This window comes from Nocardioides sp. SRI_004, from assembly GCF_057586415.1.
In genome coordinates, this window is sequence record NZ_JBYCZV010000008.1 from 168,205 (window position 1) to 223,100 (window position 54,896).

65 protein-coding genes (2 of these 65 only partly in view) are annotated in these 54,896 nt (G+C 70.7%); 45 read left to right on the plus strand and 20 right to left on the minus strand.

The features are described from left to right. From AC2YHB_RS13155 to AC2YHB_RS13225, 15 genes are all read right to left on the minus strand, one after another. Positions 1–194 carry the 5' end (the start) of a hypothetical protein gene (locus AC2YHB_RS13155; RefSeq protein WP_487354098.1) on the minus strand. It extends 607 nt beyond the left edge of the window, so the window shows 194 of its 801 coding nt (coding positions 1–194); it begins with the start codon at positions 192–194; the stop codon falls past the left edge of the window. After that, entirely contained in the window at positions 191–628 is a 438-nt protein-coding gene (locus tag AC2YHB_RS13160; protein ID WP_487354099.1) for an ASCH domain-containing protein, read from the minus strand. Before AC2YHB_RS13160 ends, AC2YHB_RS13155 begins: the two co-directional genes overlap by 4 nt. Then, the gene (locus AC2YHB_RS13165) at positions 625–1,773 is read right to left on the minus strand and encodes a COG3415 family protein (protein ID WP_487354100.1); all 1,149 of its coding nucleotides are present in this window, start codon (positions 1,771–1,773) and stop codon (positions 625–627) included. The genes AC2YHB_RS13160 and AC2YHB_RS13165 overlap by 4 nt, the downstream gene beginning before the upstream one ends. 109 nt (positions 1,774–1,882) lie before the next feature. Further along, positions 1,883–2,437, minus strand: a complete 555-nt coding sequence (locus AC2YHB_RS13170) for an HD domain-containing protein (protein ID WP_487354101.1) — start codon at positions 2,435–2,437, stop codon at positions 1,883–1,885. Between the two features lie 124 nt (positions 2,438–2,561). Next, the gene (locus tag AC2YHB_RS13175; RefSeq protein ID WP_487354102.1) at positions 2,562–3,431 is read right to left on the minus strand and encodes a DUF2303 family protein; all 870 of its coding nucleotides are present in this window, start codon (positions 3,429–3,431) and stop codon (positions 2,562–2,564) included. 3 nt (positions 3,432–3,434) lie between these two features. Then, complete coding sequence (locus AC2YHB_RS13180) at positions 3,435–3,824, minus strand: hypothetical protein (protein ID WP_487354103.1); 390 nt, start codon at positions 3,822–3,824, stop codon at positions 3,435–3,437. Further along, a complete protein-coding gene (locus AC2YHB_RS13185; RefSeq protein WP_487354104.1) occupies positions 3,821–4,126 on the minus strand; it encodes a hypothetical protein in 306 nt (101 codons plus the stop codon). Before AC2YHB_RS13185 ends, AC2YHB_RS13180 begins: the two co-directional genes overlap by 4 nt. Next, complete coding sequence (locus AC2YHB_RS13190) at positions 4,123–5,514, minus strand: ParB/RepB/Spo0J family partition protein (protein WP_487354105.1); 1,392 nt, start codon at positions 5,512–5,514, stop codon at positions 4,123–4,125. Before AC2YHB_RS13190 ends, AC2YHB_RS13185 begins: the two co-directional genes overlap by 4 nt. Continuing rightward, positions 5,507–5,860, minus strand: a complete 354-nt coding sequence (locus tag AC2YHB_RS13195) for a hypothetical protein (RefSeq protein WP_487354106.1) — start codon at positions 5,858–5,860, stop codon at positions 5,507–5,509. Before AC2YHB_RS13195 ends, AC2YHB_RS13190 begins: the two co-directional genes overlap by 8 nt. Continuing rightward, entirely contained in the window at positions 5,857–6,216 is a 360-nt protein-coding gene (locus tag AC2YHB_RS13200; protein WP_487354107.1) for a hypothetical protein, read from the minus strand. Before AC2YHB_RS13200 ends, AC2YHB_RS13195 begins: the two co-directional genes overlap by 4 nt. After that, a complete protein-coding gene (locus AC2YHB_RS13205; protein ID WP_487354108.1) occupies positions 6,216–6,365 on the minus strand; it encodes a hypothetical protein in 150 nt (49 codons plus the stop codon). Before AC2YHB_RS13205 ends, AC2YHB_RS13200 begins: the two co-directional genes overlap by 1 nt. Further along, positions 6,362–6,607 carry an RNA-binding protein gene (locus AC2YHB_RS13210; RefSeq protein WP_487354109.1) on the minus strand — a complete coding sequence of 82 codons (246 nt, stop codon included), beginning with the start codon at positions 6,605–6,607 and terminating at the stop codon, positions 6,362–6,364. The genes AC2YHB_RS13205 and AC2YHB_RS13210 overlap by 4 nt, the downstream gene beginning before the upstream one ends. Before the next feature lie 90 nt (positions 6,608–6,697). Then, positions 6,698–7,384: a hypothetical protein gene (locus AC2YHB_RS13215; protein WP_487354110.1), complete on the minus strand. Its 687-nt coding sequence runs from the start codon at positions 7,382–7,384 to the stop codon at positions 6,698–6,700. Beyond that, a complete protein-coding gene (locus AC2YHB_RS13220; RefSeq protein WP_487354111.1) occupies positions 7,381–7,569 on the minus strand; it encodes an excisionase family DNA-binding protein in 189 nt (62 codons plus the stop codon). The genes AC2YHB_RS13215 and AC2YHB_RS13220 overlap by 4 nt, the downstream gene beginning before the upstream one ends. Further along, on the minus strand, positions 7,566–7,844 hold the full coding sequence (locus AC2YHB_RS13225) for a hypothetical protein (RefSeq protein ID WP_487354112.1): 279 nt from the start codon (positions 7,842–7,844) through the stop codon (positions 7,566–7,568). The genes AC2YHB_RS13220 and AC2YHB_RS13225 overlap by 4 nt, the downstream gene beginning before the upstream one ends. 267 nt (positions 7,845–8,111) lie before the next feature. Between AC2YHB_RS13225 and AC2YHB_RS13230 the strand changes: the two genes are divergently transcribed. The 5 genes from AC2YHB_RS13230 (at position 8,112) to AC2YHB_RS13250 (ending at position 10,479) form a co-directional block, all read left to right on the plus strand. Then, positions 8,112–8,663: a hypothetical protein gene (locus AC2YHB_RS13230; protein WP_487354113.1), complete on the plus strand. Its 552-nt coding sequence runs from the start codon at positions 8,112–8,114 to the stop codon at positions 8,661–8,663. Then, positions 8,660–9,004 (plus strand): hypothetical protein, encoded by a 345-nt coding sequence (locus AC2YHB_RS13235; protein ID WP_487354114.1) that lies wholly within the window; start codon positions 8,660–8,662, stop codon positions 9,002–9,004. The genes AC2YHB_RS13230 and AC2YHB_RS13235 overlap by 4 nt, the downstream gene beginning before the upstream one ends. A gap of 94 nt (positions 9,005–9,098) precedes the next feature. Then, entirely contained in the window at positions 9,099–9,515 is a 417-nt protein-coding gene (locus tag AC2YHB_RS13240) for a helix-turn-helix domain-containing protein (protein ID WP_487354115.1), read from the plus strand. After that, on the plus strand, positions 9,516–9,992 hold the full coding sequence (locus tag AC2YHB_RS13245; protein WP_487354116.1) for a hypothetical protein: 477 nt from the start codon (positions 9,516–9,518) through the stop codon (positions 9,990–9,992). A 31-nt stretch (positions 9,993–10,023) separates the two neighbouring features. Beyond that, positions 10,024–10,479, plus strand: a complete 456-nt coding sequence (locus AC2YHB_RS13250) for an ImmA/IrrE family metallo-endopeptidase (protein ID WP_487354117.1) — start codon at positions 10,024–10,026, stop codon at positions 10,477–10,479. A gap of 1 nt (position 10,480) precedes the next feature. Here AC2YHB_RS13250 and AC2YHB_RS13255 read toward each other — a convergent pair whose 3' ends face one another. Further along, entirely contained in the window at positions 10,481–11,773 is a 1,293-nt protein-coding gene (locus tag AC2YHB_RS13255) for a tyrosine-type recombinase/integrase (protein ID WP_487354118.1), read from the minus strand. A 301-nt stretch (positions 11,774–12,074) separates the two neighbouring features. Between AC2YHB_RS13255 and AC2YHB_RS13260 the strand changes: the two genes are divergently transcribed. Then, positions 12,075–12,809 (plus strand): peptidase associated/transthyretin-like domain-containing protein, encoded by a 735-nt coding sequence (locus AC2YHB_RS13260; RefSeq protein WP_179651670.1) that lies wholly within the window; start codon positions 12,075–12,077, stop codon positions 12,807–12,809. On the opposite strand, the gene AC2YHB_RS13265 is transcribed toward AC2YHB_RS13260, so the two are convergent. The 3 genes from AC2YHB_RS13265 to AC2YHB_RS13275 are packed head-to-tail and all read right to left on the minus strand — an operon-like array spanning position 12,806 to position 14,528. Next, positions 12,806–13,615: a sialate O-acetylesterase family protein gene (locus AC2YHB_RS13265; protein ID WP_487354119.1), complete on the minus strand. Its 810-nt coding sequence runs from the start codon at positions 13,613–13,615 to the stop codon at positions 12,806–12,808. The two genes, AC2YHB_RS13260 and AC2YHB_RS13265, sit on opposite strands and share 4 nt — an antisense overlap. Next, positions 13,612–14,148, minus strand: coding sequence for a hyaluronate lyase N-terminal domain-containing protein (locus AC2YHB_RS13270; RefSeq protein ID WP_487354120.1), 537 nt, complete (start codon positions 14,146–14,148; stop codon positions 13,612–13,614). The genes AC2YHB_RS13265 and AC2YHB_RS13270 overlap by 4 nt, the downstream gene beginning before the upstream one ends. Further along, positions 14,148–14,528 carry a hypothetical protein gene (locus AC2YHB_RS13275; RefSeq protein WP_487354121.1) on the minus strand — a complete coding sequence of 127 codons (381 nt, stop codon included), beginning with the start codon at positions 14,526–14,528 and terminating at the stop codon, positions 14,148–14,150. The genes AC2YHB_RS13270 and AC2YHB_RS13275 overlap by 1 nt, the downstream gene beginning before the upstream one ends. 127 nt (positions 14,529–14,655) lie before the next feature. Between AC2YHB_RS13275 and yidD the strand changes: the two genes are divergently transcribed. From yidD to AC2YHB_RS13410, 27 genes are all read left to right on the plus strand, one after another. Then, positions 14,656–15,087 carry a membrane protein insertion efficiency factor YidD gene (gene yidD / locus AC2YHB_RS13280; protein ID WP_179651666.1) on the plus strand — a complete coding sequence of 144 codons (432 nt, stop codon included), beginning with the start codon at positions 14,656–14,658 and terminating at the stop codon, positions 15,085–15,087. A 111-nt stretch (positions 15,088–15,198) separates the two neighbouring features. Next, positions 15,199–17,181: a threonine--tRNA ligase gene (thrS, locus tag AC2YHB_RS13285; protein ID WP_179651664.1), complete on the plus strand. Its 1,983-nt coding sequence runs from the start codon at positions 15,199–15,201 to the stop codon at positions 17,179–17,181. A 2-nt stretch (positions 17,182–17,183) separates the two neighbouring features. Continuing rightward, complete coding sequence (locus tag AC2YHB_RS13290; RefSeq protein WP_179651662.1) at positions 17,184–18,170, plus strand: glycoside hydrolase family 25 domain-containing protein; 987 nt, start codon at positions 17,184–17,186, stop codon at positions 18,168–18,170. A 12-nt stretch (positions 18,171–18,182) separates the two neighbouring features. Next, positions 18,183–18,911, plus strand: coding sequence for a TetR/AcrR family transcriptional regulator (locus AC2YHB_RS13295; RefSeq protein ID WP_051932210.1), 729 nt, complete (start codon positions 18,183–18,185; stop codon positions 18,909–18,911). 68 nt (positions 18,912–18,979) lie between these two features. Next, entirely contained in the window at positions 18,980–19,468 is a 489-nt protein-coding gene (locus AC2YHB_RS13300; protein ID WP_179652627.1) for an HIT family protein, read from the plus strand. A 10-nt stretch (positions 19,469–19,478) separates the two neighbouring features. Further along, a complete protein-coding gene (gene pgsA / locus AC2YHB_RS13305; RefSeq protein ID WP_036544961.1) occupies positions 19,479–20,138 on the plus strand; it encodes a phosphatidylinositol phosphate synthase in 660 nt (219 codons plus the stop codon). Between the two features lie 32 nt (positions 20,139–20,170). Beyond that, positions 20,171–21,076: a pyridoxal 5'-phosphate synthase lyase subunit PdxS gene (gene pdxS / locus AC2YHB_RS13310; protein ID WP_179651660.1), complete on the plus strand. Its 906-nt coding sequence runs from the start codon at positions 20,171–20,173 to the stop codon at positions 21,074–21,076. A gap of 240 nt (positions 21,077–21,316) precedes the next feature. Next, complete coding sequence (locus tag AC2YHB_RS13315) at positions 21,317–21,853, plus strand: alternate-type signal peptide domain-containing protein (protein WP_179651658.1); 537 nt, start codon at positions 21,317–21,319, stop codon at positions 21,851–21,853. Positions 21,854–21,882: 29 nt separating this feature from the next. Beyond that, positions 21,883–22,626, plus strand: a complete 744-nt coding sequence (locus AC2YHB_RS13320) for a signal peptidase I (protein ID WP_179651656.1) — start codon at positions 21,883–21,885, stop codon at positions 22,624–22,626. After that, complete coding sequence (locus AC2YHB_RS13325; protein WP_179651654.1) at positions 22,623–23,321, plus strand: hypothetical protein; 699 nt, start codon at positions 22,623–22,625, stop codon at positions 23,319–23,321. Before AC2YHB_RS13320 ends, AC2YHB_RS13325 begins: the two co-directional genes overlap by 4 nt. Next, a complete protein-coding gene (locus tag AC2YHB_RS13330) occupies positions 23,308–23,913 on the plus strand; it encodes a SipW-dependent-type signal peptide-containing protein (protein WP_179651652.1) in 606 nt (201 codons plus the stop codon). The genes AC2YHB_RS13325 and AC2YHB_RS13330 overlap by 14 nt, the downstream gene beginning before the upstream one ends. Next, positions 23,910–25,238 carry a signal peptidase I gene (locus tag AC2YHB_RS13335; protein ID WP_179651650.1) on the plus strand — a complete coding sequence of 443 codons (1,329 nt, stop codon included), beginning with the start codon at positions 23,910–23,912 and terminating at the stop codon, positions 25,236–25,238. Before AC2YHB_RS13330 ends, AC2YHB_RS13335 begins: the two co-directional genes overlap by 4 nt. Before the next feature lie 37 nt (positions 25,239–25,275). Continuing rightward, entirely contained in the window at positions 25,276–25,905 is a 630-nt protein-coding gene (locus AC2YHB_RS13340) for a hypothetical protein (RefSeq protein ID WP_179651648.1), read from the plus strand. A gap of 7 nt (positions 25,906–25,912) precedes the next feature. Next, on the plus strand, positions 25,913–26,608 hold the full coding sequence (locus AC2YHB_RS13345) for a hypothetical protein (RefSeq protein ID WP_179651646.1): 696 nt from the start codon (positions 25,913–25,915) through the stop codon (positions 26,606–26,608). After that, a complete protein-coding gene (locus AC2YHB_RS13350; protein WP_179651644.1) occupies positions 26,605–27,975 on the plus strand; it encodes a LamG-like jellyroll fold domain-containing protein in 1,371 nt (456 codons plus the stop codon). Before AC2YHB_RS13345 ends, AC2YHB_RS13350 begins: the two co-directional genes overlap by 4 nt. Then, complete coding sequence (locus AC2YHB_RS13355) at positions 27,972–28,937, plus strand: S24/S26 family peptidase (RefSeq protein ID WP_179651642.1); 966 nt, start codon at positions 27,972–27,974, stop codon at positions 28,935–28,937. The genes AC2YHB_RS13350 and AC2YHB_RS13355 overlap by 4 nt, the downstream gene beginning before the upstream one ends. Next, a complete protein-coding gene (gene pdxT / locus AC2YHB_RS13360; protein ID WP_179651640.1) occupies positions 28,819–29,394 on the plus strand; it encodes a pyridoxal 5'-phosphate synthase glutaminase subunit PdxT in 576 nt (191 codons plus the stop codon). The genes AC2YHB_RS13355 and pdxT overlap by 119 nt, the downstream gene beginning before the upstream one ends. Positions 29,395–29,459: 65 nt before the next feature. Beyond that, positions 29,460–30,227: a YebC/PmpR family DNA-binding transcriptional regulator gene (locus tag AC2YHB_RS13365; protein WP_036544974.1), complete on the plus strand. Its 768-nt coding sequence runs from the start codon at positions 29,460–29,462 to the stop codon at positions 30,225–30,227. Between the two features lie 90 nt (positions 30,228–30,317). Beyond that, positions 30,318–30,863, plus strand: a complete 546-nt coding sequence (ruvC, locus tag AC2YHB_RS13370) for a crossover junction endodeoxyribonuclease RuvC (protein ID WP_036544977.1) — start codon at positions 30,318–30,320, stop codon at positions 30,861–30,863. Next, positions 30,860–31,459 carry a Holliday junction branch migration protein RuvA gene (gene ruvA / locus AC2YHB_RS13375; protein WP_179651638.1) on the plus strand — a complete coding sequence of 200 codons (600 nt, stop codon included), beginning with the start codon at positions 30,860–30,862 and terminating at the stop codon, positions 31,457–31,459. The genes ruvC and ruvA overlap by 4 nt, the downstream gene beginning before the upstream one ends. A 6-nt stretch (positions 31,460–31,465) precedes the next feature. Continuing rightward, complete coding sequence (gene ruvB / locus AC2YHB_RS13380; RefSeq protein ID WP_179651636.1) at positions 31,466–32,545, plus strand: Holliday junction branch migration DNA helicase RuvB; 1,080 nt, start codon at positions 31,466–31,468, stop codon at positions 32,543–32,545. 107 nt (positions 32,546–32,652) lie between these two features. Beyond that, the gene (gene yajC / locus AC2YHB_RS13385; protein ID WP_179651634.1) at positions 32,653–32,976 is read left to right on the plus strand and encodes a preprotein translocase subunit YajC; all 324 of its coding nucleotides are present in this window, start codon (positions 32,653–32,655) and stop codon (positions 32,974–32,976) included. A 2-nt stretch (positions 32,977–32,978) separates the two neighbouring features. Next, positions 32,979–34,763, plus strand: a complete 1,785-nt coding sequence (gene secD / locus AC2YHB_RS13390) for a protein translocase subunit SecD (RefSeq protein WP_179651632.1) — start codon at positions 32,979–32,981, stop codon at positions 34,761–34,763. After that, the gene (gene secF / locus AC2YHB_RS13395) at positions 34,763–36,010 is read left to right on the plus strand and encodes a protein translocase subunit SecF (RefSeq protein ID WP_179651630.1); all 1,248 of its coding nucleotides are present in this window, start codon (positions 34,763–34,765) and stop codon (positions 36,008–36,010) included. The genes secD and secF overlap by 1 nt, the downstream gene beginning before the upstream one ends. A 6-nt stretch (positions 36,011–36,016) precedes the next feature. Further along, on the plus strand, positions 36,017–36,574 hold the full coding sequence (locus AC2YHB_RS13400) for an adenine phosphoribosyltransferase (protein ID WP_179651628.1): 558 nt from the start codon (positions 36,017–36,019) through the stop codon (positions 36,572–36,574). A gap of 133 nt (positions 36,575–36,707) precedes the next feature. Continuing rightward, on the plus strand, positions 36,708–38,939 hold the full coding sequence (locus AC2YHB_RS13405) for a RelA/SpoT family protein (RefSeq protein WP_036545374.1): 2,232 nt from the start codon (positions 36,708–36,710) through the stop codon (positions 38,937–38,939). A 338-nt stretch (positions 38,940–39,277) separates the two neighbouring features. Then, entirely contained in the window at positions 39,278–40,084 is an 807-nt protein-coding gene (locus tag AC2YHB_RS13410) for a hypothetical protein (protein ID WP_179651626.1), read from the plus strand. A 118-nt stretch (positions 40,085–40,202) separates the two neighbouring features. On the opposite strand, the gene AC2YHB_RS13415 is transcribed toward AC2YHB_RS13410, so the two are convergent. After that, positions 40,203–41,441, minus strand: a complete 1,239-nt coding sequence (locus AC2YHB_RS13415; protein ID WP_308645697.1) for a DUF349 domain-containing protein — start codon at positions 41,439–41,441, stop codon at positions 40,203–40,205. 207 nt (positions 41,442–41,648) lie between these two features. Here AC2YHB_RS13415 and AC2YHB_RS13420 point away from each other — a divergent pair, with 207 nt between their 5' ends. From AC2YHB_RS13420 to alaS, 12 genes are all read left to right on the plus strand, one after another. Further along, a complete protein-coding gene (locus tag AC2YHB_RS13420; RefSeq protein WP_036544992.1) occupies positions 41,649–42,368 on the plus strand; it encodes an MBL fold metallo-hydrolase in 720 nt (239 codons plus the stop codon). Positions 42,369–42,376: 8 nt separating this feature from the next. Further along, the gene (gene hisS / locus AC2YHB_RS13425; protein WP_179651624.1) at positions 42,377–43,738 is read left to right on the plus strand and encodes a histidine--tRNA ligase; all 1,362 of its coding nucleotides are present in this window, start codon (positions 42,377–42,379) and stop codon (positions 43,736–43,738) included. Further along, positions 43,735–45,522 (plus strand): aspartate--tRNA ligase, encoded by a 1,788-nt coding sequence (aspS, locus tag AC2YHB_RS13430; protein ID WP_179651622.1) that lies wholly within the window; start codon positions 43,735–43,737, stop codon positions 45,520–45,522. The genes hisS and aspS overlap by 4 nt, the downstream gene beginning before the upstream one ends. Before the next feature lie 157 nt (positions 45,523–45,679). After that, entirely contained in the window at positions 45,680–46,696 is a 1,017-nt protein-coding gene (locus AC2YHB_RS13435) for an ABC transporter permease (protein ID WP_179651620.1), read from the plus strand. 118 nt (positions 46,697–46,814) lie between these two features. Further along, complete coding sequence (locus AC2YHB_RS13440) at positions 46,815–48,551, plus strand: ABC transporter substrate-binding protein (protein WP_036544999.1); 1,737 nt, start codon at positions 46,815–46,817, stop codon at positions 48,549–48,551. A gap of 142 nt (positions 48,552–48,693) precedes the next feature. Beyond that, on the plus strand, positions 48,694–49,710 hold the full coding sequence (locus AC2YHB_RS13445; RefSeq protein ID WP_179651618.1) for an ABC transporter permease: 1,017 nt from the start codon (positions 48,694–48,696) through the stop codon (positions 49,708–49,710). Positions 49,711–49,726: 16 nt separating this feature from the next. Then, positions 49,727–50,842 (plus strand): ABC transporter ATP-binding protein, encoded by a 1,116-nt coding sequence (locus AC2YHB_RS13450; protein ID WP_179651616.1) that lies wholly within the window; start codon positions 49,727–49,729, stop codon positions 50,840–50,842. Continuing rightward, on the plus strand, positions 50,839–52,056 hold the full coding sequence (locus tag AC2YHB_RS13455; RefSeq protein WP_179651614.1) for an ABC transporter ATP-binding protein: 1,218 nt from the start codon (positions 50,839–50,841) through the stop codon (positions 52,054–52,056). The genes AC2YHB_RS13450 and AC2YHB_RS13455 overlap by 4 nt, the downstream gene beginning before the upstream one ends. A gap of 35 nt (positions 52,057–52,091) precedes the next feature. Further along, complete coding sequence (locus AC2YHB_RS13460; protein WP_308645696.1) at positions 52,092–53,453, plus strand: replication-associated recombination protein A; 1,362 nt, start codon at positions 52,092–52,094, stop codon at positions 53,451–53,453. Between the two features lie 11 nt (positions 53,454–53,464). Continuing rightward, on the plus strand, positions 53,465–54,001 hold the full coding sequence (locus AC2YHB_RS13465; RefSeq protein ID WP_179651612.1) for a hypothetical protein: 537 nt from the start codon (positions 53,465–53,467) through the stop codon (positions 53,999–54,001). Next, a complete protein-coding gene (locus AC2YHB_RS13470; RefSeq protein ID WP_051932216.1) occupies positions 53,998–54,306 on the plus strand; it encodes a DUF6167 family protein in 309 nt (102 codons plus the stop codon). Before AC2YHB_RS13465 ends, AC2YHB_RS13470 begins: the two co-directional genes overlap by 4 nt. Further along, positions 54,303–54,896: the beginning of an alanine--tRNA ligase gene (gene alaS, locus AC2YHB_RS13475; protein ID WP_242530234.1), read on the plus strand. It continues 2,103 nt past the right edge of the window; the window shows 594 of its 2,697 coding nt (coding positions 1–594); the start codon lies at positions 54,303–54,305; its stop codon lies beyond the right edge, outside the window. The genes AC2YHB_RS13470 and alaS overlap by 4 nt, the downstream gene beginning before the upstream one ends.

Here is a 54,896-nt window from a genome sequence, read left to right on the forward strand (position 1 = left end):
GAGACGCCGCGGGCGTGCCACCACTCGACGCGCTCGAGCACCGGCCGGGCGTCGATGATCTGCGTGCCCTCGCGCTGGAGTCGGAGCCTGGAGCGCTTCTGGTATCGGAAGTTCGGCTCGGTGCAGCAGTTCTGGCGGCAGCCTGCGAGGTACCCGGCGCGGGATCCGTGGCGACGGTCGTCGGTCCCGATCATCGGGGCCACACCTCCTTCACGGCGACGAGGACATCGGCGTCGGGCTCCCAGATCCCGAGCCGTCCGGGGCACTGGATCGGGCGCTGCAGGGGGCGGGCGTCGCGGAGCAGGTGGTGAACCTGGCCGGGGAACGCCCAGCCCGGGGCGCAGGAACCGTCACAGCCGCGGTGCGCGGCGTGCAGGTCGGCCACTCCGACGATCGCGCCGAGCTCCCACGCCGCCGACTGGTTGCGGAGCGCGAACAGCGGGTCGACGGCGACGCCGGCGTGCTCCTCGATGAGGTCGGCCGCGGTCGCGTAGTCGGTGGCGAGGTACTGGCCGGCGTGGATCAGGACCTGGCCCCGGTGGGAGAACATCCGGGTCCGGTTCTCCACGGGCTTCCAGCCGAGGACGATGGCGCCGGCCCAGGGCTGGCGGATGCTGATGGCCTTCATGCGACCGAGTCCTTTCGGTGGGCAGCGGCGTACGCGTCGACGAGCTCGCGCCTCGGGAGGCCGCGGTGCATCTGGTCGAGGTGGCCGGCGGTGATCGCCCAGAGCTTGATCTCCGCCGCGGTGACACCGAGGTCGGCGATCTTCTGCTTGAGTCCCTGGGCGTTGTCGCGGCCGTGGCGTGCCTTGGCGGGACGGCGGTCGATCCCGGCCTCGCGCATGACGTTGTGGACGACCTTCACGGTCTGGCCGATGCGTTCGGCGATCTCGGCCTGGGTGAGGTGCTCGTCCTCGTACAGGCGCCGGATCTGCTCGGTCAGCTCGGTGGTGCGAGGAACGGGGGCGCCGCGACGGGGTACGCCGTTCTCCTCGAGGAGGCGGGCGATGGTCGGGCCGCTGCAGCGGTGGACCTCGGCGATCTGTCCGAGGGTCTGGCCGGCCTTGTAGGCCGCGATGATCTGCTCGGTCGGGAGCACCATGCGCTCCGGTCCTCCGTGACCACGCTTCGGTTGCGCCACGGGTGCCGGACGGGATGCCGGCGTGGTCAGCTCGACCAGCAGGCGGAGCGCCTCGAGCCCGGCGATGACCGCGGCTCGCTCAGCCTGCACAGCGGGGTGCGGGTGATTCGCCGTGTCGCGCAGCAGCGCTGCGGCGTTCTCGACCTGCGCGTCGAGGATCTGCTCAGCGGTGGGGCCGCCGACGGTCACAGGGCGCGTCTCCTGGACCGTCGGCGGGTTCTTCTCCCGGTGTGCGGAGGAACCAACGCCGGGAGCCCTGCCCGGTGTGCGGCCGCGGTCCGGCACGTCGCTGGTCTGAGTCGCCCGCGGTGCGCTACTCCGCGTCGTGGGCTTGCCCTGCTTACCCTCCATGGGCGGCTTCTGGGTGGTGGTGCTGTGCTTCTGGACCTTCTTCGCCTCGGCCGTGGCCTGCTCGGCGGCGGCGCGGCGGGCGGCGCCCTCGGCGCGGGTGACCGCGGCGCGGGCGCACTGCGGGCAGCGCTGGTCGCTGTCGAGCTCGCGGTCCTTGCGCTTGCAGTCGACGCACCACGGCCTGTGCGCGGGCCGGATCGTGGAGGTGTCTCGAGGAAGGTCGACGCGGACGTCGTTGTACGTGTTGCCGGTGGTGGCGTTGCCGAGTACCTGGACCATCAGCCGTTGTCGTCCTTCCGGGTCGTGGGCGGGTGGGTGTCGAGCCAGTGGATGAGCGCGACCGCGCCGGCGAAGAGCAGGAGCAGCGCGCCGGCGACGGTCGCGGTGCTCACGTGGTCAGTTCCTGGAACCGCTGGCGGAACTGGACCTCGGCGACCCAGTTCGGCCAGCCGACGATCGGCACGTCCAGGGGCTGGAGGTGTTCGACCGACCACGCGTGCTCGGTGGAAGTGAGGAGCGCTGCGCGCTCGTCGAGCAGGATCCGGTTGTCGGCCTCGTGCACGGCGGTGGGGATCAGACCCTCGCTGCGAGGAAGGTCGAATCGGACAGCAATCGCCTCGAGGATCAGGTCTTCCACCTGTTGGAAGGTCGGCATGTGGTGCTTCAGCGGGCGGACCATGTCGCCGACGTACGCCTCGGCGGCGTCGTGCATCAGCGCCCAGAGCGCGAGGTCGCGGTCGTCGGTGAACCAGCGGGACAGGTGCACGCAGTGCTCGGCGACGGAGTAGAAGCCGTGGACGTGGCCGCCGTACCGGCAGATGCGGGCCAGGGCGTGGGCGATGTCATCGAGGTCGATGTCGTCGGGTCGCGGGTCGAGGGGCCAGAACTGGCGGCCGGTGAAGGTCTGCATCCACGCGCCCTCACGCCAGGTCGTCGCGGTCATGCCTGCTCCTTCGTGAGGCGGGGGCGGTGGACGCCGAGCTCGTGGAACCACGGGTGGCAGCCGCAACCCGGGCCGTCTGCCGGCCGCGCGGAGCGGCCGGCCAACAGGCGGAAGAGGGCGCGGATCACGCCGGCCGTCCGAGGAACACGGGCTGGTCGACCTCGCCGCGGACGTCGTTGACGATGTCGAGGAACGCGTTGCGCTGGACCAGGTCGGCGTTGAGGAGGGCGTACGACAGGGAGAGCTGGCCCTCGCGGATCCGGAACCGGAAGCGGGCGGTCAGCTCGACCGGGTCGGCGCCGACGAACGGCGGGATCGCGATCACGAAGATCTTCGGGATCTCGATGTCACCGGTCTCGCCGGCGCGGGCGTTGGAGGTCTCCTCCCACATCAGGGAGATCGAGCCGTTGTCGAGTCGCTCGGAGCGGCGGAACGCGCCGGTCTGGGCGGCGTAGAACGACTGGGCGATCTCGAGCATGGTCGCGGAGTCGGCGCCGGGGGTGTCGACGACGTCGACGGCGTTGTCCTCGAGGTGCTCGGCGAACGCGACCTGGTTCATCCACTTCTTGTCGTGCTCCAGCCAGGTCTTCCACTCCGGGGAGTGAATGAGCTCGAGCTCGACCCGGTGGTCACCGTGACCGGCGATGCCCTCGTCGACTCCGGTGTCGGACTGCGAGTGGGCGTTGATCACGCCGACGAGCTGGCGGCCGGCCGGGTTGGCCCAGACCTCCGACGCGGCGAGGCCGTGCTTCGCGAGGTAGCGGATGAACCCGTCGGCGTCATGCACCTTCACGGTGCCGCTCTTGCGGTGCGGGTTCTCGGCCATGACCTCGCTGAGGGCCTTGAGGTCGTGGACCTCGACCCGCGCGCCGGCGGGAACGATCTGGCTGTAGAACCGCTGGTCGGGGTCGAGCGGCTGGGGCTCGGCGAGCTCGATGCCGGCGGTGATGGCGGCGGACGTGCCGCCGTGGGTGTAATCGAAGGTGTCGGACATGGGTCAGTTGGCCTTTCGGTCGTTGGCGGCCGCCGACCGGGCGTCGGCGAAGTCGGTGTCGGAGGACGGGACACCACGGATGCCCTTGAACTCCTCCTGGTTGGGGTCGGTCCGGACGGGCGCGCCGTCGTCGGAGACGAAGAAGATCGACGGGTTCGACACCCGGCGGGGGCGCTTCACGACGACCTGGTCGGAGATCTCGATCTGCGGGGTCTCGTAGTCGTTGACCTTCTTCGGGTCGACGGTGAGCTTGAGCAGGAGCTCGCCCTTGCGGCCGGTGTCGAGCGCGGCGGAGATCAGCTCGTGCAGACCCTCGGTGAGCTCGGCGTGGAGCCGGCCGCGGCGCAGCTCGGCCATGACGTCGAGCGCGGGGCGCATGTGCGGTGTGGTCATCGGGAGGTGGCTCCTTCGGGTTCGGTGAGGTGGAGGTGCGGACGGTGGTGCGGGTACTCCGTGACGAGCTCGCGTGCCTTCTCCAGCGACGGGAGCTCGAACTGGACCTGGAAGTGCTCGGCCAGCGCGAGGGGCTTCCACGCCTGGTCGCCGACGAGGACGTGGCACCCGGCCTGGGCGTCGCCCTCGCGGGTCTCGGCCTCGTAGGGCACCCAGCGGTGGGTGTCGACCCGGAGGGCGAGGACGATGCGGGCGGTGCAGCCGGGCTTGTTGCACTCGCGCGCCGGCGCAGGAGCCCTCACGCCGCGTCGCCCTCGTCGGCGTCCTGCTCGGCGGCCCGGGCGGTCAGCGTCTGGTGGCGGGCGGTGTCGACGGACGACATCGGGTAGCCGGACGCGGCGAGCCAGTCCCACATCCACAGCACGAGCGGCAGCTCCTCGTCGTCGACGTAGGACTCGGTCAGCAGCCCGGCGACCCAGTGGCCGAGGAACCGGCCGAGCGCGGCCAGCGTCTGCGCCGGCTTCGCGACGGTCAGCTCGAGCGCCGCGTCCAGCACGGCCTGTCGCTGCGCGGCGTAGGTGCCGACCTCGGGGCGGGTCGCGCCGACCGCGGCGAGGTGATCGGTGAGCACGTCACCCATGCGGACGTCGCCGAGCAGAGCCGGGAGGACGCCGGTCAGCGTCTCGGCGAGCTTGCCGTTGCCCTTGACCGGGAACAGGCCGGTGAAGTGCTCGACCAGCCACTCCTGCCGCGCGGTCGCCGCAGCCTTCTCCCGCTCGGCTGCGGCGGCCTGCTCAGCCCGCTGGGCCTCGTACTCGGCTTCCCGCTCGGCCGCGGCCTTCTCCTCCTCAGCGTCGGCCGCGGCATCGCGGTGCGACTGCGGGTTCGAGCACACCAGCCGGGGCTCGGCGTATGAGTCGGCGCCGTAGTCGATGTAGGCGAGGCAACCGGGATGTCCCTCGGCCGTTGCGAGGGGAGTGTCGCGCCAGTTCCAGGCGGTCAGGTTCGAGCAGTCGAGGTGCCCGGCATCGGCCTTCTTCGCGCCGAGCTCCTCGAACTCGGCGACCATCGCGGCATGCTTGGCCATCCGGTCGCGGCGACTACGGAGCTGGTTGACCGTCACCCGGTAGTCGTCGGTCCCGATGACCCTCTCCAGCTGGGCGACCGCGTCGGGGTCGTCGGCGAACTCGTGGAACGCCTCGACGTCGCCGAGGGTCGCCTGCCCGAGGTGCACCGTGTGCTGGGCCTTCTGCGACAGGCCGGTGAGGCGCAGCCGCTGGTGGACCCGCTTCTTCGTGAAGCCGGTCGACTTCGCGATCGTGGCCTCGTCCATGCCGAGGAGCTGGAGCTGCTCGTACGCCTTGGCCTCCTCGACCGGCGACAGCAGCTCCTTCTGCAGGCCGGTGATGGCCATGACCTCGATCTGCTGGGCGGTGGTGACCAGGTCGTCCCGCATCCGAAGCATCAGCTCCGTCAGGCCTGCCCGGGTGGCGCCATCGAAGCGGCGGTGACCGTCGAGGAGGAGCGCGCCGTCGGGGTCGTCGGGGTCCGGCGCGACGAGCGGCGGGTCGATGATGCCGTGGACGCGGATCGAATCGACGAGCTCGTCGTCAGCGGCTGCGGCGATGCGCGGGTTGTCCGGGTGGGCGCGGACCTTGTCGATGGGCAGGGTGATGAGGCGCTCAGTCATCGAGGGCTCCGGGGATCGGGGCGTACACGTTCACGCGTGCCGCCTTCGTGGACTTGAGGGTTGAGGGAGTGACGCCGACGTAGCGGACCCAGCCGGCGTTCTGGGCGGCGATGAGCCGCCTGGAGATCAGGCACTTGCGGACCTCCGGCAACAGCGGCCGCATCGTGTTCGCGGAGAACGGGCGGCCCTGCCGGCACAGGTGCCGGATGACCTGGTCGATCACGCGGCGGTCCCACTCGTCCGACGGGCCGTGCTCCTCGGTCGCGGCCTCGTACGCCGCCCAGCCCTCGGCGATCGCGGCGCGGGTCTCCTCGGAGATCGGGGTGTCGATCACGACCTTCGTCACGGGACCACCGCCAGCGGCCGGAGCGGGTGCTCGGTGACCGCGGCCAGGGCGAGGGCGACGTCCATCCACTCGGCGATGGCGTCGTGGTGCCAGACCGACGCGATCCGGGTGCTGAACGATGCGGTCGCGATGGTCGAGTGGGACGTGACCTCGACGTCGAGGTGCCTCGCCCACGCGACCAGGTCGTCGGCGCTGCTGAACTGCAGCCGGATCTGGGGCGTGTGCCGAGAGCCCTCGGTGTCGTACTCGCGGCCGATGCTGACGGCCATCGGGTCCGGCAGCCCGGCCTGCTCTGCCTGGTCGAGCACCATGGCCGCGGCGCGGGTGTTGCGGATGCTCGAGGTGATGGTCGCCATCACGCCACCGCCAGGAGTCGGTCGGCGACGCGGATGCCGTCGGTGAGGGTGGCGCGGGCGGTCGCGTGGAGGCCGCGGGCGATCTCGTCAGCGGCGGTCTCGACGGCATTGGTCAGCACGGCCTCGGCCGCGGCGTTGCCGAGCGTCACCACGGGATCACCCGGCCGGCGATGATCGGCTTCTTCCGACGGGCCGGGATCTGACGGTGCCGCTCACCGAGCGCTGCCCGCAGGTCGCGGTTCTCGAAGATGAGCCCACGCAGCTCGGCGCGGGCCTCGTCCCGGTCGTGGCGCGCGTCAAGCCACAGCGCGATCAGGACCATGAACGCGACGAACGCGATCACGCCACGCAACGCCCACACCACGGTGAGCAGGTTCTGCAGGTACTCCATCGGTATCCTCCAAGGTGTTGGTGGCGTCTCCGACCGGCTGCCAGGCCGATGGGTCGGAGACGCCGCTGCTTGTTGCGGGGGACGTTCGGTTCAGGCGCTGTTGAGCAGCTCCCGGTCGCCGGGGGTGACGTAGCCGCCGGCGCGGGCCCGTTCCTGGGCCTTCTCGATCGCGATCGACTTCCGCCGCTGCTTCTCGGCGAGGCGCCGGTTGAACACCTCGGTCTCGCGGGCAGCCTCGACCGCGGCCCGCTCGTCGTCGGTCATCGCCGCCGCGGTGAGCCGCCGGCGCCGGTCCTCGACAGCGTCGTACGCCGCGAGCAGTGCCCGCCCGGTGTCGCTGGTGGGCCGGATCGGCTTCGGACCGTGTACCCGCATCAGCAGGGTCGCGACCTGGTAGGTCTCGTCGACGGTCTGGCACCACGCTGCGGCGAGCTGGAGGTCGGCGACGGTGAGGTCGCCGTACGCCTCCAGCCACTGCTCGCGGGTGTCGAGGGGGAGGTCCCGGCCCGCCCCCAGACGGTCCGGGAGTCGGTGGGTGCAGGACCGGCAGAACCGGCGGCCGCTCACCGCGGCGGCGACGTCGCCCACACTGCGGCCGACGACCTGAAGGCGCCGTGTCCGGGTCCCGCAGAATGGCCGGGCCGTCGCGGCGACTGCGCGACCAGAACGGGTGAGTGCTCCGGGGTGGAAGTGGACGACGCCGCGCGGCCTGGCGACGAGGGTGACGTGCTCGTGCAGCGCCGCGACGATGCGGACGCTCAGCGCGGGCCCCGTCATGACGCCTTCTCGGCGGTCGGCACGGGGGAGAGGAGTGCCTCGACGTCGGCGACGTCAACGCGGAGCAGCCGCGAGCCCTTGATGCGCTCCGCGGGCAAGCTGCCGTCGGCGATGCGGCGCCGGACCGTGTCGACTGAGACGCCGAGCATCTTCGCCGCCTCTTGGAGGCTGATCCGAGTGGTCACGCCGCCTCCTCCCGGTTGCGGGGGACGTAGTTGGTCGTCAGCGCACCGGCCCGAAGGCCGTACGCAACCTCCAGGGCGTCGAGTACGGGCCGCGAAGCTCCGCGAAGTCCGTTCTCGATGGCCGACAGCGCGCCTCGGGTGAGGGACTTGCCGAGGACCTCGGACGCCGCCTCGCAGACCTCGTCGAGCGTCTTACCCGACAGGTAGCGAACGTCCTGAAGAGAGACGTGCGGGGGAGTTCGCCGCTCCCGCTGCTGGTCGTACTTGGTGGCCATGGCCAAACCTTAGGCAAAGTCGGCAAAGTTTGGCTAGAGATTGGCCAGATGTCAGCAAACTTGGCTCCCACCTGCGGAACCACATAGGTGTAGTTCCCAAGCGGTCTGACGTGGGAGGATGGGGTTTGCCAAACCGGCCCAAGGTTTGCCGAAGATTTCTAGGAGGGTTGCCCCATGACAGATCCGGGTGCCCCTCGCGCTGACTTTTTCTACCTCGGTCAAGTCGTCCTCCGGTGGCGGACGGCGATGGGGCGATCGCAGCGAGAAGTGGCTGATCTCGGCGGTCCCAGCGACACCACCCAGTCGGCGATCGAGTCCGGCGAATGGCAGAGCCAGAAGCCCGCACAGACCCTGCGGAAGATCGACACCGGGCTGGCGTGGACCGAAGGCACCGCTAAGCGGGTTCTCTTCGAGCAGTACGACCCGTTCGAACACGTGGATTTCGTCGTCAATAGCGAGACCGGTCGGTTCGAGCCGGCACCGCCAGTGGCGCCCCCGCTTGACCACGACGACCTCGCGCCCCGGGTCAACGGCTTGGACCGCCAGGTCGACTACCTGGCTGAAGAAGTCATCGACTTGCGTCAGCGGATCGAGAGCCTGGAGCGCGTCATCGACATCATGATCGGCGGCGGTCCTGCGCCCGACGCTGACGGGGCCGGTGGCGTGAACGCCGTCGTCGAGCTGCGTAAGGCGCCTCTCGCACCTCAAGCGGAAGCCGCCCGCGACACCGGTCGCAAGGGCAAGGTGCAGAAGGCGCGGGAGAAGCAGGATGAGGTCGGCCAGGAGAGCCAGGATCCCGGGGGGATGAACCCCGCGTGATGGAGTGGAAGTACCCCGCGCCCGTCCTGCGCGAGTTGCGGAAGATGAGGCTCATCCCCAACGAAGTGGCTCGGATGACCAAGGTCATGGAGCGATTCGCGAAGGACGAGGCGCAGCCTAAGGATCACAAGGAACTGCGTGACGGGGTCGAGGAGATCCGGATCTCCGGTGATCGTCGCGCCATCCGCCTGTACTTCGGTCGGGTCGATGAGGGCCTCGTGCTCCTGTGCTTGCACGTGCACTTCAAGAAGAAGGATCTCGACCGCGACGCGGTCGACCTAGCCGCCACCCGGCTCGCCTCGTACCTCGAAGGCGAGTGGGGAACAGACGAAGAGGAATGATCGTTTCAACTTGCGGTATCGCGTATTGGCGATATCGTGAATGACGTCGGGAGCCCTCCAACGGCTCCCGGGAGCCCCCGAAGGACCGCCAGCCATGACTGAAACTCAGCGCGCCCTAGAGCGCGACCTGTTCGCCGCAGCCGGCCTCGCTGACGACCCGACCGTCGGCGCCGCCCTGGAAGACGCCGAAGAGCACGTCCGCCTCATCGAGAAGCTGATCGCCGCCCGTGACGCTCGGAAGATGCGCCAGAAGGACGTCGCGAAGCGGATGGGTACCACTCAGTCGCGCGTCTCCAACATCGAGCGCCTCGGCGGCGATCCGCGCCTGTCGACCGTAATGCGCTACAGCCGCGCCGTGGGCCTGCGACTCCGCTTCGTGACAATGGCGGCCGACGACGTGCCATGCGGATGGCAGGACGGTGGCACGATCACCGTCGACACAGGCGGGCCTACGGTCAAGATCGCCACGCGCCGCGACTGGGAATCGGCCGTCGCGCCCGTGGGGGCCTGAGTGACCGAATCCGAGGTTCCCACGGTCGATGACCTCACGGAGGCAATCGGCCTGCTCGAGATCGCCGGCGTTACTGCGTTCGGACTCTCAGTGCAGCGCACGGAGGACGAGAACGGCAACTTCGTTGAGATCGACGAAGACGACGAGTCGCCGATCGAGCTCAGTCAGCTGCAGGTGTTCTTCCGAGACACCGAGGAGTTCCTGACCGTGCGGGTCCGGACCGATCAGCCGACCCCGGGCGCGATGGTGCAGATCGACCTGGCCGTGGCATACCGCAAGTCGCAGACGTTTCAGCTCGCCGACGAGCTCCGGGAGCGCTTCATCCAGATGTACGCGATCCACGCACTCTTCCCCTACATCCGGCAGCACGTCCAAGACCTCACGACACGGGTCGGGGTGCCGGCAGTGTTGCCCATGATCCGCCTCGGGCAGGGGAAGTTCTCGCCGCTCAACGTCGACGACGACGAGGAGCAGTGATCTGTCGGCGGCCCTCTCTAGGGTCGCCGACATGCTCGACCGCCACCGTTGCCGTGATCGCCGAGGCCACCACCCGTGGCGCTTCATCGGCCAGTTCACCGACTGGAAGGTGGAGTGGGTCAACTGGCTGCCGGAAGGACGGTGGGGGCTCACTCTGCACAGCGAGAAGCGCGTCCTGATGGCAGAAGGCCTGGACCAGGCGGAGAGGCGCGGCACGATATGCCACGAGAGCGGCCACATCCTGCGTGGTCCGTTCAGCGTCTGCAGAAAGCTCTACGAGGAGTCACTGGTCGAGCGGCAGGCGGCACGTCTGCTGATGCCCTCGGTCCGGAGGATCGGCAACGCGCTCGCCTGGAACCACGCCGACTACGAGCGCACCGCCGAAGACCTGTGGGTCGACGAGCAACTCCTCAACGTCCGGCTGTCCACGCTGGCGCCCCGGGAACGCGCCTGGCTCTCGGAGCAGATGGACACGATCCTGCTGTAGGTCACCAGCCGCCGGCCTCGGCCAGGTCGCTCAGCTTGTCGGTGAGCATGTTCATCCGCGACTGTGCAGCGCGCACGTACCGCAGCGCCGCGGCCGGGGTCGAGTCGCCGAGGAACTCCTGCACCTCGGCGACCTGGGCACCGGCCTGCGCGAGCAGGGTCGCGCCGGTGGCGCGGAGGTCGTGGAAGTGCAGCTCGGGGTGCCCGGCGGCGGCGCGGGCGTGGTACCAGCCACGGTTGCCTTCGCGGACGACGCGCTCGCGGGACTTGCCCTTCGCCTCGGCGCCCTTCCCGTAGGCCGGAGCACGACCGTAGAAGGTCGAGGGGGAGAGGTGGGCGCCGCCGCGGCCGGGAAAAAGCAGCGCGTCCGGTCTCCGCTCGACGTGGTACTTGAGGTGCTGGGTGAGCGGCTCGACGAGCGTCTTCGGGATCCGCTGGTTCCGCATGCCCTTGGCGGACTTCGGGTCCTTGACGTGCACGCCGGCCTCCTTCGACCGCGAGACCGCCCGCCGGACCCGGATGACGCGGTGCTCCAGGTCGACGTCGCTGCGGCGCAGCTCGAGGACCTCGCCGATCCGTAGGCCGGTCCACAGGCCGATGAGGATCGCCGCCCGCCACTGGGGTCGGATGACCTCCAGCATCGTGTCAACGCCCTCCGATGTCGCGAGCTGTTCCCGGTTGGCGGCGGGGGAGGAGCCGGCGCCGCGAATCGTGAACGGGTTCGTCCGGCCAGCGACCGGGCCGTCGGCGCTGATCGCGGTGTTCATGACCGCGCGCGCGAACGAGTAGGTGTGGGCCTTCGTGGTGCCGCCGTCGGTCCTGCGGCCCTGGTGGCGCTTCGTCTGCGGGGTGAAGTCGTCGTACCAGCCGGCGACCAGACTGGGGGTGATCGCGTCGAGCGGCAGCGTCGCGAACGGCTGGAGGTACCGCTCGAGCAGGTCGCGGTAGTGGTCGCGGGTCCGGGCTGCCAGCGGCCGGCCCTTGACCTTCCGGTCGGCGATCCACTGCTCGGCGTACGCGCCGAACAGCGGCATCCCGGAGTTGTCGCGCTGCGCCTTGCGGATGCTCGGGGGCGTCCAGGTGCCCGCCGAGATCAGGCGCCGCTCATCGGTCAGCCAGGCCTCGGCGTCGAGCTTCGTGTCGAAGGTGTGTGGCGCGGCGTGACGGACCGGCGTCGGCTTGCCGGTGCGCGAGATCCCCACGGCGCCGTGTGGGTCGCCGTAGAATGCTTGCCATCGTCCAGACGGCAGCTTGCGGGCGCGGCCGAAGCCTCGCGCTCCTTGCTTTCCAGCCACGACTGGCCCCTTCCCAGTAGCGCTCAGCGTGCTACCAACGTGCTATCGCCATGCTATCTGGTGCCTACTCTTGCCCACTCCTGCATTCTGGTGAAGGCGCACGTTTGTGCAGCTCAGAGGCCCTTTCGGGCTGGTCGGCGGTTGGGTCCCAGGATATCAGGTGCACTGGTTCGAACCCAGTATCGCCCACCCAGCACCACCACCCAGTACCACCACCCAGCACCACGCAGGAGCCGCGCCGAAGAGCGCGGCTCTCGCCGTTTTCCTGCGCTACGACGCCCGGCGGGCCTACAACGGACCCATGAAGCGACTTCTCGTGGTCCTCCTCGGCCTCGCCGCCGCCCTGGCGGCCCTCACCGCGGTGCCGACGGCATCCAGCGCCGGTGCTCCAGCCGGCTCATCAGCACGGGCGGCCCAGGCCGCTCCCGCGCCCATCACGGGGCGCCTCGTCTACGACTTCGACGACGTGCGCCCCGCGGCCGGCGTACGGATCGAGCTCCGCTCCGGTCCGGGCGGCACGATCATCGGCTCGACGACCACCGACAGCGAGGGCCGGTTCTCGGTCGTGCGCACCGGGCCCCTGCCGGCCGGCGGCTCCTACGTCCGGGTGGTCGGCAACAACTGGGTCCAGGGCGGCATCGTGGGCGGCAACAGCAGCCCCCGGTACGTGGAGGCGAACTTCTCCTTCGCCCGTCGCTATGCGGACGGCACGGCACTCGGCCGGGTGTGGGCGTTGCCGTCCTTCGTGCGTGGCCAGGTCGTCGACGCGGCCACCCTCGCGCCGGTCGCCGGCGCCCGGGTCAACCTGCGCCGCGCCGTCGACAACGTCCGGGTCGGCACGGTGCTGACGGCGTCCAACGGCACCTTCCGGATCTACCCGGTCGACGGCGAGGACTTCAACCTCCAGGTCAACGGCCTCGCGGTCGGCCACGAGCTCGGCTACCGCGCCTGCAACGCCCAGCTGGTGCCGACGATCGGTGAGGCGTGCGGCGCGCCGATCGGCTACATCGGCCGCGTGTACGCCGACGCCCTCTAGAGCGCCTGGCGCAGCCGCTGGGCGATGGTCGGCCCGGTGGGAGCCGGCGGCGCACCCTCGGCGAGGAGGCCGAGGTGCGTCGCCACGGCGCGGGCCGCGTGGGTGCCCATGTGGTTGAGCCCTGCCTGCGCGTAGTGCAGCGGGTCGCGCATCCAGCCGCGCGCGGGGAAGAGGTCGCACTGGGTGTAGGTCATCGTGAAGCCCTCGCCGAGGCAGACCGCGTCCTGGGCAGCCCGCACGGCGGCGTACCCGTCCCGGTAGCCGCTGCGGTCGCCGAGGCGCAGCACGAAGACCTCGCCGGGCAGCACCGCCCCGGCGAGCCACGCGCCGAGGGCGCGCAGCGCGTCCGTGTACGCCGCCCGCAGCCCGCCGACGTCCGGGTACTGCTGGGCGTCCTGCTCGCCCTGGTGCCACACGACGCCACGCCACACCGGCTCCCAGCCGGCGTCCGCGAGGTCGCTCAGGGCGCCGTTGAAGCGCGCCGCGGCGGCCTCGCGCAGGGTCCCGGCCGGCGACCAGGACCCGTACGGCGCAGGAGTTCTCTCCACCAGGGAGGCGCCGCCGGAGGCAGCCGGGACGACGCAGGCGGGGCGCCCCGACGCGGCCGTGAAGGTGTCCAGGAAGGCCGGCCAGGCCGAGCCGCTCGACGCGCCGAGGCACGGGTCGAGGACCGGCGTCACCAGCTCGCCCGGGCCGCGGTGCTCGAACGCGAGGCCCGCCAGCGTCACGGGCGCGAGCGCCGCCGCACCCCGGCCCTCGGCGTTCGACTGACCCGCGATGCCGAAGACGTCGATGGGGCCGGTCATGAGGAGTCGTGGTCCGGGTCGTCCCCGGAGTCGGACAGCGGGAACGGCCCGCCGGCGGCCTGCTGGACGTTCATCCGCCCGGCCGCGCGCCACACGACGAGCCGCTCGAGCGTCCCCGGCTCCGCGTCGACGTCCACCGCGGCGGCCCCGACCCAGCTGGAGGGCAGGGTCACCCCGCGCCCGCCGGTCGCGTCCTGGACGAGCTCGACGGTGACGGACTGGCCCTCGACGAATCCGGCGTCGGTCAGCGCCACGTCCCCGCCGAGGTCGAGCGAGAAGTAGGTCGCGACGACCGGGTCCAGCGCATAGGTCCCACCGGTGAGCGACTCGACCCGCACCACGTCGAGCGCGGGCTGGGGCGCGGCGAGCGCGCCGGCGTCACGGAACTCCGGCAGGTCCAGCCAGGCCCGGGTGCCGTCGCCGATGCGGAGCGCACCCGTCGTCGTGTCGACGCCGGGCTCGCCCTGCGCGAGGACCGGGTTCGCCGCCGTCCACTGCGCCGCGGTCCCGCGACGCAGCCGGATCGTCGTCATCAGGGACGTCCGCCGTCGATGACCGCGGGCACCGGTGCGACCGGCTCCGGCGCCAGCGGTACGGCGGACGTCGGCACCCCGCGCAGGAGGAGCACGAACCGCTGGGTGCCGCCGAAGGTCGTGCCGATGCGTGGCCTCAGCACGACCGCCCTGCCGTCGAAGGGGTTGATCGCCTTCACCGTGTAGCGCGACCCCGTCCGGACGACCGCCGAGATGCGCACGACGAGGCCGCCGGGGCCGACGACGACGTCACCGGCGCGCAGCGCAGAGACCGGTACGTGCGTCGTACCGGTCGTGGCCGCGTCCGCCTGGGAGCCGCCCGCGGCAACGGCACCGCCGGCGAGGAGCGAGGCGAACAGCGCACGGCGTGCTGTCCCCATGGCCGGTGAGGCTAGGGGCGCCGGTCCCGCGCCGTGCCGGAACGCCGGACATTTTGCCTTCGCGAGGCGTGATCCGGACGACACTGGCTAGGCTCCGGCCGACGTGACCGATCGGGAGGGTTGACCCATGGGGTGGTGGCGCGATCGCCGCAACCGGCGGAGCCGGAGGAAGCGCGGACGCGACTGCGCGGACGGCGCGTGCGACGTCGCGGAGTGCGCCGACTGCAGCCCGTTCCTGCTCGGGCTCGTGCTGGCGACGCTGGCCGGCTACCGCACCACGCCGCCCGTGGCGGGCGCGCGGGGGACCACCGGGACGCTGCTGCGCCTCATCCGGTCCTACCAGGTCAACGTCTCCGCGCACCGGCCCGCGGTCTGCAACCTGACGCCCACCTGCTCCCACCACGCCTTCGCGGCCGTGCAGGAGCGTGGCCCCGCGGCCCTTCCCGAGGTACGCCGCCGGCTCCGCCGCTGCGCCGAGGCGGGCCGCGCACGCCGCGCCGCCGCCGGCTCGGACCGGGGCCCGGACCGGGGCGGAGATCGGGGCGCGGAGAGGGGCTGAGCCCGACGGGGGTCCCGGCGCGGGAATCGGCTGCGTGCCGGCCCGCGGCGGCCGATACGATCGACGTACGTCCGCAACCGTGCGGTCCGCCTCTCCAGAAGGAGCTCCTCCGTGTCCGACATCAAGGTCGTCGTAGTGTCCGCCGATGCGCGCCGGGACTCGACGGTCACCACGGGCACGAAGGCCTGGGAGCTGTTCCGCGACGACGCCGACGTGATCGCCGCGCGTGTCGGTGGCCAGCTCAAGGACCTCTCCTACGAGCTCGCCGACGGTGACGAGGTCGAGGGCGTGGCCATCGGGAGCCCCGACGGGCTCGACATCCTGCGCCACTCGACCGCGCACGTGCTGGCCCAGGCGGTGCAGCAGCTCTACCCCGAGGCCAAGCTCGGCATCGGCCCGCCGATCCAGGACGGCTTCTACTACGACTTCGACGTGCCGGTGCCCTTCGTGCCCGAGGACCTCGCGAAGCTCGAGAGCGCGATGCGCAAGATCGTCAAGGAGAACCAGCGCTTCGACCGCCGGGTCACCACCGACGAGGACGCGCTGGTCGAGCTCGCCGACGAGCCCTACAAGGTCGAGCTGATCGGCCTCAAGGGATCGGCCGCGGACGCCGCGGAGGGTGCCTCCGCCGAGGTCGGCGCGGGCGAGCTGACCATCTACGACAACATCAACCGCAAGGGCGAGGTCGCCTGGAAGGACCTCTGCCGTGGGCCGCACCTGCCCACCACCAAGCGGATCCCGGCGTTCAAGCTGATGCGCAGCGCGGCGGCGTACTGGCGCGGCGACGAGAAGAACAAGCAGCTCCAGCGCATCTACGGCACCGCCTGGCCGAGCAAGGAGGAGCTCGACGAGCACCTCCACCGGCTCGAGGAGGCCGAGCGGCGCGACCACCGCAAGCTCGGGCGCGAGCTCGACCTGTTCTCCTTCCCCGACGAGATCGGCTCCGGCCTGCCGGTGTTCCACCCCAAGGGCGGCGTCATCAAGCGGGAGATGGAGGACTACGTCCGCCAGCGCCACATCGAGGAGGGCTTCTCCTACGTCGGCACCCCGCACATCACCAAGGACGGGCTGTTCCACACCTCGGGGCACCTGCCGTACTACGCCGACACCATGTTCCCGCCGATGGAGTTCGAGGGCACGAACTACCAGCTGAAGGCGATGAACTGCCCGATGCACAACCTGATCTTCAGCAGCCGCGGGCGCTCCTACCGCGAGCTGCCGCTGCGCCTGTTCGAGTTCGGCAGCGTCTACCGCTACGAGAAGTCGGGCGTGATCCACGGCCTGACCCGCGTGCGCGGCTTCGCGCAGGACGACTCGCACTCCTACTGCACCCCCGAGCAGGCGCCGGCCGAGGTCAAGCACCTCCTGGGCTTCATGCTCGGCGTGCTCAAGGACTTCGGGCTCGACGACTTCTACCTCGAGCTCTCGACCCGCGACGACTCCAAGCCCGACAAGTTCGTCGGCTCCGACGAGGACTGGGCGACCGCCACGAAGGTGCTCGAGGACGTCGCGGCCGAGACCGGTCTCCAGCTCGTGCCGGACCCGGGCGGCGCCGCCTTCTACGGGCCGAAGATCTCGGTCCAGGCCAAGGACGCCATCGGCCGCACCTGGCAGATGGGCACGGTGCAGTACGACTTCAACCAGCCGGCCCGCTTCGGTCTCGAGTACACCTCGTCCGACGGCTCGAAGCAGCAGCCGGTGATGATCCACTCGGCGAAGTTCGGCTCGATCGAGCGCTTCCTCGGTGTCCTCGTCGAGCACTACGCCGGCGCCTTCCCTCCGTGGCTCGCGCCGGTGCAGGTCGTCGGCATCCCGGTGGCCGACGCGTTCACCGACTACCTCTACGACGTCACCGACCAGCTCAAGGCGCGGGGCATCCGGGTCGAGGTCGACGAGTCGGACGACCGGTTCCAGAAGAAGATCCGCAACGCCCAGCTGCAGAAGATCCCGTTCATGCTCATCGCCGGTGGCGAGGACGTCGAGAAGGGCGCGGTCAGCTTCCGCTACCGCGACGGCCGGCAGGACAACGGCGTCCCGATCGCCGAGGCGATCGAGCGCGTGGTCGCCGCCGTGGAGAGCCGGGAGCAAGTCTGACCATGGGACGCAGGGGGCCGGCGGTCGTCGTACTCACGGCGCTGCTGCCTGCCCTCGTGGCCTGCGGCGGCTCGGACAAGCCGTCCGGTGCGCCGCCGCGCCCGCCCGTGTCGACGACGGCCACGGCCAGCCCCAGCGACAGCGGCAAGCCCGGGGGAGACGCGGGTGACCCCGGTGCCGACGCCAGCGACCTGGCGAAGGCGGCGGAGGACCTCGCCCGCGAGGGCAGCCAGCCCACGAGCGACATCGCGCCGCGCGACGGCGAGGTGCTCGGTGGCGACGTGAGCTGGCCCCAGTGCCCGAAGGGGACCGGCATCCCCCAGAAGCAGGGCAAGGGGCTCCCGATGCCCCTGCCGACGGCCGAGTACGTCGTCCTGGGGCTCACCAACGGGCCGGGCTTCACGCCCAACCCGTGCCTGGCCGACCAGGTGCAGTGGGCGAAGGACAACGACGTCCTGGTCGCCGTCTACGCCGTGTCGTCGTACCCGAGCGCCGCGACGTTGAGGGACGAGGGCGCCAACGGCCCCTACGACGCCTCGACGACGATCGGACAGCTCAAGAACGTCGGCTACGCCCAGGCCCGCTTCAACATCGGCACCATGGCCACCGTCGGGCTGCTCAGCCCGATCGTGTGGATCGACGTCGAGCCCGTGCCCGACTTCGAGTGGAGCGGCAACCTGCGCGCCAACGCCGCCGTCATCGAGGGAGTCGCCCGCGGCTACGTCGACGCCGGCTTCCGGATCGGGGTCTACTCGACGCCGAGCCTCTACGAGCGGGTCGTCGGCGACTTCGACCTCGGCGGCGTGCCCGAGTGGCGCGCGGCGGGCCAGACGTCGAAGGCGGAGGCACTCAACAGGTGCGGCGACGACTGGTCGATCCAGGGCGGCACGGCCGTGATGGGACAGTGGGTCGCCTTGCAGCGTGACCAGAACGTCACGTGCCCCGGCGTCGCCGCCGACCTCGGCCAGTGGTTCCACCGCTTCACGTGAGAGGGTTTCGCAATGAGCTCGGAGAGTGGTGAGCTGCTCGACGGACGCCGTCGGCGCTGGCAGGAGCACAACCAGGTACGCCGCCAGGTGATCATCGACGCCGCGATCGCGGTGCTCGAACGCCAGGCCCCCGGCGAGGACTTCCAGGTGCAGGACGTCGCCGACGAGGCGAAGATGAGCCGCACGGTCATCTACCGCCACTTCAGCGACCGCTCGGACCTCGACCGCGCCGTGCAGACCGAGATCTGCGAGAACATCGGCGCCCAGATGCTCCCCGCGCTGTCCTACGACGGCACGCCGGACCAGATCATCCACCGCATCGTCGGCGGCTTCGTCCGCTGGGCCGAGGCGCACCCGTCGCTCTACTGGTTCGGCGAGCGCGACCTCACCCAGTGGGGCCCGAGCCCGCTCAGCCAGGCGGTCCAGCAGGTCGCCGAGGGCATCGAGGGCATCATGACGATCGTCGTGGCGGCCCTCGGCGTCGAGCTCTCCGAGGACGACCGCGCCGCCCTCGACCCGTGGGTGTTCGGCATGATCGGCGCGGTCTTCGCCGCCGTGCGGCGCTGGCTCGAGCGCGACGTGCGCGAGCCGAGCACCGAGGCGACGATCAACATCCTGTCGGAGTCGATCTGGCTGCAGATCAACGGCATGGCGCTGTCGCGCGGGCTCAACCTGCCGGACCTGCCCGTCGCCGACCTGCTGCAGATGCTCTCGCACTCGACCTCGTCCGACGACCAGTGACGGCAGTGAGGAACGGGAACCACGTGGCCGACCCCGACGGGCTCGAGCGGCTGTGGACGCCGCACCGCATGTCCTACGTGCGCGGCGAGGAGGACGTCGAGCCGCCGGCCCACGCCGAGCCCCGCCCGGCCTGCCCCTTCTGCCGGATCACCCGTGACCCGGCGACGTCGACCGACGACGCCCTGGTCGTCGTACGCGGGGAGGCGGCGTACGCCGTGCTCAACCTCTACCCGTACAACCCGGGCCACCTGATGGTGCTGCCCTACCGCCACGTCGCCGACTACACCGACCTCGACGACGCCGAGACCGACGAGGTCGCGGCGCTGACGAAGGCCGCACTGCGCACGATCCGGGTCGTCTCGCAGCCGCACGCGTTCAACGTCGGGCTCAACCTCGGGGGAGCGGCCGGCGGCTCGCTGTCCGGTCACCTGCACCAGCACGTCGTGCCGCGCTGGTCGGGCGACGCCAACTTCATGACCGTGATCGCGGGCACCAAGACCCTGCCGCAGCTGCTCGGGGACACCCGCGATCTGCTCGCCGAGCACTGGCAGGGGTAGGTTTCGCGCCGTGTTGGAGCGCTTCAAGGAGTTCTGGGCCGGGACCGTGCTGCACCCGTTCGTGCGGCTGTTCATCCGGATGGGCATCAGTCCCGACGCGGTCACCCTCGTCGGCACGCTCGGCGTCAGCGCCGGCGCGCTGATCTTCTTCCCGCAGGGTGAGCTGCTCATCGGCGTCCTGTTCATCACGGCGTTCGTGTTCAGCGACCTGATCGACGGGCGGATGGCCCGCGAGATGGGCCGGGTGTCGAAGTTCGGCGCCTTCTGGGACTCGACCCTCGACCGGATCGGCGACGGCGCGATCTTCGGTGGTCTCGCGCTCTACTTCGCCGGCACGGGCAAGGACCAGGGCGACAGCTACCTCTACCTCTGCGTGACCCTGTGGTGCCTGGTCATGGGCTCGGTGACGTCGTACGCCCGGGCTCGCGCCGAGTCGCTCGGCATGGACGCCAAGGGTGGCATCGCCGAGCGCGCCGACCGCCTCGTCTCGATCCTGGTGATGACCGGCCTCGGCGCCCTCCTCGACCTGCCGATCCTCATGTACGTCACCCTCTGGGCGCTCGCCGCGGCCAGCACCTACACGGTGGTCTTCCGGGTCCTGAAGGTGCGCCGCCAGGCCCTCGCGGCGGAGGCGGCGACCGAGCCGCCCACGGGGGAGCCCCAGGCGTAGTCCCGGCGGCCCGCGGCCGTACGATTGGTGCCATGAGCGAGCAGGCAGAGCCCACTTCTGGGCAGGGCACCACCCGGGTCAAGCGCGGCATGGCCGAGATGCTCAAGGGTGGGGTCATCATGGACGTCGTCACCCCGGAGCAGGCGAAGATCGCGGAGGACGCCGGCGCGGTCGCGGTGATGGCGCTCGAGCGTGTGCCCGCCGACATCCGCGCCCAGGGTGGGGTGTCCCGGATGAGCGACCCCGACATGATCGACGGGATCATCGAGGCGGTCTCGATCCCGGTGATGGCCAAGGCCCGGATCGGTCACTTCGCCGAGGCGCAGGTGCTGCAGTCGCTGGGTGTGGACTACATCGACGAGTCCGAGGTGCTGACCCCGGCCGACTATGCCAACCACATCGACAAGTGGGCCTTCACGGTCCCGTTCGTGTGTGGTGCGACCAACCTGGGTGAGGCGCTGCGGCGGATCACCGAGGGTGCGGCGATGATCCGGTCGAAGGGCGAGGCCGGCACCGGTGACGTCTCCAACGCGGTGACGCACATGCGCACGATCCGTGCGGAGCTGCGCCGGCTGACGGTGCTGTCCGACGACGAGCTGTACGTCGCGGCGAAGGAGCTGCAGGCGCCGTACGAGCTGGTCGTGGAGGTGGCCCGGAGCGGGAAGCTGCCGGTGGTGCTGTTCACCGCTGGTGGGATCGCGACGCCGGCGGATGCGGCGATGATGATGCAGCTGGGTGCCGAGGGTGTGTTCGTCGGCTCGGGGATCTTCAAGTCGGGCAACCCGGCGCAGCGCGCCGAGGCGATCGTGAAGGCGACGACCTTCTTCGACGACCCGGACGTGGTCGCGAAGGTCTCGCGTGGTCTGGGTGAGGCGATGGTCGGGATCAACGTCGACGAGCTGCCCCAGCCCCACCGCCTCGCCGAGCGCGGCTGGTGACTCCTCGCTGAACCACGCGGGCAACCACCCGCATGACCCATCGGAGCCATGGTCCTGACACGTCAGGACCATGGCTCCGATTTATTTACCGGGCCAATGTCCCGGTTTCCCCGCGCCTGCATGACCGTCCGTGATTGCCTTCGTTTCGGATTCCGAGGCGCTCCCGCGTCGGAAAAAGTCAATCCCTCACAACTGAGAGCCAGACCTGGGGACAACGCAGGCATGGGGACTGGAGAACCAATGAAGAAGACGACGAAGGGCGCACTCGCCGCCGGCGGCGCGGCCGTGCTGCTCATGGGTGGCGCCGGGACGCTCGCGTTCTGGACCGCCGACGCTGACGTCGAGGGCATCGCTGCGACCGCGGGCGAGCTCAAGATCATCAACGACACGTGCGCGGACGCCGACTGGGTGTTCGACAGCGGCGAGGACGAGGCCAGCAAGGTCTGGGAGGCCGGCGACCTCATCGTCCCCGGCGACACCCTCACGAAGACCTGCTCGTTCGAGGTCCAGGCGACCGGTGAGCACCTGCGCGCCAACCTCGACGTCACGGACCCGACCCGTGGCGGTTCGCTGACGGGCACGAACCTGACCATCGACGACTCGTTCCAGATCGACGGGACCGACGTGGCCGACGGCGTCATCACCGAGGCCAACGACGGCGACGTCGTCGACGCGTCGATCACCATCACCTTCCTGGGCACCGCGGGCAACGGCACGCAGACCCAGAACGTGACGCTGAGCGACTTCGGCTTCTCGCTGACCCAGGTCCACAGCTGATCGCTCCCGGCGATCACGGCGTCTGACGGGTGGCACCCACGGCACGAGCGACGCTCGGTTGGCTCTGGCAGGTCGTGCTGTGGGTGGTGATCCTCGGTGTGGTCGTCATCCTGGCGGCCGCGGTCCTCGTGCCGCGGCTCGCCGGGGCGACGCCGTACACGGTGCTCACCGGCTCGATGGAGCCGACCTACCCGCCGGGCACGCTGGTGGTGGTCAAGCCCGTCGACATGGACGAGATCGCCGTCGGCGACGTGATCACCTACCAGCTCGAGTCCGGCAAGGCGACCGTCGTCACCCACCGGGTGGTCGGGGTCAGCAACCGGTTCGACGGAACGACGCAGCTGATCACGCAGGGCGACGCCAACGACGACCCGGACCCGCTCCCGGTCGCCGAGGTCCAGGTCAGGGGCCGGCTGTGGTACTCGGCGCCGTACCTCGGACGACTCAACAACGTGCTGTCGGGCCAGGAGCGTCAGTGGGCCGTCTTCGGCGTCTCGGCGGCGCTCATCGGCTACGCAGCCTTCATGTTCGTCACGGCACTCCGTGACCGCCGGCGGGTGAAGAGGGAGTCGCCGGAGCCGGTCACTGAGGGGTCGACGGATCCGGCAGCACCAGCAACGTCAGCAGCACCAGCACGACCCGCAGCACTCGCACCACCTGGGAAGAACCGCCGGCCCGCGCCGGCGTTGGCGGCAGGAATCCTCCTGCTGGCCGTCGTGGTCCTGGTCCGCACCGGGACCCGCAGAAGAGCAACAGGAAGGGCTTCATCGTGATCCGGCGTCTCGTCGCACCGATCGTGTCCGTCGCCATCGCGACGGTCACGCTGGCTGCCGCGCCGGCGCACGCCGACGACGAGATCGGGTTGAGCCGCGACGGCGTCAGCTGGAGCACCGAGCTCACCGCGCCGCTCTTCGAGCCGTCGTTCCGGTTCGTCCCGGGCGACCAGGAGGTCCGCTCGTTCCGGGTCCGCAACGACGGCCCCTCCGCCGGCGTGCTCACGGTCGACGTGGTCGCGAACGACCCCGACCTGCTGCTCGCCGACGACGACTTCACGCTCGAGGCACGGATCGGCAACGGTGCCTGGCTCCCGGTCGAGGCCGGCACGACGCGGGCCGCGACCGAGCTCGAGGTGGCCGAGGGCGCCCAGACGCGAGTCTCCGTGCGTGCGACCTTCGACTGGGACTCCACCCGCCAGGTCGACTCCGTCCCGTTCCGGATCAGGCTCACCCTCTCCGAGGACGGCGACGTCGGAGGTGTCGACGAGGGCGACGGCGACGGGTCCGGCTCCGGTGACGGTGACGACGGCCAGGTGGGCGGCGTGCAGGACGGCCTGCCGGGCACCGGTTCCGCCGTCGCGCCCGGCCTCCTGTGGCTCGCGGCCGCGCTCGTCGGCACCGGTCTCGCACTGGTCCGACGCCGCGACCGCCGCGACCGTGACGAGGAGGTGGTCACCGATGGACAGGCCTGATCCCCGGCACCGTGCGCAGCGCGCCCGCTGGTTCGGCCGCGGTCGCACCCGGGCCCTGCTGTCGGCGGGCCTGCTGCTCGGCGCGGGTGCCGTCGCCACCTCGGCGTACTGGCACAACGCGGCGACGGTGGAGGGCGTGGCCGTGCAGGCCGGCGCCGTCCACATCGACCTCGCCACGAACAACAAGGTGAAGCCCGAGACCTACGTGTGGAGCGACCTCTCCGGCAGCATCCCGGCCTCTGGCGGCTCGGTGGCCAAGGTCCTCCGGGTCCGCAACAACAGCACCGGGCGGCTCACCTTCGGGTACACCGTCTCGGCGACCGCCACGGGCACGCTCGGTGCCGCGCTCAAGGTCACCGTGCGCAAGGGAGGAACCGTGAGCGGCTCGACGTGCACCGGCGGGACCGTCGTCGGCACCGCCAACGCGAACCTCAACGGCTACAGCGCCCCCGGTGGCAACCTCGCCGCGACGTCCGTGACCCCGTACCACGACCTTTGCGTGCAGGTGACGCTCCCGTCCGGTTCCGGCGTCGGCGGCTTCCAGTCGTCCAATGTCGCGTTCACCTTCGCGGCGACGCAGGTGATCGCATGACCCGGGTGGCGCGCTGGGGCCGGGAGGCCGTGCTGTGGACGGGCGGCGTGCTGGGCGCCCTCTGCCTGGCCGGCTTCGTCGCCGGGTGGCTCTTCCACGTCACTCCGCTCGTCTTCGTCTCCGGGTCGATGAGCCCCTCCTACGAGGCCGGTGCGCTGGGCGTCGCCCGGGAGGTCCCTGCCGCGGACATCTCGGTCGGGGACGTCGTCAGCGTGGTGGACGCCCAGGGCCACCGGGTCACCCACCGGGTCGTGGCGGCGGTGCCGTCGGGCGACGGCGTCGCGCTGACCCTGCAGGGCGACACCAACAACGTGCCGGACGCCGAGACCTACGTCGTGGACGCGGCCGATCGCGTCGCCTTCGGGATCCCGTACGCCGGCCGCGTGCTCAGCGCCGCCTCCAGCCCTGCCGGGCTGCTGGCCGCGGGGCTGCTCGTGGCGGCTGCCGCCCTCCTCGGGTTCGGCCACCGCGGCGGCGGCGCCCGGCGTCGTACGACGGGCGCCAGGCGGCTGGTCGTGCCCGCCGGTCTCGCTTCGGTCCTCGCCGTCGGCGGCGTCGTCGGTGTGACCGGCGGTGGTCCGTGGGCCTTCACGTCGGCGGTGTGGACGGACACCGCGACAGCGACCGCGACGATCACGACGCCTGACACGACGCCCCCGGTGCTGACGAGCCCGGCGCCCAGCAACGGCGCGACGGGTACGAACTGGGCAGCGCTCTCGTGCTCGTCGAGCGCCAACCAGGTCTGCGTCAACGCGACCGACACGGCCGGCTCCGGCGTGAGCGCCGTGGCGGTGAAGCTGGTACGCACCAGCGGCACCGTCCAGTGCTGGGACGGCTCGGCCTTCGTCAACGGCACCGCGTGCGCGGCCCAGCCGATGACCGTCGTGTCGGGAGCGCAGTACCGCTCCAGCGGGCTCACGGCGGCGCTCATGGTCAACGGGACCTACCAGGCGACGTACTCGGCCTCCGACGTCGCCGGCAACACGGCCACGCCGCTGGTCACCACGTTCACGGTGGCGGCGCCGGTGCCGGTGACGCCGGTCATCACCGGCTGCACGACCATCAACGGCAACAACCCCTACAACCTGACGTGGACCTGGTCCGGCTCGGGCAACCCCGACTCGTTCAAGCTCTACTACGGCGGTGGTGGCAGCTTCCGCACCCCGACCACCTTCGCGGGGACGGCGCGCAGCGGCCAGACGCAGTCGATCAACAACGAGGCCGGGACCTTCCGACTGGTCGCCGTCACCGGGGGCGTGGAGTCGACGCTGTCGAACGCCGCCAACTACTCCGGCAACGGCAACAAGAACTGCTCGGTGTCCTGAGTCCTCAGCCGGGCGGCGGCGCGGCCGATGAAGGGGCATGACCACTGCCCGTTCCCGCGACCGTCGCCGCAGCCTCGCGCTCGTCGGTGCCGGCGCGATCGCCGCGGTCCTCCTGGTCCTCGGCGTGAGCGGCACGCTGGCCAGTTGGACCCGCGCGATCATCACCAACGACACCAACACCCTCGAGGCGGCGCAGGCGCTGGTCCTCGAGGAGACCGGACCCAACAGCGCGGTGTGCACGTCCACCGACGGCGGTGGGTCCGCCAACACGTACACCTGCTCGACCATCGACAAGTACGGCGGCACCGCGACGCCGCTGGAGCCGGGCGACCACCAGTCGGTGACCGTCACGCTCACGAACACCGGCACGGGCAGCGGCCCGCTCGCGCTGGGACCCGGCGCCTGCGCGACGTCCGGGGGGAGCCCGACCGCGACGGCGAGCATCTGCGACGTCGCGCTCGTCACGGTCGTCTGCACGGCACCCAGCGCGCTCGACACCACCGGGGCCCCCGTCGTGCTCTCGGCCTTCGGCGACCAGGCCGTCGTCGCCAGCCTCGACGCGGGGGACTCGACGGACTGCACCTTCGACGTCTCGCTGCCCGCGTCCGCGTCGCCGCAGGTCTCGGGGCAGACCGCGACGCAGCCGCTGGTCTGGACGCTGGGGTGATGGCGCCGTGGCGCCGACGCACCGCCACGCCGCACGGCGCCGGTGGCCGCGCCCGGGCCCGCGTGGCCTCCTCGCCGGCGCCTGCGCGACCGCGGCCGCGCTGCTGACCCTCGGCGTCAACGGCACCCTCTCGGACTGGACGAGCGCGGTGCTGACCAATGGCACCAACACGGTCGCGACCACGACCGCGGTGATCCTCCAGGAGGTCGGCCCCGACGGCACCGCGGGTCACGTCACGCAGACCTGCCGGTCCAGCGACGGCGCGGCCAACTCGGCGACCTGCACGACGATCAACAAGTACGGCGGCACGACCTCGCCCCTCGCGCCCGGCGGCAGTCAGGTGAGCGACGTGGTGTTCACCAACCTCGGCGCGGCCAACGCGTCGAGCTTCGTGCTGACCCCGGGCACGTGCGCGTCCAGCCCGTCGAGCGGCACGCCGACACCCAACAACCTGTGCACCACCGACCTCACGGTGGCGGTCAGCTGCTCGAGCGGGTCGTCGTACTCGGCGGGCGCGGCCTGGACCGACCTCGTGTACGCCGCCGGCTCGGCAGCCAGCATGCCGACGCTGACCCACACGCCGGGCCTGGCGTCCGGCGCCTCGGCGACCTGCCGGATCACGGTCGCGCTGCCCGGGGGCGCATCCGTGCTCGACCAGGGCGTCACGGTCAGCCAGCCGCTGAGCTGGACGCTGAACAAATGACGCGGCCGGGCCGCTGGACCGTCGCGGTGGCGGCGCTGGCGCTGCTCGGCCTCGCCACGGGGACGTCCGGGACCCTGTCCGGCTGGACGTCGGCGGTGGTCGCCAACAGCACGGACACCGCCGCCTCCGGAACCCTCGCCGTGACGCATGCCCACACCGGTGGGCCCTGCGTCGGCGGGCCGCGCACGGCCACGGTCGCGTGTCCGGGCTCCCTGGCGCCCTCGTCCGGAGCGCCCGCGAGCGCGGGGGACACGATCACCAACGACAGCGGCCGTGCGATCACCCAGAGCCTGGCCACCGCCTCGTGCGGCCCGGTCCGCTTCGCCAACACCCAGCAGGCGGGCGACCCGCTCCTGGCGCGCAACGCGGTCGCCTTACAGCGGGCCGACCCGTGGGGCAGCACGTCCTCGGCACAGTTCTCCGGATCGGGCTACGCCACCGACATCGTCGGCACCAACGGCTCGGGCCTGCTCGGCCTGCTGTCCAACAACTACTCGCTGGGCGTCTGGTTCAACGCGTCCGACGCCCAGGGCGGTGGGCTGCTCAGCCTCAGCAGCAGCCTGTCCAACGGCAGCGGCGCGGCCAACCCGGCGCTCTGGCTCGACCAGAACGGCAAGGTCCGCTACGCGGTGTCGAGCACGCTCGGCACCACCCAGGGGGCCAGCTCGTCGTCGTACTCGTCGGGCTGGCACCTCGCGGTCCTCACCGTCTCCAAGGCGGTCCTCGGCGTGACCATGACGATCACCCTGTACGTCGACGGCAACGTCCAGGCGTCGAGCACCGTGCTGGCCCTGCTGACCGGCACCAGCGGCTACTGGCACCTCGGCTGGTCGGACTTCACCGGCCTGACCGCGCCTCCGTCGTCGTCCTTCCACGGGCGCCTGTCCGGCGCGTTCGTCAACCAGTCGACCGCGCTGTCGGCCGGCACCGTCGGCACGCTGTACGCCGCCGCCAGCGCCACTGCCTACCGCACGTCCCTGGCCGGCACGGGCGGGACGGCGTCGATCTGGATGCTGGGCGACGACGGCCTGACGACGTACACGGGGACGCTGCCGGGAGCGATGGCCGACCCGTGCAGCCAGGTGCTGGCGACCCTGGCCTTCACCAACCCGGCAGCCACTGTCGGGCCGATGACCCTGACCGCGCTCGTGGCGCCCGCGTCGAACCCCCGCACGGTCGCGGCGCCGGCGGCGGGGCAGGCGCAGTCCCTGACCACGAGCTCCGCGCGCGGGCCGGGCTACAGCACCGACATCACCGGCCTGCGCCTGCTGGTCCCGCTGACCTTCACCTACGGCACCAGCCCGGCGACGAGCTGGACCATGGCGATGCAGTGGACCTCCGACCCGGCCATGGTGTTCCTCGCATGAGCCGGCGCCGGGCCGTGGTCGCCCTGCAGTGGACCCTCCTCGCCGTGCTGGTCGCGGCCACCGCCGCCGCGGGCGCGTGGCGGGCGGGCGGTGGGCACTGGGAGCGGGTGGAGACGGCCTCGATGGGGACCGTCGCGCCGGTGAACTCGCTGCTGTGGGTCGAGCCCGTGGACATCGGCTCCCTGCACGTCGGCGACTTCGTGACCTTCCACCCGCCGGGCGGCGACGTCACCTACAGCCACCGGGTCGCCGTCATCCACGCGGACGGCAGCATCGGCACCCAGGGGGCGATCACCGCACCCGACCCGTGGCGGATCACCCAGGCGGACCTCGTCGGCGAGGTGGTGTGGACGTGGCCGGGCGTCGGCTGGCTCGTCGTCGCGGCGCCCCTGCTGCTCGTCGGCGGCCTCGTCCTGGCCGCCGTCGCGTGGCTGGTCCGGTCGCCGACCTGGCGCACGCCCGTCCTGGTCGTCGGGGGAGCGGTGCTGCTCTGCGTGGCGATCGTCGTCCACCGGCCCTTCATGCGGGCCCAGGAGCTCGGGTTCGCCGAGGTCGACGGCGGGGCGCGGGCGACGTACGTCTCGACCGGGCTGGCCCCCGTCCGACTCCAGGCGCACCGCGGCGCGCACGTCGACCTGACGGACGGCGAGGTCGGCTCGGTGCTGATCACCCACCGCGACGACGACGGCCGATACGGCATCACGATGCACCCGCGCGTGCCGCTGTGGTGGTGGGCCCTGCTGGTGCTCGCCTGCTTCCTGCCCGCGCTCTGGAGCGTGGTGGCGGGACCGGCCGGACGGCCGCCGCCGGGACGCGACGACCACCGCCCTAGGATCGGTGCCCATGCCGTCGATCGGAGTCTTCGCCCTGCAGGGCGACGTCCGCGAACACCTGCACGCCCTGACCGCGTTGGGCGCCGACGCCTTCCCCGTACGCCGCCCCGCCGAGCTCGAGCGTTGTGACGGGCTGGTCCTCCCGGGCGGCGAGTCGACGACGATGGCCAAGCTGGCCCGCACGTTCGAGCTGCTCGACCCGCTCCGCGAGCGCGTCGCGGGCGGCATGCCGACCTTCGGCACCTGCGCGGGGATGATCCTGCTCGCCGACCGCATCGAGGGCGGGACGGTCGGGCAGGAGACGATCGGCGGCCTCGACGTGACCGTCCGGCGCAACGCCTTCGGGCGCCAGGTCGACTCGTTCGAGGCCGACCTCGACTTCACCGGCCTCGACGCGCCGGTGCACGCCGTGTTCATCCGTGCGCCGTGGGTGGAGGCGGCCGGACCGGCCGTCGAGGTGCTCGCCGAGGCGCACGGGCACCCGGTCGCCGTACGCCAGGGGCACCTGCTCGCCACGTCCTTCCACCCCGAGGTGGACGGGGACGGCCGGGTGCACCGCGTCTTCCTGGAGATGGTCGCCGGATAGACTCGCACGGCTGTTCCGGCGGTGCCGGGCAGCAGGGAAGTCGTCGAGGTAGAAGAGGGACGGAAATGTCTGGCCACTCCAAGTGGGCAACCACGAAGCACAAGAAGGCCGCGATCGACGCCAAGCGCGGCAAGCTCTTCGCGAAGCTGATCAAGAACATCGAGATCGCCGCGAAGATGGGTGGCCCCGACCCGTCCGGCAACCCGACCCTGTTCGACGCCATCCAGAAGGCGAAGAAGCAGTCGGTCCCCAACAAGAACATCGACTCGGCCGTGAAGCGCGGCGGCGGCCTCGAGGGTGGCGGCGTCGACTACGAGACGATCATGTACGAGGTCTACGGCCCGCAGGGCGTCGCGCTCCTCGTCGAGTGCCTCACCGACAACCGCAACCGCGCCGCGATGGAGGTCCGCACCGCGGTCACCCGCAACGGCGGCACCATGGCCGACCCCGGCTCGGTCTCGCGCCTGTTCACGCGCAAGGGCGTCGTCGTCGTCGCCAAGGCCCAGGAGGGCAAGGAGATCTCCGAGGACGACATCCTCGAGGCCACCCTCGACGCGGGAGCGGAGGAGGTCAACGACCTCGGCGACAGCTTCGAGGTCCAGTCCGAGGCGACCGACGTCGTCGCGGTCCGCTCGGCGCTGCAGGAGGCCGGCATCGACTACGACTCCGCCGAGGTCCAGTTCGTCGCCTCGATGGACATCCCCGTCGCCGACCCGACGGCGGCCGGGAAGGTCTTCAAGCTCGTCGACGCGGTCGACGACCTCGACGACGTCCAGAACGTCTTCTCCAACGCCGACATCCCGGACGAGGTCCTCGACCAGATCGAGGAGTGACGGGGCGCCGGCCGGGCGTGTCCCGGCCGGATCGCACGTCCTTTCGTCTACCTTGGTCTCCGAACACATGTTCGGACGGAAGGTGACGACGTGCGCGTGCTCGGGATCGACCCGGGACTGACCCGGTGCGGCCTCGGTGTGGTCGACGGCTCGATCGGCCGGCCGCTGACGCTGGTCGACGTGGGCGTCGTACGCACGTCCGCCGAGCTCTCGGTCCCGGAGCGGCTGGTCACGATCGAGAAGGGCATCGACGCCCGGCTCGACGAGTTCCGGCCCGACGCCGTGGCCATCGAGCGGATCTTCGCCCGCTCCGACGTCAGCACGATCATGGGCACCGCCCAGGCCGCCGGCATCGCGATGGTGTGCGCCGCGCGGCGCGGGCTGCCCGTGGCCCTGCACACCCCGAGCGAGGTGAAGGCCGCCGTGTCCGGCAACGGACGCGCGGACAAGGCGCAGGTCGGGGCGATGGTCACGCGCATCCTCCGCCTCGACGCGATGCCCAAGCCGGCTGATGCCGCCGACGCGCTGGCGCTCGCGATCACCCACATCTGGCGCGGCGGCTCGCAGGCGCGCATCGACGCCGCGCTGGCCGCATCGCGCGCCACCCGTTCCCGTCTGCCCGGAGGAGTCCGATGATCGCATTCGTGCGCGGCAACGTCGCTGCCGTCACCCTGTCCAGCGCCATCGTCGAGGTCGGTGGTGTCGGCCTCGAGCTGATGTGCACGCCGGGCACCATCGCCCAGCTCCGCACCGGCCGTCAGGCGACGCTGCCCACGAGCATGGTCGTGCGCGAGGACTCCCTCACCCTCTACGGCTTCGCCGACGAGGAGGAGAAGGCGATCTTCGAGCTCGTCCAGACCGCCTCGGGCGTCGGTCCGAAGGTCGCCCAGTCGATCATCGCCGTGCTCTCGCCCGACGGGGTCCGCACGGCCATCGCCACCGAGGACGTCAAGACCCTCACCAAGGTGCCCGGCATCGGCCAGAAGGGCGCCCAGCGGATCATCCTGGAGCTCAAGGACCGGATCGGCGCCCCCATCGGCGCGACGGGCGGCGGTGCTCCGGTGGCGGCCGCTGCCTGGCGCGACCAGGTCCACCAGGGACTGGTCGGCCTCGGCTACAACGCCAAGGACGCCGAGAAGGCCGTCGACGCGGTCGCCGACCAGGCCGATGCGGGCTCGCCGGACGTCGGCGCGCTGCTGCGCGCGGCGCTGCGCTCGCTCTCGAAGGCGTGATCGGTCGTGCCCTTCCACGAGGACGAGCTCGCCGCCGCTGAGGAGGTCCACCTCCGCTCGCTCACCGCTGCCGAGGCGGAGGGCGACGAGCGGGCCGTCGAGGCGGCCCTGCGCCCGCGCAGCCTCGACGAGGTCGTCGGCCAGGTGCGCGTGCGCGACCAGCTGGGCCTGGTCCTCGAGGCCGCTCGGCAGCGGGGGAGGGCGCCCGACCACGTGCTGCTCTCCGGTCCGCCCGGGCTGGGCAAGACGACGCTGGCGATGATCATCGCCCACGAGATGTCCGCGCCCCTGCGCATCACGAGCGGGCCCGCCATCACCCACGCGGGCGACCTGGCGGCGATCCTGTCCGGGCTCAACGAGGGCGAGGTCCTCTTCGTCGACGAGATCCACCGGATGTCGCGACCCGCGGAGGAGATGCTCTACCTCGCGATGGAGGACTTCCGCGTCGACGTCGTCATCGGCAAGGGACCGGGAGCGACGGCGATCCCGCTGGAGATCCCGCCCTTCACCCTCGTCGGCGCGACCACCCGGGCGGGCCTGCTGCCGGGTCCGCTGCGCGACCGGTTCGGCTTCACCGCTCACCTCGAGTTCTACGAGCCCGCCGAGCTCGACCTGATCGTCGGCCGCTCGGCGGGGCTGCTCGGCGTCGAGCTCACCGCTGAGGGCTCGGCCGAGATCGCCGGCCGCTCGCGTGGCACGCCACGCATCGCCAACCGCCTGCTGCGCCGGGTGCGCGACTACGCCCAGGTCCGCGCCGACGGCACCGTGACGCGCAGCGTCGCCGAGGCCGCCCTCGACCTGTACGAGGTCGACGGGCTCGGCCTCGACCGGCTCGACCGCGCCGTCCTCGACGTCCTGTGCCGCCGCTTCGGCGGGGGACCGGTGGGCGTCTCCACGCTCGCGGTCGCCGTCGGCGAGGAGCGGGAGACCGTCGAGGAGGTCGCCGAGCCGTTCCTCGTGCGCAACGGCTTCCTCGCCCGCACCCCACGGGGCCGGATCGCCACGCCGGCGGCCTGGGCGCACCTCGGGATGCCGGCGCCGTCGTACCCGACGGACGAGGCGACGCCGACCCTCTTCGAGGACTGACCCCGCCGATCCCGCGGCGGCTGGGGTCCGTGGCTACACTTCCCTGTCGGCCCGCCCCTGCCACGCAGGAGCGGTGCTCATCCCTGCCCCGCTGGAGAGGTTCGTCTGTGAAAGACGCTGCACAACTGCTGCCGATCGTCGCGATCGCCGTCATCTTCTGGCTGCTGATCATCCGGCCGGCGTCCCGCCAGCGCAAGCAGGCTGCCGAGCTCCAGTCGCAGCTGTCCGTCGGCGACGACGTGATGCTGACGTCCGGCATCTTCGGCACCATCGTCGCCACGACCGGTGACAACCTCGAGCTCGAGATCGCGCCCGGCGTGGTGGTCGAGGTCGTGCGCGGCGCCGTGGCGTCCGTACGCCGCGACCTCGCCGAGACCGCGGCCGCCGACGCCCCCGACGACGACTCCACCGACCCCGAAGAGGAGCGCTGAGCATGGCCGCGCGCCGTCCGCGCCCCGGGCGCAACCTGATCATCTTCTTCCTCGGCCTCGCCGTGGTCTACGGACTCACCGCGCTGTCGCAGGCCGGCGTCAAGCCGCCGGAGAAGCCGTGGCGTCCAGCCCTCGGCCTCGACCTCCAGGGCGGCACCCGGATCACGCTGACCACCGACGGGACCCCCAGCAAGGAGAACCTCGAGGAGGCGCGCCGGATCATCGACCAGCGCGTCAACGGCTCCGGTGTCGCCGAGGCGGCGGTCACCACCCAGGGCGGGCGCAACATCGTCGTCGAGGTGCCGGGCAAGGGCGCCGACCGTGACCAGCTCGAGGAGACCGTCAAGCGGCAGGCGCAGCTGCGCTTCCGCCTGGTCGCCTGCTCGGACTTCTCCCAGGGCCCGTGCGCCCAGTCCACCGGAGGCCTGCCCGGCGGCCTCGGCCGTCCGGGTCTCGACCTGAGCGCCGACGGCGAGCCGACCGACGACCCCAGCACCAAGGCCACGGATGCCGCCACCGGCACGGCGGACCCGAGCGGGACGCCCGAGGATGGCGCGTCGTCCGAGGCCCCCGCGGACGGGGCGGCGGACGGCGACGGCAAGGCCTTCACCGCCGAGGACGCGATCGCCTGGGCGCGCAGCCCCGACGAGGCCTCGATCGCCGAGTTCGGCAAGTACACCTGCGACGAGAAGGGCGTGCTCCTCAACGCGACCGACGGCAAGCCGGCCGACCTCGAGGACGACCCCGACAAGCCGCTCGTCGCCTGCTCGGCGCCGCAGAAGGACCGCCCCTCGGGCAAGTACCTCCTCAGCCGCTCGATCATCGAGGGCACCGAGCTCGACGGCGCGTCCGCCGGTACGCCGCAGAACGGCGTCGGCTGGCAGGTCAACATCGAGATGGGCAACGACAAGAAGCGGGCCAACCCGAAGGGCTCGGCCGGCGCGGCCTCGGACTTCGAGACGGTCTCCCGGGCCTTCCAGGGCACCCAGGAGCAGTTCGCGATCGTCCTCGACGCCGTGGTCATCTCCGACCCGGTGATGACCGCCGTCATCACCGACGGCCGCTCCAGCATCACCGGTGACTTCACCGAGCAGGAGGCGCTCGACCTGGCCAACAGCCTCAAGTTCGGTGCGCTGCCGATCAAGTTCGACGACAAGCAGACCTCCGTCGAGGAGATCGGCCCCTCGCTCGCCGGCAACCAGCTCAACGCCGGCCTCACCGCCGGGGCCATCGGCCTCGTCCTGGTGATGCTCTACTGCCTGTTCTACTACCGCGGTCTGGGCCTCGTGGTCGTCAGCTCGCTCTTCGTGGCGGCGGCCATCACCTACGCGATGGTGCTGCTGCTGAGCGAGACCGCCGGCTTCACGCTGACCCTGCCCGGCATCGCCGGCCTGATCATCGCGGTCGGCATCACGGCCGACTCGTTCGTCATCTTCTTCGAGCGCATCCGGGACGAGATGCGCGAGGGCAAGTCGATGCGGGTCGCGGTCGAGACCGGATGGGCCCGCGCCCGGGTCACCCGGGTCGCGGCCAACACGGTCCAGATCCTCTCGGCGCTGGTGCTCTACATCTTCGCCACGGGCGCGGTGAAGGGCTTCGGCTTCGCGCTGGGCCTCACCACGCTCATCGACCTCGCGGTGCTCTTCTGGTTCACGAAGCCGATGGTCTCGTGGCTGGCTCAGTTCCACGCCTTCAACTCCGGGCACAAGCTGTCCGGCCTCAGCAAGGAGACACTCGGCATGGACGTGGCGAAGCCGCGCACCGCGAGCACGGGAGGTGGCCGCTGATGGGCAGGATGTCGCGCCTGGGCAACGAGCTCTACCAGGGCCGCAAGTCGATCAACTTCGTCGGGAAGCCGTGGCTGTTCTACGGCATCTCCGCACTGCTCGTCGGCCTGGCCGTCGTCGTACTGTTCGCCAAGCCGCTCAACATGGGCGTCGAGTTCACCGGCGGTACGACGCTGTCGGTCCCCGTGGGCGACGGCAACGCGACCCAGGGCAACGCCGACGACCTTCGGGAGAAGGTGGCCGACTCCGGCATCGCGAACGCGGAGAACCCCGTCGTCACCACCGAGGGCAACGAGTCGCTGACCGTCCAGGTCGAGAACCTCACCAAGGACCAGCGTGCGGAGATGAGCGCGCTGATCCACGAGGAGTTCCCGCAGGTCGACGAGGGTGACATCACCATCCAGGACATCGGACCGAGCTGGGGCCAGGAGGTGGCCAAGAAGGCCGCCATCGGCGTCGGCATCTTCCTGGTGCTGGTCGTGCTCTTCATCTGGGGCTACTTCCGCGAGTGGCGGATGTCCGTCGCGGCGCTCATCGCGCTGATCCACGACGTGATGCTGACCGTCGGCGTCTACGCCCTGTCGGGCTTCCAGGTGACGCCCGCGGCGGTCACCGGCCTGCTCGCGATCCTCGGCTTCTCGCTCTACGACACGGTGGTCGTGTTCGACAAGATCAAGGAGAACACCCACCAGCTGCGCAAGAACACGCAGTCGTACGCCGACGCGGCCAACCTGGCTGTCAACCAGACCCTGGTCCGCTCGATCAACACCTCGATCGTGGCGCTCATCCCGATCGGCGCGATCCTCTACGTCAGCGCGGTCCAACTGGGTGCGAGCTCGCTGCAGGACCTCGCGCTCGCGCAGTTCGTCGGCATGGGCGTGGGTGTCTACTCCTCGGTGATGCTGGCGCCGCGCGTGCTGGTCCACCTGAAGATGCAGGAGACCGAGGTCCAGATCCAGGCGCGCCGCGCGAAGGCGAAGCAGCGTGCGCTCGCCGACCGCTACGCGTCCGTGCCGGCCGCGGTCGACGAGTCGCCCGTGGGTGGCGGCATCGACGTCGACGACCCCGCGGAGCTGGCCGACGAGGTCGAGGACGCTCCCGCCGAGCGCACGCGACCGGCCGTCCAGCAGGGCGCGGTCGGCAAGGGCCGCAACGTGCCGGCGCCGAACCGCCCGGTCAACGAGAGCGGGAGCTCCGGGCGCAAGCAGCCGCAGCGCCAGTCCCGCTCCAAGCGACCCAAGAAGTAGGGCGCCGTGGCTCACGGGTCGGTCACCGATCGGGCGGTCGAGGCGCTCACCCGGCTCGTCCGGGACGTCCCGGACTTCCCGGAGCCGGGGGTGCTGTTCAAGGACATCACCCCGCTGCTGGCCGACGCCGCCGGCTTCTCGGCCGTCGTCGAGGGGCTGGCCGCTGCCGGCCGGGACGCGTCGGGCGCGACCCGGGTCGACAAGGTGCTCGGCATGGAGGCACGCGGGTTCATCCTCGCCGCGCCGGTGGCGCTGTCGCTGGGCGTGGGCTTCGTGCCGGTGCGCAAGGCGGGCAAGCTGCCGCACGACACGCACAGCGTCGCCTACGCGCTCGAGTACGGCGAGGCGGTGCTCGAGCTGCACCGGGACGCCGTCGCGCCGGGCGAGCGCGTGCTGGTCGTCGACGACGTGCTCGCGACCGGCGGCACGGCGCGCGCGACGTACGACCTCGTCACCGCCTGCGGCGCGACGACGGCGAGCTTCGCCTTCCTGATGGAGCTCGGCTTCCTCGACGGACGGGCCGCGCTCGGCGACGTACCGTCCACCGCGCTGCTGACCGTGTGAGTCCCCGGCCCACGACGCTCGGGGCCGCCACTAGACTGGGGCAATGACCGAGGAGCGCACCCCACCCCGCGTGGTTCCGCGGGTGGAGCCTGCGTCCGTCCCGGTCACGCCGGAGGCGCCGGCCGGTCGCAGCATGCGGGCCCGGCTGGCCCGGATGGGCAGCCGCAGCCAGGCGTCCAACCCGGTCCTCGAGCCGCTGTTCCGCGCGGTGCGGGCCAACCACCCGAAGGCCGACCTCGCGCTGCTGGAGCGGGCCTACGTGACCGCCGAGCGGCTGCACGCCGACCAGAAGCGCAAGAGCGGCGACCCCTACATCACCCACCCGCTCGCGGTGACCACGATCCTCGCCGGCATCGGCATGACGGAGCCGACGCTGGTCGCCGCCCTCCTGCACGACACGGTCGAGGACACGCCGTACACGCTGGAGGAGTGTCGCCGCGACTTCGGTGACGAGGTCGCCCAGCTGGTCGACGGGGTGACCAAGCTCGACAAGGTCGTCTACGGCGAGTCCGCCAACGCCGAGACGATCCGCAAGATGATCGTCGCGATGTCGCGCGACATCCGGGTCCTCGTCATCAAGCTCGCCGACCGGCTGCACAACATGCGGACCCTGCGCTTCGTCAAGCAGTCGACGCAGGAGCGCAAGGCCCGCGAGACCCTCGACATCTACGCCCCGCTGGCCCACCGGCTCGGCATGAACACCATCAAGTGGGAGCTCGAGGACCTCGCCTTCTCGACGCTCCACCCGAAGATCTACGACGAGATCGTGCGGATGGTCGCCGAACGGGCGCCCTCGCGCGACCAGTTCCTCGCCGAGGTGATCTCCCAGGTCGAGAAGGACCTGCGCGAGGCGAAGATCAAGGCGACCGTCACCGGCCGGCCGAAGCACTACTACTCGATCTACCAGAAGATGATCGTCGGCGGCCGCGACTTCTCCGACATCTACGACCTGGTCGGCATCCGCATCCTCGTCGAGGAGGACCGTGACTGCTACGGCGTCCTCGGCGTCCTGCACTCGCGCTGGAACCCGGTCCTGGGCCGGTTCAAGGACTACGTCGCGATGCCGAAGTTCAACATGTACCAGTCACTGCACACGACGGTGATCGGCCCGCAGGGCAAGCCGGTCGAGATGCAGATCCGCACCTTCGCCCAGCACCGGCGAGCCGAGTACGGCGTCGCGGCGCACTGGAAGTACAAGGAGGACGGCCGCGCCGGCAACGACACCGACAAGCCGGGCGACCTCGACGACATGAGCTGGGTGCGCCAGCTCCTCGACTGGCAGAGCGAGGTCGAGGATCCGGGCGAGTTCCTGGAGTCGCTGCGCTTCGAGATCAACCAGGCCGAGACCTACGTCTTCACGCCGCGCGGTGACGTCATCGCGCTCCCGTCGGGATCGACCCCGGTGGACTTCGCCTACGCCGTGCACACCGAGGTCGGCAACCGCACCATCGGCGCCCGGGTCAACGGCCGCCTCGTCCCGCTCGAGTCGACGCTGGAGAACGGCGACGTCGTCGAGGTCTTCACCTCCAAGGCCGAGGGCGCCGGCCCGTCGCGCGACTGGCTCAACTTCGTGAAGTCGCAGCGGGCGCGCTCCAAGATCCGCCAGTGGTTCACCAAGGAGCGGCGCGAGGAGGCGATCGAGCGCGGCAAGGACGAGATCGCCAAGCTGATGCGCAAGGAGGGGCTGCCCCTCAAGCGCCTGCTGTCCCACGACTCGCTCACCCTCGCTGCCGGCGCGTTCCGCCTCACCGACGTCTCCGCCCTGTACGCCGCCGTCGGTGAGGGCAACCTCGGTGCGCAGACCGTCGTACGCAAGGTCATCGAGCTGCACGGTGGCGACGAGGGGGCCCAGGAGGACCTCGCCGAGGCCGTGACGATCACCGGCCGCCGCGGTCGCCCGCGGCGTCCCAGCGGCGGCGACGCCGGTGTGATCGTGACCGGCTCTCCCGACGTGTGGGTCAAGCTGGCCAAGTGCTGCACCCCGGTGCCGCCGGACTCGATCCTGGGCTTCGTGACGAAGGGCGGGGGAGTCTCGGTCCACCGCAAGGACTGCACCAACGCCGAGAACCTGCTGTCCCAGCCCGAGAAGCTCGTCGACGTCGAGTGGGCGCCGACCGGCCAGTCGACCTTCCTGGTCAACATCCAGGTCGAGGCGCTGGACCGCTCCCGCCTGCTCTCGGACATCACCATGGTGCTGTCCGACGCCCACGTGAACATCCTGTCCGCCAACCTCACCACATCGCGCGACCGCGTGGCGAAGTCGCGGTTCACCTTCGAGATGGCGGACGCCAAGCACCTCGACACCGTGCTGAACGCCGTCCGGTCCGTGCCGGGGGTCTTCGACGCGTACCGCGTCACCCAGTGACTCGCTGCGCTGCTGCTGCAGGAATCACCGCCTAGCCGGGGATTCCTGCGGTTGTTGACGGTTGCAGGCGTCATCAACCGTCAACAACCGCCAACAAGCCTGGCGACGCGATGCTGCTTCTCCACAGGCCGTCAGGTGCCGGTTCAGGCCGCGGTGCCGCCGGGCAACGTCGCCGCATGCAGATACCACCCGACGATCCGAGGCTGACGCCGCTTCACTTACGGCGAGAGCTCATCGCGTATGGCGAGAGCGACCGAACGCTGGCTGCGGCCCTCAGGACGGGACGGCTGGAGCGACCACGACGAGGTGCGTACGTCGATGGTCCGACATGGCGCACCATGTCGGACGAGCAGAGGTACGCCGTCCGATGTCGCGCGGCATACCAGCAGTCCTGCACGGACGTCGTTCTGAGCCATTCTTCGGCGCTGCCGTTCCACGACGCGCCCTTGTGGGGCCTCGACCTGGCCGACGTTCATCTCACTCGCGTCGACAGATTCTCGGGACGGCGCGAAGCAGGCATCTGCCGTCATCGAGGTGAGTTGGCGGAGGGAGACGTCGTCGACGTCCACGGAGTCCTCGTCACGTCGCCGGTTCGTGCAACACTCGAGCTCTCGACGCTCGCTTCCACGGAGTCCGCGATCGCCGTGGCGAATCACTTCCTCAATCGTGGCGACTTCACCCCGGCCGAACTCAGGGAGCGGTATGAGCAGTCGATGGCGAACTGGCCGGGCTCGGCAGCGACTGACCTGCTGATTCGCCTCGCTGATCCACGTGTCGAGTCCGTCGGCGAGTCGAGGACGATGTACTTCCTCTACCGCCACCACTTCCCGAAGCCGGTCCCGCAATACGAGATCCGGCACGCGGGGAGGCTGGTCGCGCGCCTCGACTTCGCGCTCCCGGAACTCGGCATCTGGATCGAGTTCGACGGCCGGGTGAAGTACGAGAGGCACCTCCGCCCCGGTGAGTCACCTGCCGATGCTGTCGTCCGCGAGAAGGCGCGCGAGCAGCACGTCGCCGAACTCACGGGCTGGCGGTGCTTCCGCATCGCTTGGTCTGACCTCGCCGATCCGGCCCGGCTCGAGCGCAGGCTGCGCGGCTTCATGGCGTCGGTCGCTGCGGAGCGGGCGCGTCGCGTAGCGTCGTGACGAGGTGTCTACGGCGGAGCTTGTCGTTGCCTGCCAGCGCTTGCTGACCGTTGCAACCGTCAACCTGCGCAGGAATCCCCGGCTAGCCGGGGATTCCTGCGGCGCCGCCGCCCCCGCCTCAGCGGTAGTCGGCAGACGCCTTCTTCGCCATCTCCAGGAACGACCGGCGCCCCTCGAGGTTCTCCTCGAGCTCACGGACCTTCTTCTCGTCACCACGCGAGCGCGCGGCCTCGAGCTTGGCCTCGGCCTCGGCGATCGCGGCCTCCAGCTTGGAGACCATGTCGTCCGCGCGCGCGGACTTCTCGGGGTCGGACTTGCGCCACTGCTCGTCCTCGGCCTTGCGGATCGTCTGCTCGACGGCGCGCATCCGGCCCTCAAGGTCCTTGATCCGGTCGCGGGGGACCTTCCCGGCCTCGTCCCACTTCTCCGCGACCTCGCGGAAGGCGGCCTTGGCGGCGGCGACGTCGCCGGTCTCGGCCAGCGGGCCGAGGATGGCCTCGGCCTCGACCAGCAGGCCCTCCTTGACCTCCGCGTTGGCGGCGAACTCGCTGTCGAGCGCCGCGTTGGCGGCGTCGCGGGCGCCGAAGAAGGTGTCCTGGGCGCCCCGGAAGCGCTGCCAGAGGGCGTCGTCGACGGCCTTGGGGGCCGGGCCGGCGGCCTTCCAGTCGCGCATCAGGTCGCGGTAGCGGCCCGAGGTCGGGCCCCAGTCGGTCGAGGACGCGAGCGCCTCGGCCTCCTTGACCAGGCGCTCCTTGATGACGCGCGCACCCTCGCGGCGCTCGTCCTGCTCGGCGAAGTGCGCCTTGCGCGCCTTCGTGTACGCCGACCGCGCGGACGAGAAGCGCTTCCACAGCTCGTCGTCGGCGGCCTTGTCGATGCGGGGGAGCTGCTTCCACTGGTCGAGCAGCTCGCGCAGCCGGTTGGCGCCGTTGCGCCAGTCGCGACCGGTGGCGATCCTCTCCGCCTCCGCCGCCAGCTTGTCCTTCTGCTCGCGTGCGTCGGCGACCCGCTGCGCCTTGGCGGCGCGGCGCGCGTCGCGCTGGGTGGCGATGACGGGGCCGAGCTCGTCGAGCTTGCGGCCGAGCGCGGCGAGGTCCCCGACGGCGTGGATGTCGTTGAGCTGGTCGCGCACCAGCTTCACGGAGGCGACCGCCTCCTCGGGTGAGAGCACCCCGGTGAGGACCCGCTTGTGCAGCAGGTCCACCTCCAGGGCGAGGTTGTCGTAGCGCTTCGTGTAGAACGCCAGAGCCTCCTCGGGGGACGCGTCGGGCATCTGCCCGACCGCCCGCTCGCCGTCGGATGTCTTCACGTAGACGGTGCCGTCGTCGCCGACGCGGCCCCAGTCAGAGGTAGTCACAGTGGCCCATGCTAATCAAAGCCTCCGCCACCCTTGTGGCTGCCGCCCGAAGATCGCCGGCCGGCCCGCACCCCGGGCACGCACCTGGCTGCGTTGGCGTCGCTCGACGGACGTCCAGTCTGCCTTCGCTCCGCCGCCTTGCCATGCACGCACCCGGGGCACGGGCCACCTCGACGATCGTCGGGCGGCAACCACTAGGCTGGGTCGGTGCTGATCGCCGCCTTCCCCGCCGGACCGTGGGGCACCAATTGCTATGTAGCGGCAACCGGCCCGGGCGCGGAGTGCGTCGTGATCGACCCCGGCAAGGACGCTGCGGCAGGCGTCGCCGACGTCGTCCGGGAGCACCGGCTGAAGCCGGTCGCCGTGCTGCTGACCCATGGCCACATCGACCACATGTGGTCCGTGACGCCCGTGGCCGGCACGTACGACGCGACGGCGTGGATCCATCCGGGCGACCGGCACCTGCTCGCCGACCCGATGGCCGGCATCTCGCGTGAGAGCGCGGCGATGCTGCTGGGCGGCGACTACGAGTTCACCGAGCCCGACGACGTCGCCGAGCTCGCCGACGGCGCCGACCTCGAGCTGGCGGGCCTGCGGTTCGTCGTCGACCACACGCCGGGCCACACGGCCGGCTCGGTCACCTTCCGCACGCCGTGGGACCAGCCCGACGGACCGGACATCTCCGAGGTGATGTTCTCCGGCGACCTGCTCTTCCAGGGTTCCATCGGACGCACCGACCTGCCGGGCGGCGACCACGCCACGATGCTCCGCTCGCTGGAGACCAAGGTGCTGCCGCTGGCCGACAACATCGTCGTACTGCCGGGGCACGGGGAGCAGACCTCCATCGGCCGCGAGCGCGCGACCAACCCGTTCCTGCTCGACCTGCTCGACTCCGGCTCCGCTGGCCGGGTCACCCGAGGACTGTGACACCACCGATGGCCAAGCCCACTCCGCTCAGCGGATTCCCCGAGTTCCTGCCTGCCCAGCGCTTCGTCGAGCAGGAGGTCATCGCGACACTCGCGCGCACCTTCGAGCTGCACGGCTTCGCCAACGTGGAGACGCGCGCCGTCGAGCCGATGGACCAGCTGCTGCGCAAGGGCGACACGTCCAAGGAGGTCTACGTCCTCCGGCGCCTCCAGGAGGACGACTCCGCGAAGGACAAGGGGATCGGCCTCCACTTCGACCTCACCGTGCCGTTCGCGCGCTACGTCCTGGAGAACGCCGGCAAGCTGGAGTTCCCGTTCCGCCGCTACCAGGTGCAGAAGGTCTGGCGCGGGGAGCGGCCGCAGGAGGGCCGCTTCCGCGAGTTCACCCAGGCCGACATCGACATCGTCGGCCGCGACGACCTGCCGTTCCACCACGACGTCGAGGTCGCCCGGGTCATGCTCGAGGCGCTGAGCCGGCTGACCTTCCTGCCCGGCTTCCGACTGCAGGTCAACAACCGCAAGCTGATCCAGGGCTTCTACGCCGGCCTCGGCGTCACGGGCGACGGCATCGACGAGGTCATGCGCCTGGTCGACAAGCTCGACAAGCTCGACCCGGCGAAGGTGCGTGAGCTGCTGCTCGACGAGGCCGGCATCAGCGAGGAGCAGGCCGACAAGGCGCTCGCCCTCGCGACGATCCGGAGCACGGACGACTCCTTCGTCGACCGCGTGCGGGAGCTCGACGTGAAGCACGAGCTGCTCGACGAGGGCCTCGACGAGCTGGCCACCCTTGTCCGGGCCTGCGCCCCGCTGGCGACGGACACGGTCCGGATCGAGGCCGACCTCTCGATCGCCCGCGGCCTCGACTACTACACGGGCACCGTCTTCGAGACCCGGCTCGACGGCTACGAGTCCCTCGGCTCCATCTGCTCCGGCGGCCGGTACGACGCCCTCGCCTCCGACGGACGTACGACGTACCCCGGCGTCGGCATCTCGCTCGGCGTCAGCCGCGTGCTGGTCCCGCTGGTCCAGCGCGGGGTGCTGACCGCCGATCGCTCGGTGCCCAGCGTCGTGCTCGTCGCGGTCACCGACGAGGAGTCGCGCTCCGAGGCCGACGCGATCGCCACGGTCCTGCGGGCCCGCGACATCCCGTGCGAGGTCGCGCCGAGCGCCGCGAAGTTCGGCAAGCAGATCCGCCACGCCGAGCGCCGGGGCATCCCGTACGTCTGGTTCGGCAGCGAGGTCAAGGACATCCGCTCCGGAAACCAGGTCGCCGCCGACCCGGCGACGTGGGAGCCTCCGAACCAGGACCTGCGCCCGCAGGTCCTCACCACCACCGCATCTGACAGCAACACCGAAGGGAACCCCTCGTGATCCGCAACCAGGACGCCGGCGCGCTGCGCGCCGAGCACGTCGGCCAGACCGTCACCCTCGCCGGGTGGGTGGCCAACCGACGCGATCACGGTGGGGTGGCCTTCATCGACCTGCGCGACGCCAGCGGTGTCGTCCAGGTCGTGATCCGCGACGAGGAGGTCGCGCACAGCCTCCGCTCCGAGTACTGCCTCAAGGTCACCGGTGAGGTCACCGGCCGCGGCGAGGGTCGCGAGAACCCGAACCTGCCGACCGGCGCCATCGAGGTCGTCGCCGCCCCGGGCACCGAGGGCGTCGAGGTGCTCAGCGCCGCGGCTCCGCTGCCGTTCCCGATCAGCGACCACGTCGACGTGGGGGAGGAGGTGCGGCTCAAGCACCGCTACCTCGACCTCCGTCGTACCGCCCCGGGTAGCGCCATCCGCCTGCGCAGCGACGTCAACAAGGCGGCGCGCGGCGTGCTCGACGCCCACGACTTCGTGGAGATCGAGACGCCGACGCTGACCCGCAGCACGCCCGAGGGCGCCCGCGACTTCCTCGTGCCCGCGCGGCTGCAGCCGGGCAGCTGGTACGCCCTGCCGCAGAGCCCGCAGCTGTTCAAGCAGCTGCTGATGGTCGCCGGCATGGAGCGCTACTACCAGATCGCGCGCTGCTACCGCGACGAGGACTTCCGCGCCGACCGCCAGCCCGAGTTCACCCAGCTCGACATCGAGATGAGCTTCGTGACCCAGGACGACGTGATCGCCCTCGGCGAGGAGATCGTCGCCGCCCTCTGGAAGCTGATCGGGTACGACCTCGCGCTGCCGCTGCCGCGGATGACCTACGCCGAGGCGATGGCCCGCTTCGGCTCGGACAAGCCGGACCTGCGGATGGGCCAGGAGCTCGTCGACTGCACCGAGTACTTCAAGGACACCCCGTTCCGGGTCTTCTCGCCGGAGAACTCGGCCTACGTCGGCGCCGTCGTCATGCCGGGCGGCGCGAGCCAGCCCCGCAAGCAGCTCGACGCCTGGCAGGAGTGGGCCAAGCAGCGCGGTGCGCGCGGCCTCGCCTACATCCTGGTCGGTGAGGACGGCGAGCTGGCCGGGCCGGTCGCCAAGAACCTCTCCGAGGAGGAGCGCACCGGCATCGCCGCCCACGTGGGCGCGGCGCCGGGTGACTGCATCTTCTTCGCCGCCGGTGCGGTGAAGTCCAGCCGGGCGCTGCTCGGCGCTGCGCGCCTGGAGATCGGGCGTCGTACCGGCCTGCTCGACGAGAGCGCGTGGAGCTTCCTGTGGGTCGTCGACGCGCCGCTCTTCGAGCCCGCCGACGAGGCCACCGCCGCCGGCGACGTCGCCGTGGGTGGGGGAGCGTGGACCGCGGTCCACCACGCCTTCACGAGCCCGCAGGACCTCGAGACCTTCGACTCCGACCCCGGCAACGCGCTGGCGTGGGCCTACGACATCGTCTGCAACGGCAACGAGATCGGTGGCGGCTCGATCCGTATCCACCGCGAGGACATCCAGAAGCGGGTCTTCGAGGTGATGGGCATCAGCCAGGACGAGGCCGAGGAGAAGTTCGGCTTCCTCCTGGAGGCCTTCAAGTACGGCGCCCCGCCGCACGGCGGCATCGCGTTCGGCTGGGACCGCGTGGTCGCCCTGTTGGCCGGTACGGACTCGATCCGCGACGTCATCGCCTTCCCCAAGACCGGCGGCGGCTACGACCCGCTGACGGCTGCTCCGGCGCCCATCACGCCCGAGCAGCGGAAGGAAGCCGGTGTGGACGCGCGCCCGGAGGACGAAAACAAGGCCTGACGGGGGCACGCCGGAAGGAATTCCGGTCGGTCGAGACCAAACCGTTACCGCGTCGCTATCGCTTTGGCGCCACGAGTGCGCCTAAGGTCGCGGACGGCGCAGACAACAGGTGTTGTCCGCGTCACGTCCATGACCGCTTCTCGGCAACGAGGTGATGATGACTCTCCCGGCAACCGACCTGGAAACCCATGTCGCACCTCCCGTCGAGGAGGGGGAGCCGGAGGGCACCAAGATCGTCGGCCGCTCGCCGATGCAGCTGGCGATGCGGCGCTTCCGCAAGGACAAGCTGTCCATGGCGGCGTTCACCGTCGTCGCGGTCTACTTCCTCGCGGCGGTCGCAGCGCCCTTCCTGGTCAAGTTCGGCGTCCTGGACCCGTACACGTTCCACAACACCGGCGCGGGCAACCTGCTGGACGAGTTCACGCTCCCCAAGGGCAGCTTCGGTGGCATCTCCGGGGACCACTGGCTCGGCGTGGAGCCCGGCTCGGGCCGTGACGTGCTCGCCCGGGTCTGGTACGGCATCACCTTCTCCCTGGTGATGGCGGTGGCCGCCACGGCGATCGCGGTCGGCCTGGGCACGGTGTTCGGCATCATCGCGGGTGTCTCGGGCGGCCTGACCGACTCGCTGATCGGCCGGCTGATCGACCTGATCCTGTCCTTCCCGCAGACGCTGATGCTGCTGGCCCTCTCGGTCGTGTTCATCGACATCCTGGAGGACGACCTGCACGTCCCCGAGGGCGACATGTCCAACGGTCTCTACGTCGTGCTGGTCCTCGGGTTCTTCGGCTGGCCCTATGTCGCCCGCCTGGTCCGCGGCCAGGTGCTGTCCATCCGCGAGCGTGAGTTCGTCGAGGCGGCCAAGCTGATGGGCGCCTCGCGCTGGCGGCTGTACTTCAAGGAGATCCTGCCGAACCTCTGGGCCCCGCTGCTGGTGTCGGCGACGATCACGATGCCGACCTATGTCTCCGCGGAGGCGGCCCTCAACTACCTCGGCGTCGGCATCAAGCCGCCGACGCCCACCCTGGGCAACGTGCTGAGCGGCTCGATCGACTACTCGACGTCGGACTTCGTCTTCTTCTTCACCCCGGCGTTCCTGATCATGATCATCGTCGTCAGCTTCAACCTGCTGGGCGACGGACTGCGCGACGCGCTCGACCCGAAGGGTCATCGATGACCCCACCGATGCCGGGCCTCGGGAGCCCTGTCCCATCGGTCTGAAGACATGGTCGCGTCCGCCATTCCTGGGCGCGGCCAGAAGTGACGGGCACCAGCCCGCAAACGAAGGAGAGGCAATGGCCAGTAACAAGAAGCGGATGCTCGCGGTGACCGCGGGCGCGCTGCTGGCGTCGACGGCACTGGCCGCTTGCGGCAGTGACGACGACGGCGGGACGAAGGGAGAAGCCGGAGCGAAGGGCGGCACTCTGTACTTCGTCAACGACACCCCCATCGACCACTGGGACCCCCAGCGGACCTACGTCGGCACCGACATCTCGAAGCAGAGCCGCCTGGTCTACCGCGAGCTGGTGACGTTCGGCACGAGCGAGGACCCGGCCGAGTCGGCGACGCCGCTCCCCGACCTGGCCACTGACACCGGCACCTCGACCGAGGGTGGCAAGGTGTGGCAGTTCACGCTGCGTGACGGCGTGAAGTGGCAGGACGGCAAGGACGTCACGTGTGAGGACCTGAAGTACGGCTTCTCGCGCAACTTCGCCACCGACGTCATCGTCGGCGGCCCGTCCTTCTACCCCCTCTCCTACCTGGACGTCCCCGCGGACGCGGACGGCACCCCGCAGTACAAGGGTCCGTACACCAAGAAGGGCCAGGACCTGTACGACAAGGCCGTCACCTGTGACGGCAAGACGATCACGTACAACTTCAACAAGCCGTGGCCGGACTTCAACCTGGCCATCGCGGCGCTGCACTTCGCCTCGCCGTACCGTGCGGACCTGGACGAAGGCGACAAGTCCAACTACCAGATCTTCTCGAACGGCCCCTACAAGCTCGAGGGCAGCTGGGACAAGGCGTCGGGCGGCACGTTCGTCCGCAACGACCAGTACGACCCCAAGACGGACGAGACCGACAGCCGCAAGGCCCTGCCGGACAAGATCACGTTCAAGATCGGCACCAAGCTCGAGACGATGTACGACTCGATCCTGGCCGACACCGGCGAGGCGTCCTGCACCGTCAGCGACCGTCGTCTGCCTCCCTCGAAGTTCTCCGAGATCCCGGCGCTCGAGGAGAAGGGCTTCTACCAGAACCCCGAGTCCCCGTACGTCGACTACCTCTGGTTCAACACCGAGAAGCTCCCGCTGGAGGTCCGCCAGGCCCTGGCCACGGCGACCAACCGTGAGGGCTGGATCGCCGCCGGTGGTGGCGAGCGCTCCTACATCCCGGCCTACTCGGTCGTGAACCCGTCGGTGGCGGGCTACAAGGAGGTCTCGACCTTCAAGGACATCCCGCTCGCGGGTGACCCGGACGCGGCCAAGAAGATCCTCACCGACGCGAAGATCAAGACGCCGTACAAGATCGAGCTGCGCTACCCGCAGTCCGACACCGCTGACAAGCAGGCCGCTGCTCTCAAGGAGACCTGGGACAAGGCCGGCTTCGACGTGAAGCTCTCGCCGGAGGGTGACGTCTACTACAGCAACATCCAGAAGCCCGACCACAACTACGACGTGGGCTGGGCCGGCTGGGGCGCTGACTGGCCGTCGCCGATGACCGTCCTCCCGCCGCTGTTCGACTCGCGTGCCAACATCACCTCCGGCTCGCTCGGCCAGGACTACGGCAAGTACGTCGGCAAGGAGTTCAACGAGAAGATCTCCGAGGCCCAGAACGCCACCTCGCTCGACGACTCGATCGCCGCGCTCCAGGAGGCGGACCAGATCCTCGCCGACGACATGGTCTACATGCCGCTCGAGATCGCGAAGTTCAACTGGGTGACGGGCTCGAAGGTGGACTTCCACACCACCCCGGGTTCCAACTCCTTCCCGGACCTGGGCCTGATCGGCCTTCGGGACGGTGGCTGCTGACCCAGCAGCACTGCACCACCTGAGTTGGCCGGGCCGTCTCGACGGCCCGGCCAACTCCGGCCCGGACCCGGGCCATCCGCACGTCCACCGGCGCCACCGCGCCGGTTCCCGTCCCGTCCACACCCGATCGGAGTGATGCTGGGTGTTCGCCTTCCTCGTCCGCCGCGTGTTCGCCGGCGTGGTCATGGTCATCGTGATGAGCCTCGTCACGTTCGTCCTCTTCTTCGCCTCGCCGGTCGACATCGCTGCCTATGCCTGCGGCAAGAACTGCTCCCCGGCCATCAAGGAGCAGACCCGCAAGGCGCTCGGGTACGACGACCCGACGCTCGTGCAGTGGAAGGACTTCATGGGCGGCATCGTCAAGGGGCGGGTGTACCCCAACGACCCGGAGCTGCGTGAGGCCGCGCCGCAGCTGGTCACCAAGTGCGAGGCGCCCTGCTTCGGCTACTCCCAGCTCAACCTGAAGACGGTCAACGAGGAGATCAGCGAGGCGCTGCCGATCACCGCGTCGCTGGCGGTCTTCGCCCTCATCCTCTGGCTGATCGGTGGTGTCGCCCTCGGCTCCATCGCGGCCCTGACCAAGGGGAGCTTCCTCGACAGAGGCCTCGTCGGCATCTCCTTGGTCTTCTACGCGTTCCCGACCTTCTTCATCGGCCTGTTGCTCCTCAAGTTCGTCTCGATCAAGTGGGGCCTGTGGGACACGCCGGTGTACACGCCGATCGCCGAGGGCGGCGTGGGGAAGTGGCTCTACAACCTCTTCCTGCCGAGCCTGACGCTGGCCGTGGTCTTCATGGCCGCCTACGTCCGGATGACGCGCGCCTTCGTGCTCGAGGCGATGAGCGAGGACTACATCCGCACCGCCCACTCCAAGGGACTCTCGAGGGGCCGGGTGCTCCGCAAGCACACGCTGCGTGCAGCACTCACCCCGCTGGTCACCATGGCCGGCCTCGACTTCGCCGGCCTGATGGGCGGCGCGATCATCACGGAGTTCGTCTTCAACTTCAACGGCCTGGGCAAGCTGGTCGTGGAGGCCAACCGCACCTATGACCTGCCGACGATCATCGGCGTGGTCATCCTGGCCGCCTCCTTCGTGATCATCATGAACATCATCGTGGACGTGCTCTACGCCGTCATCGACCCGCGCGTCCGGCTGGGCTGAGAGGGACACCGAAACCATGGACAGCTCTGTCAACCTCGCCAAGCCTGCGCCCGGGTCGTCGTCCGCCGCCGCGGAGACCTTCCTGTCGGTGCGCGACCTGATGGTCCACTTCCCGACCAGCGACGGCGTGGTGAAGTCCGTCAACGGCCTCTCCTTCGACCTCAAGGCCGGGGAGACGCTGGGCATCGTCGGCGAGTCGGGATCCGGCAAGTCCGTGTCGAGCATGGCCATCATGGGCCTGCACTACGGCACGGGCGCGAAGATCTCGGGTGAGATCGTCCTCGAGGGCACCGACCTGCTGCAGCTCACGCCGGACGAGATGCGTCGCAAGCGCGGCCAGGACGTCGCGATGATCTTCCAGGACCCGCTCTCGGCGATGCACCCGTACTACACGGTCGGCAACCAGATCATGGAGGCCTACCGCGTCCACAACGACGTCTCGAAGGCGGAGGCCAAGAGGCGCGCCATCGAGATGCTGGACCGGGTGGGCATCCCGAACCCCGACCGCCGGGTCAACGACTACCCGCACCAGTTCTCGGGCGGCATGCGCCAGCGCGCGATGATCGCGATGGGCCTGATCAACAATCCCGGCCTGCTCATCGCCGACGAGCCCACGACGGCGCTCGACGTGACGGTGCAGGCGCAGATCCTCGACCTGCTGCAGGACCTGCAGCGGGAGTTCAACTCGGCGATCATCATCATCACCCACGACCTCGGCGTCGTGGCCGAGATGGCCGACGACGTGCTGGTCATGTACGCCGGCCGGGCCGTAGAGTACGGCCCCTGCAAGGAGATCCTGACCCACCCGGAGATGCCGTACACCTGGGGCCTGCTCTCCAGCGTCCCGGACGTCACCGGTGACACGGATGCACGCCTGATCCCGATCCCCGGCAACCCGCCCAGCCTGCTCAACCCCCCGAGCGGCTGCGCCTTCCACCCGCGGTGCATCCACCGCGACAAGGTGCCCGGTGACCTTTGCCGGACGACGATGCCCGACCTGGTGCCGGGACAGCGCGGCGCGCACCACACGAAGCGCTGCCACCTGGCGAACTCCGATGCCATCTACCAGAACGAGGTGCTCCCGGAGATCGCGCCCGACCTGGCCGACGAGCTCCCGGAGGAGCAGCGATGACGAACGAGACGATTGCCGAGACCTCGATGCCGGACGTGCCCGAGGGCCACGGTGCCGCCCAGGCCGACCCCGATGCCAAGCCGATCCTCGAGGTCGACGGGCTGCGGATGTACTTCCCGGTCAAGTCCTCCGGGCTGGTCCGTCGTACGGTCGGTCATGTCCAGGCCGTCGACGGGGTGTCCTTCCAGGTGCCCGAGGCGGGATCGCTGGGCCTCGTGGGCGAGTCCGGGTGTGGCAAGTCGACCACCGGTCGCCTGATCACCCGGCTCTACGAGCCGACCGGCGGCTCGATCCGCTTCGACGGCCGCGACATCGCCAAGGCGAAGCCGCGCGAGCTCAAGCCGCTGCGCCGGGAGATCCAGATGATCTTCCAGGACCCGTACACCTCGCTGAACCCGCGCCAGACGGTCGGCGCGATCGTCGGCGCCCCGCTCGAGATCCACAAGGTCGTGCCGAAGGACAAGGTCCTCCCGCGGGTCCAGGAGCTCCTCGAGATCGTCGGCCTCAACCCCGAGCACTACAACCGCTACCCGCACGAGTTCTCGGGTGGCCAGCGCCAGCGCATCGGCATCGCCCGCGCGCTCACGCTGCAGCCCAAGATCCTCGTCGCCGACGAGCCGGTGTCGGCCCTCGACGTGTCGATCCAGGCGCAGGTCATCAACCTGCTGCAGGACATCCAGCGCGAGTTCGGCGTGGCCTTCCTGTTCATCGCCCACGACCTCGCGATCGTGCGGCACTTCTGCCCCGAGATCGCGGTCATGTACCTCGGCAAGATCGTCGAGATCGGCGACCGCGACTCGATCTACGGCAACGCCCACCACCCGTACACCCAGGCGCTCCTGTCGGCCGTCCCCGACGTCCGGCAGGCCGCGATCGGCGGTCGCCGGGAGCGGATCCGCCTGCAGGGTGACGTGCCGAGCCCGATCGACCCGCCGTCCGGCTGCCGGTTCCGCACCCGCTGCCCGATCGCGCAGGAGATCTGCGCCCGGCACGAGCCGCCGCTCATGCAGATCGGTCGGCGCCACAAGGTCGCCTGCCACTTCCCGGGCCGCCTCGGCGAGGCGCCCCGCGAGCCGCTGACGACCGGCCTGCTCGGTGTCGACGGCGAGGGCCGGCCGGACCCGGGCGCCAGCCCGAGCAACGACCTGGTCGAGCAGCCCGGCTACGCCGACACCTGGTTCGACCTCGACGCCAAGAGCATTGGCCGCGCCTGAGCCACTGTCGTCGCTGCTGAGTAGGGTGGCCCGTCGTGGATGACGAGCCGCAGCTGTTCGACACCCCGTCGAGCCGTGGGGCGACCTCGGGGGGCTCGTTGGCGGACGCGACCCATGCCGCGGCGCCGCTGGCGGTGCGGATGCGTCCGCGGGGCCTGGACGAGCTGGTGGGCCAGTCCCACCTGCGCGCCCCGGGCTCACCGCTGCGCCAGCTGGTCGAGGGCGACCAGTCGCTGTCGCTGCTGCTGTGGGGGCCTCCGGGCACCGGCAAGACGACCATCGCGTCGATCATCAGCCAGCAGACCGGGCGCCGGTTCGTCGAGATCTCCGCGGTGTCGGCGGGCGTCAAGGAGGTCCGGGCCGCGATCGACGCCGCCCGGCGCGACCTGGTCGCGACGGGGGAGGAGACCGTCCTCTTCGTCGACGAGGTGCACCGGTTCAGCAAGGCGCAGCAGGACGCGCTGCTGCCCGGCGTCGAGAACCGGTGGGTGACCCTGGTGGCGGCGACGACGGAGAACCCGTCGTTCAGCGTGATCTCCCCGCTCCTCTCGCGCAGCCTGCTACTGCGCCTGCAGTCGCTCACCGACGACGACATCGCCGCGGTCGTCGAGGCGGCGGTCGCCGACGAGCGGGGCCTCGCGGGTGAGCTGGAGCTGGACGAGGCGGCCCGCGACCACATCGTGCGGCTCGCCGGCGGCGACGCTCGGCGCTCGCTGACCTACCTCGAGGCGGCGGCCGGTGCGGCACGCTCCAAGGGCAGCACGACCATCGACGTCGAGACCGCCGAGACGGCAGCCGACCAGGCGGCGGTCCGCTACGACCGCGACGGCGACCAGCACTACGACGTCGTCAGCGCCTTCATCAAGTCGGTGCGCGGGTCCGACGCCGACGCGGCGCTGCACTATCTCGCGCGGATGATCGAGGCGGGGGAGGACCCGCGGTTCATCGCCCGCCGGCTGATGATCCTGGCCAGCGAGGACATCGGGCTGGCCGACCCGAGCGCGTTGACGACCGCGGTCGCCGCGGCCCAGACGGTGCAGCTGATCGGCATGCCCGAGGCGCAGCTGACCCTGGCGCACGCCACGATCGCCCTGGCGGTGGCCCCGAAGTCCAACGCCGTCACCACCGCGATCTTCGAGGCGATCGCCGACGTCCGGGCCGGCAAGATCGGCAACGTCCCGCCGCACCTGCGCGACGCGCACTACTCCGGGGCGAAGTCGCTGGGCCACGGCGTGGACTACGTCTACGCCCATGACGCCCCCTACGGCGTGGCGGAGCAGCAGTACGCCCCGGACGTGGTCCTCGACCGCGCCTACTACCGCCCCACCGAGCTCGGCGCGGAGTCCGCCGTCAAGCAGCGGTGGGAGCGGGTACGCCGCATCATCCGCGGCAAGTAGTCTTGTCCGTCGTGACCAGCCTTGTCGTCGTACCCAACGCGCTGGCTGTGCTGACCCTCCTCGCGGTGGTGGCCCTGGCCGCCGGTGTCGTGTGGCTCGAGCGCTCGCTGCGCCGGTCACGCCAGCACACCGAGGCGCTGCTGGCGGCCGCGGCGAGCGACGCCGACGCGCTGCGGGAGCAGCTGGCCGGCCTGGAGCTGAGGCTGCGCTCCCAGGCGACCGCGGTCGAGACCCGGGAGCGGGTGCCGGTGGCGGTGGTCGACGACCGCGAGTACCTCATCACCGACCTCGGCAAGGACCGCGGGCCGCGCGTGCCGGCACGGGTCGTCCCGGCGCCGCAGTTCGCCGACATCCTGCTCCGCGAGAGCGTCATCAAGACCGCGGCGCTGGCCGCGGGCCTGCGCCGCGCCCTCGCGCCGGAGGTGCGCAACCGGATCCGCTTCGAGATGAAGCGCGAGGTCAAGCGCTCGCGCAAGGAGCGCAAGCTGATGCTGCGGGCCGCGCGCCGCGACTGGGAGTCGCGCCAGCGGGCGGAGGTGACCCCGTGATCAAGTCGGGCGTCGTCTTCGGCGCCGGTGTCGCGGCCGGTGTCTACGGCGTGGTCAAGGTACGCCGCATCGCGGAGGCGTTCACCCCCGACGGCATGCGCGACCGGATCGGCGCCGCCGTGCTCGGGGCGCGGCTGTTCCGCGAGGAGGTCGCCCAGGGGCAGGCCGACGCGGAAACCCGATTGCGGGAGCACTACCGGACTCTGGAGTCTGGAGTCCGGGCGGAGCGTCGTACCGAGCTCGAAGCACGCACCACCATGACGGCCTCCGTGGCCGCCCTGAGCAACAAGGAAGAGGAACGATGACGGACGGGTACCTGAGCAGCGCGGAGATCCGGAACCGGTTCCTCGCCCACTTCGAGGGGCGGGGGCACACGGTCGTGCCGTCCGCATCCCTGCTGCTGGACGACCCGAACCTGCTGTTCGTCAACGCCGGCATGGTGCCCTTCAAGCCGTACTTCCTCGGCCAGGAGACGCCGCCCTTCAAGCGGGCGACCAGTGTGCAGAAGTGCGTGCGCACCCTCGACATCGAGGAGGTCGGCAAGACCACCCGCCACGGCACGTTCTTCCAGATGAACGGCAACTTCTCCTTCGGCGACTACTTCAAGGAGGGCGCGGTCCAGTACGCCTGGGAGCTGATCACCGGCGACCAGGCCTCCGGCGGCCTCGGCTTCGACCCCGAGAAGGTCTGGGTCACCGTGCTCCCCGAGGACGACGAGGCGCGCGACGCGTGGAAGCGGATCGCCGGCCTGCCCGACGAGCGGATCCAGCCCCGCGGCCTCAAGGACAACTACTGGAACATGGGCGTGCCCGGCCCCGGTGGTCCCTGCAGCGAGATCTACATCGACCGCGGCGCCGAGTACGGCCCCGACGGTGGCCCCGAGGCCGACGAGGAC

Excerpts from the sequence above, each read along its gene's own strand:
- AC2YHB_RS13275 (WP_487354121.1), bottom strand. The coding sequence starts at position 14,528 with ATGGGGACAGCACGCCGTGCGCTGTTCGCCTCGCTCCTCGCCGGCGGT.
- hisS (WP_179651624.1), top strand. The coding sequence starts at position 42,377 with ATGGCCAAGCCCACTCCGCTCAGCGGATTCCCCGAGTTCCTGCCTGCC.
- yidD (WP_179651666.1), top strand. The coding sequence starts at position 14,656 with ATGGGGTGGTGGCGCGATCGCCGCAACCGGCGGAGCCGGAGGAAGCGC.
- AC2YHB_RS13315 (WP_179651658.1), top strand. The coding sequence starts at position 21,317 with ATGAAGAAGACGACGAAGGGCGCACTCGCCGCCGGCGGCGCGGCCGTG.
- AC2YHB_RS13440 (WP_036544999.1), top strand. The coding sequence starts at position 46,815 with ATGGCCAGTAACAAGAAGCGGATGCTCGCGGTGACCGCGGGCGCGCTG.
- AC2YHB_RS13335 (WP_179651650.1), top strand. The coding sequence starts at position 23,910 with ATGACCCGGGTGGCGCGCTGGGGCCGGGAGGCCGTGCTGTGGACGGGC.
- AC2YHB_RS13410 (WP_179651626.1), top strand. The coding sequence starts at position 39,278 with ATGTCGGACGAGCAGAGGTACGCCGTCCGATGTCGCGCGGCATACCAG.
- AC2YHB_RS13170 (WP_487354101.1), bottom strand. The coding sequence starts at position 2,437 with ATGACCGCGACGACCTGGCGTGAGGGCGCGTGGATGCAGACCTTCACC.
- ruvA (WP_179651638.1), top strand. The coding sequence starts at position 30,860 with ATGATCGCATTCGTGCGCGGCAACGTCGCTGCCGTCACCCTGTCCAGC.
- AC2YHB_RS13350 (WP_179651644.1), top strand. The coding sequence starts at position 26,605 with ATGACGCGGCCGGGCCGCTGGACCGTCGCGGTGGCGGCGCTGGCGCTG.
- pdxS (WP_179651660.1), top strand. The coding sequence starts at position 20,171 with ATGAGCGAGCAGGCAGAGCCCACTTCTGGGCAGGGCACCACCCGGGTC.
- AC2YHB_RS13210 (WP_487354109.1), bottom strand. The coding sequence starts at position 6,607 with ATGGAGTACCTGCAGAACCTGCTCACCGTGGTGTGGGCGTTGCGTGGC.
- AC2YHB_RS13435 (WP_179651620.1), top strand. The coding sequence starts at position 45,680 with ATGACTCTCCCGGCAACCGACCTGGAAACCCATGTCGCACCTCCCGTC.
- pdxT (WP_179651640.1), top strand. The coding sequence starts at position 28,819 with ATGCCGTCGATCGGAGTCTTCGCCCTGCAGGGCGACGTCCGCGAACAC.
- AC2YHB_RS13200 (WP_487354107.1), bottom strand. The coding sequence starts at position 6,216 with ATGGCGACCATCACCTCGAGCATCCGCAACACCCGCGCCGCGGCCATG.
- AC2YHB_RS13340 (WP_179651648.1), top strand. The coding sequence starts at position 25,276 with ATGACCACTGCCCGTTCCCGCGACCGTCGCCGCAGCCTCGCGCTCGTC.
- AC2YHB_RS13260 (WP_179651670.1), top strand. The coding sequence starts at position 12,075 with ATGAAGCGACTTCTCGTGGTCCTCCTCGGCCTCGCCGCCGCCCTGGCG.
- AC2YHB_RS13250 (WP_487354117.1), top strand. The coding sequence starts at position 10,024 with ATGCTCGACCGCCACCGTTGCCGTGATCGCCGAGGCCACCACCCGTGG.
- AC2YHB_RS13355 (WP_179651642.1), top strand. The coding sequence starts at position 27,972 with ATGAGCCGGCGCCGGGCCGTGGTCGCCCTGCAGTGGACCCTCCTCGCC.
- AC2YHB_RS13270 (WP_487354120.1), bottom strand. The coding sequence starts at position 14,148 with ATGACGACGATCCGGCTGCGTCGCGGGACCGCGGCGCAGTGGACGGCG.
- AC2YHB_RS13365 (WP_036544974.1), top strand. The coding sequence starts at position 29,460 with ATGTCTGGCCACTCCAAGTGGGCAACCACGAAGCACAAGAAGGCCGCG.
- secD (WP_179651632.1), top strand. The coding sequence starts at position 32,979 with ATGGCCGCGCGCCGTCCGCGCCCCGGGCGCAACCTGATCATCTTCTTC.
- AC2YHB_RS13215 (WP_487354110.1), bottom strand. The coding sequence starts at position 7,384 with ATGACGGGGCCCGCGCTGAGCGTCCGCATCGTCGCGGCGCTGCACGAG.
- AC2YHB_RS13225 (WP_487354112.1), bottom strand. The coding sequence starts at position 7,844 with ATGGCCACCAAGTACGACCAGCAGCGGGAGCGGCGAACTCCCCCGCAC.
- AC2YHB_RS13180 (WP_487354103.1), bottom strand. The coding sequence starts at position 3,824 with ATGACCACACCGCACATGCGCCCCGCGCTCGACGTCATGGCCGAGCTG.
- AC2YHB_RS13265 (WP_487354119.1), bottom strand. The coding sequence starts at position 13,615 with ATGACCGGCCCCATCGACGTCTTCGGCATCGCGGGTCAGTCGAACGCC.
- AC2YHB_RS13165 (WP_487354100.1), bottom strand. The coding sequence starts at position 1,773 with ATGGTCCAGGTACTCGGCAACGCCACCACCGGCAACACGTACAACGAC.
- AC2YHB_RS13300 (WP_179652627.1), top strand. The coding sequence starts at position 18,980 with ATGTCCTACGTGCGCGGCGAGGAGGACGTCGAGCCGCCGGCCCACGCC.
- secF (WP_179651630.1), top strand. The coding sequence starts at position 34,763 with ATGGGCAGGATGTCGCGCCTGGGCAACGAGCTCTACCAGGGCCGCAAG.
- AC2YHB_RS13450 (WP_179651616.1), top strand. The coding sequence starts at position 49,727 with ATGGACAGCTCTGTCAACCTCGCCAAGCCTGCGCCCGGGTCGTCGTCC.
- AC2YHB_RS13175 (WP_487354102.1), bottom strand. The coding sequence starts at position 3,431 with ATGTCCGACACCTTCGATTACACCCACGGCGGCACGTCCGCCGCCATC.
- AC2YHB_RS13405 (WP_036545374.1), top strand. The coding sequence starts at position 36,708 with ATGCGGGCCCGGCTGGCCCGGATGGGCAGCCGCAGCCAGGCGTCCAAC.
- AC2YHB_RS13455 (WP_179651614.1), top strand. The coding sequence starts at position 50,839 with ATGACGAACGAGACGATTGCCGAGACCTCGATGCCGGACGTGCCCGAG.
- AC2YHB_RS13190 (WP_487354105.1), bottom strand. The coding sequence starts at position 5,514 with ATGACTGAGCGCCTCATCACCCTGCCCATCGACAAGGTCCGCGCCCAC.
- AC2YHB_RS13290 (WP_179651662.1), top strand. The coding sequence starts at position 17,184 with ATGGGACGCAGGGGGCCGGCGGTCGTCGTACTCACGGCGCTGCTGCCT.
- AC2YHB_RS13330 (WP_179651652.1), top strand. The coding sequence starts at position 23,308 with ATGGACAGGCCTGATCCCCGGCACCGTGCGCAGCGCGCCCGCTGGTTC.
- AC2YHB_RS13295 (WP_051932210.1), top strand. The coding sequence starts at position 18,183 with ATGAGCTCGGAGAGTGGTGAGCTGCTCGACGGACGCCGTCGGCGCTGG.
- AC2YHB_RS13160 (WP_487354099.1), bottom strand. The coding sequence starts at position 628 with ATGAAGGCCATCAGCATCCGCCAGCCCTGGGCCGGCGCCATCGTCCTC.
- AC2YHB_RS13240 (WP_487354115.1), top strand. The coding sequence starts at position 9,099 with ATGACTGAAACTCAGCGCGCCCTAGAGCGCGACCTGTTCGCCGCAGCC.